Consider the following 54,822-nt stretch of genomic DNA (forward strand, 5'->3'; position numbering starts at 1 on the left):
GCGTTCGTGGGGGTCGGGCTGGCGTTGGTAGGGATATTCGAGCCGGTGGGAGTGTTCATGGGGGCATTCCGGCTGGGTGCGTGGGCTTTCGCCGGAGCCGTGCCGCTCGGAGTGTTCGTGCCGACCCTGCTCGCCAACGGGATGGAGCCGAATTTCGGGTTCGTCGTCCTGGCAGGGGTCACGGTGTTGTTCACCGGGGCCGGGATGGCGATGCTGGTGACCTCGCTTCGCGACTGAGCTCGCCCGGAGGGAGTTCGCCCGAGCGTCGGGGCATGGTTCGACACCGAATTGGACAGCGCGAGATACCTGGTGTTGATTGGCACAGCTACCTACCTCGAACGATGGTTGCAGCGGCTGTGCCGAGGAATCGCAATGTGCAGCCCGGCCACACAGGCACGACCCTCAGTACTGCATGCAGCGGTCTACCCACTCGGTGGTAGCACCAGGTCAGTGACCGGCCATCCACAACCCGGCTTCCGCGGGGTCCGCACCGATAAGCCCCCGACGAGGCCGGGCTCCCCACCTGGGCGGCAATGATCGGGATGCAGACGTTATCGGGGGTCAGTCGCGGGTCTTGTACGTGATGAGGCCGCCGTCGCTGCAGCGTTCAATCATGTTCAGGTCGTAGATATTCGGGTCGGCCGCGAGCTGATTTGCCTTGATTTCGGACGCCAGGTCTCCCGCAGTAGTCGCCGGAAATTTGAGCTCGTGGTCGAGGTCGGGTAGGCAACGCCTTGTTGTCGCAGGTTCGATTCCTCGGCAGGACACGCAAAACATGGGCAACCGGAAAATGCCTGGTCATCGCGGATTCCTCTTTGATCTGATATCCAACATCTTAGACATCGAAGCTCTTCGGCTGTTGGTGCGAGCTATCCCACCGTCTGCTCGCGTACTCGGGTTGGTGGTGAGGTGGTAGCCGACCCGGATGTCTTCTCATGGTGTCGCCGCAGGAGCGGTTTCGGGAGTTGATCGGCTTGGGGCGTTGTCGGCGACGGTAGCCCAGGTCCTGATCGAGGGTCCGAGCCATCGGTGGAGGTATTCGCGCAGTTGTTCGGGGGTGCGCGTGGGGCTTTCCGTCTGGTCGGACAGGAATGACTGGACGATCCGTTGGATCCATTCGACAAGCTCGTCGAGGGTGCTGGAATCGATGGTGGTCCGTGTCCAGTCGACGGACGTTCGTTCGACCAGCAGGGCGCGTGCGATCGCGCGCGTGGTTTCGGAGGTAACTGTGCGCAGCAGGGTGTGGGTGGATTCCTCGAACATCAGTTGCAGGTAGGGCTGCGAGGGCACCTGCGTGATGATGAACGTGACGCCTTCTACGGCGGCTTCGGCGAGGTCGTCGAAGGATCGAAGGTGGTCGCCGAGTTGATCGAGGAACTCCCGGGTGCCTTCGACCGCCGCCGCTTGCAGGAGTGTGGCAGTGCCCTCGTAGTAGCGGTACACGGTGGCGCGACTCAACCCCAGCGAGGACGCGACGTCGGAGATGGTGGTGCGCGCACCACGGCGTTCGACGCAGCGGTGGGTGGCCTCGAGGATCCGAGCGCGCGCTTCGTCGTCGGTTGCCGGTGGATGGCCTAGCCAGCCTGTTGTGCGCATACGTCGAATCTATCGTCTCGACGGTCCGGGCCGATGCTGAGCGGGCGGTAGGGGCGGTCGGCGCGCGGGGCATCGGCTGAGATCCGACGGCATTCGCGGGCCCTGTTCCGAAGAGCCCTGGACAGCAGGAGATACAACATGGTAAACCTGTATCGCCTGTTATTTTCTGGCCATGAAGGGAATTTGACACGGCGTGCCGAGACCGAGAATTCACGGCATGCCGCCATCGAGCGTGCAGATTGTGTAAGTGCGCTCGATACCGAAGTCCTCTGTTTGCGCAACCCTATCTTCGACGATGCCATCTATGGCGGTGTTCGTTGGTTTACTTGTGGGCTGTGCCCGCAGTGCGGAGGCGAACTGTGACGTGGCATGTCTCTGAATAGGGTCAGTGTTGCGCGAGTTGCTCTCGGCACTTCAAGAGGAATCGGTCGATAGTGCAGAACTATTGGCGATCGATGTATTCGGATCCGGAACGGTGAGCGTCTCCGGTCGCTATCAGCTGTGCGCCGGAAAACGTTTCGTCGCGCTTCGAGTCGTAATTCAGGAGTTGGTGAGGACTTTCATGAACTTGTCGATATTCAACCGACAGTCGGGTGAGAAACGGGCGGACTCGCCGCCGGGGCCGGGTGGTTCGGTGTCCTACGATCAGCATCTGGACGAGTCTTCGGCAGCTCAACGCGAGGCCGACCGGTGGTTGATCGTGGGCACGGTGCTGATGGGCACGTTGGTGCTGGGTTTGATCGGGCTGCCGATCTTCCTGCGGGGATTGTGGCTACTGCGGCGCGCTCAGCAAGCGAATCTGTCGGTGCGCCCCATGATCGTGACCGTAATCGGGTATCTGGTGATCCTGGACGCCGCGATCAACACCGTGGGATGGGTACTGGATATCTTCGCCAGCCACAGCCTGGTGAATCGGGTGTTCTTCACCGGTTGGGGCAACTTCTTCGATGCCGGGTATTTCTGGCACTACAACGAATTGTGGATCGGTGGTGCCGGTGCGCCCGGAGAGAAGTCGTGGGAGATCGCCAGTATCTTCATCGTATTCCCGCTGCGGATCGCTGCCGCGATCGCTTTCCTTCGGATGCAGCGCTGGGGTCATCAATGGCTGATCGTCACCTGCTGGTTCGGTGTGGTGATGTGGGTCGGATATATCGCGAACATGACCATTTATGCGGACCTGCGGTACAGCGGGACGGTGCTTCCGGTGTTCGGTTGGTGGCTCTACGACATCTGGTACATAACGCCATTCCTGGCCATTCCCTATCTGCACACAGTCAATCGTGAGATCTTCTCCGACTGAAATTCCCCGCGAAACACGGAGACACAGAAAATGACCGATCAAAGCAGCAGTCGAACTCCGGAGCAGGACACTTCGCTTCCGGCCGGCACCACGCCGACGTTCGCTCGAATGCACAAATGGCTCCAACGGGCGATCATGGTGTGCCTGTTCGCGCTCGTCGTGGAGGGCTCTCTGACCGTTCCTGCGATCGCGATCTGGTATGGCTACCCATCGCTGTCGCTGACCGAGATCTGTAGCGAGCTGATGAAGGTGCGCTACTCCGACGATGCGCTCGAGTGCGAGTTCCCCTACCCGTTGTCCGGCCCGCCCTTCGGCGGCGCGCCGGAAGCTGCGAACCAGACCACCGCACGCGATGAGTGGGGAATACAACCGAAGCCGGACTACGAACGAATCGGCTTCCGCGAACTGGTCCGCAACCACGACGAGCGGATCGCCCGAGAGAATGCCGCGAAGTCGCCGCCTCGGTGACACCAGCCGCCCGGTGACACCGGGCCGGAACAACCAAGACGTCAGCAGGTCCGGTCGCGCTCGTGAGATTGTCGAGCGCGGCTCGATCCCAGTGCTGAACTTTGAGGATCGACACATGAGCACGGTCACGATCGCGGCCATTGCAGGCTCGCGGAGACTCCGGCAGATCAAAACCCGCGAGCGACTTTTCGAGGCGGCGGTGGCGCAGTTCGGGGTTGCCGGGATGGCCGCGGCCGACCTCGGCGAGATTGCCGCGGCGGCAGGCGTCGCCCGCGCGACGTTCTACTTCCACTTCCCGAACAAGGAGCACATCCTTCTCGCGTTGGCCGACCGCGAGGAGGCAGCGATCGCGCAGAGCCTGCGGAGTTCGGTTTCGGCACCGCGGGATCTGGCGACCTCGTTGGCGCGAACCATCGATCTCGTGCTCGCGCTCGAGAGCCGGTTCGGCACAGCGTTGTTCCGGGATCTCATGTCGGAGCGTTTCACGTCCGACCGCCGATCCCAGCGATGGCCGCAGTGCCCGGTCGCCGCCGCCGTAGCCGCGATCATCGAAAGCTCTGCCGCGCAGCGGAAGATTCCCGCGCATCAGAGCGCGATGTTCTTCGTCGATGGCCTGTATGGGCTGCTGGCGGTCACCGGCGAAGCCAGGCAGCTGCGTCACACGGTCCTCGACAGCTACCTGCTGACCACCGTACGAAGTCTCGAAGCCCGATAGGCGGGCACCGGTCCTGGTCGTGGGCATCACGATTCGGGCCGATGACACGATCTGGAGTGAGAAACATGTGGCAGGAAATTTTTCGCCTGACGGTGTGCTGGGGCGCGATGATCGCGATCGTCGTGTTCTGGTACTGGCTCATCAAGAACATCGGAACCTTCTGATCATGGACCCCCGACATCGCGACTGTCGATCGGTACATCAGGAGGTCTCTTGTACCCCGACGATCTGAGCCACGCACTGGCCGTCGAGCGTGGATGTTCGGTGACCGCGGTTGCCTTCTCCGAGAAGCGGCGAGAAGGCGTGCGGTTGATGAGCGGGCCCGCGCGCGGGTTCGGTTTGAACCGTGCCCGCACACTCGTGAGCGTTCCCTACCCGGTGATGGCGCCGGAATGGACGCGCGCGACGCTCACCTGTGGTGTCGCGTTGCAGTGTTCGCCGTCCAAGGACCGCATCGCCGCCTACGCATTGCACGAGCTGTCACCACGTCAGCGTGTGGCGCTGTCCTGGGTGGAAGGCGGTGTCGCGGCCGGATGGATCGCCGAGCGTTTTCCCGGTCTGGTGCCGGAGTTGCGGCGAATCGCCCCCGACCTCGAGATCGCCGACCACGATCTGGAGGGGCACGCGATGCTGGAGCGTGCGATGGAACTGGCCCGCTCGCGGCCACTGCCGCCACACCCGTTGCTGGGCGGATTGCCGTTGGCGACGGCGGCCCGGGGCGTGTTGGCGGCGACGATCCGCCGGGTCTACGGCCGGATGCCGTGGAGTTCCGCACGCAGCGACCGCCGAGGGATGGTCACCATCCCTGTCGGTGGCGACGGAGGGGAGCGCAGCTCTACGCTTCCGCCGCCGAGCCGTCCCGAAGACGAGGACTTCGAGGTCCGGACCGATCAGCGCTCGGGGATCCCATATCCGGAGTGGAATCTGTGGACCGGATCGTTTCTGGCGGACCACGTCGCAGTTGTCGAACGCCGCCACTCGACCCGCAGTACACCGGTCACCGCGGTCTCGCCCGATATCCGGCGGTGGTTCGAACAGCGCACTCACCGGGAAATGCGCGGTGGACTCGAGGACGGCTCCGATCTCGACATCGACCGTTACGTACGCCACCACGTCGCGGTGCGGACCGGCGCGGCCGGGCAGCCGAAAATCTTCCGGGAGTTGGTACCCAGCTCACGTGATTGCACGACAGCGCTCTTGCTGGACGGCAGTTCGTCGCTCGGGCTCAACGGCGGCAGGATCTTCGCACTGGAACTCGCGTGCGCGGACGCGATGTCACGGGCGATGACACTGGCCCGGGAAAGACACGCGATTTTCGTTTTCACCGGCAACACCAGGCACCGAGTCGAAGTCGGCTGCCTGAAGGACTTCGCCGATCCGCATTTCGTCGATCCGAGCAAGGCCGGACTCATGACCGGCGGCTACACCCGCTTGGGCGCACCTGTGCGGCACCTCACCAAGCGGCTGCTCGAGCAACCCAGCGAACGGCGACTGCTGATCATCATCGGCGACGGACTGATGTCCGACGAAGGCTACGAGGGCCGCTACGCGTTCGCCGATGTCGCACATGCGGTCGCCGAGGCCGAGGAGGCGGGCGTGCTCACCTACTACCTCGGGGTCGGCCCCACCCGCGTCGACCCGCTGCCCGAAGTGTTCGGGTCACGCCGGTCACAGCGGATTCGTCAGGTCGAGGACCTTCCGAGAGTCCTGGCAAACATCCATCGAGAGTTGACAACCCAATGAATACCGATCGATACCTCGCCCACAGCAGTGAAGTCCGCCTGTTCGAGCGGGCCTTCCATCAACACCTGCCCGTGATGCTGACCGGCCCCACCGGATGCGGGAAAACCCGTTTCGTCGAGCACATGGGCCGCGCCCTCGGGCGTGAGGTCGTCACCATCAGCTGCCACGACGACCTCACCAGCTCCGACCTGGTCGGTCGATTCATGGTCACCGGCGGTGACGTCATCTGGACCGACGGACCGCTGACACGCGCGGTCAAGACCGGCGCGATCTGCTACCTCGACGAAGTGGTCGAGGCTCGCCACGACTCACTCGCGATCCTGCACTCGCTGACCGATCACCGGCGAACCCTCTACCTCGACCGCGCCGACGAAACAGTCCTCGCACCAGCAGATTTCATGCTGGTCTGTTCCTACAACCCGGCCTACCGCAGCTCGCTCAAGGAACTCAAACCCTCCTTCCGGCAACGCTTCGTCACCCTCGGGATGGACTACCTGCCACCCGATCGTGAAGCAGAGGTGATCACCGCCGAATCCGGCGTCGAGGTCGCCACCGCGCACCGACTCGTCGGTTGCGCCACCACCATCCGCCAGGCCGACCAGGCTTTCCACTTCGAACCGCCCTCCACCCGGGTTCTGGTCGCTGCGGCGCGATTGGTCGCCGCGGGAGTTGACGAACTCGAGGCGGCCCAGGTCTGCATCCTGGCGCCGCTCAGCAGCGACGGAGCGATCCACGACGGATTGCGAGAGATCGCAGCCGCACACCTGTCGCCCACTGCCACACACATCCAGTCCACGAACTAGGAGTCGCTATGAACGAACAGGACCGCAACCGCCAGCGCGCGTTGATCGTCTTCCAGATCATGATGTACGGGTACCTGCTGACAATGTTCCTCATCCAGGTCAACATGCTGATGACCCGTGACTGGTAAGAATCTGCCCGCCAGCACCGTGATCAGATCGTCGGCGGCCGATGCCGGGCAGCTCGGAGCGTAAGCGTTTATTGGCGTGAACCACGCACGGGTGTCGCTGAATTCGTGGCGGCTCAGTCAGTTTGTGCATGCCCGGTCATTGACCATGGTTGCGGCCTCAGGGTTGTCGCGGGACGCCCCGCTGGGCCGACTCACGCCGCATCCCGGAGCCGCGGCCCGCGCACCCCTCACCCGACCCGAATATCAGCACCTACACCGGTTTCGGGGTCGGTGGCCATGTCGGATCTGAGCGCAGGGTGCGGGGTATCGCGGCTGTCAGGAGGTGCTGCGGCCGAGCTGTGCCGGCACGCGGCGGCTCACGGCTGAGTCGGTCACGCGGCGTGGGAGAGGAAGGTCGATCGTTCGAACTCGCGGTGCCGCACCGCGTGGACGAACGCGGTGTATTCGAGGTGGTCGAAGAAGAGCCTGGCGGCTCCGGCGGAGGCACGGCATTCCGGCGCGGCGCTGAATTCGTAGAGGTCGTCGGATGCTCGGGTGATCGTCAGGGCGCCACGGATGGGCCGGTCTGCTCGGATCGCGGCCTGGAGGGCCTCGAACTGGTGGTGGTCGAGGGTCAGGCATTCCTCGAGGGGGACAGGGTGTGCCGCGGTGGCGACCGGGCGCGCGAGTTTGTCGTCCCAGATGAGGGTGCGGTGGTTGTCGCGGTAGACCATCACGCACGCCTGTTGCGGGGAACTGGCGGCCGCTTTGCGGAAGTGAGCAGCGGGCGGTGTCGGTAACGACATGGTGGATCCTTTCGAACAGCGCTGCCGGCGACGGTGCCGGCAGCGCGGGCACACACTAGGGGAGACTGCCGATAGCCGCGAAATTGCAGGGGCGGGCGTAGTCGTCGTGGTCGATCGGCTGTTCGGGTCGCCAGTCGGTGGCGTAGGTGATGCCGGGGTCGGCGATCGTCCATCCGTCGAAGAAGGTCTGGAACTGCGCGCGGGTGCGCAGGGTGACCGGTGTGCTGGCATCGGTGAAGACCGCCGCGCCTGCGGCGACCTGTGCTTTGATTTCCGCGCCCGCGTCTTCGAGGGACACGTGTGTCATCGCGATGTGGCTACCGGGGGCGAGGGCGTCACGCAGTTGCGCGACGATCTTGCCGGGCTCGCTGGCGTCGGTGACCCAGGGAAGCACCGAAACCAGTAGCAGCCCAACGGGTTCGGTGAAGTCGATCAGGCGCTGGGTATCGGGGTGGGCGAGAATGCGCGCGGGGTCGCGCAGATCGGCGTCGACCATCGTCGCGGTGTCGGTGACACCCTGTTCACGCAGCAGGTCGCGGGCCCGGTTGATCGCTTCTTCGTCGTTGTCGACGTACACGACGCGGGAATCGGGGGCGAGCTCGCGCGCGACCTCGTGGGTGTTGCCGCCGGTCGGCAGGCCGGACCCGATGTCGAGGAACTGGCGAATCCCGGTGCCGGCCATGTAGCGAACGGCGCGGGCGAGAAACCGGCGATTGTGCTGGGCCCACAGGGGATAGAAGGGGATGTCGGCGTAGAGCCGATGAATGAACGGCAGGTCCGATTCGAAGATCACCTCGCCGGTGACCATGTGGTGATAGATGCGTGCGGAGCTGGGTTTGTTGGTGTCGATCGGGCGGGGCTCGAAGTCGCTGTCGGACATCGTGATTCCTCTGCGGTTGCGGTGGTGCCGGTCTATCGCTGAATGGTGGGGCGGCTGCGGAGGCCGCGGACGAGGTGTTCCATGAACTGACGTGAGTCGTGGGGGCTCAAGGCGGTCATCGCCAGGCGGTTGAAGATCTTGTCGCGGATACCGACGGCGGGTTTGTCATCGATGTAGCGGATCTCGCCCTGCGCTTCGATCACCGCCATCTCGAGATCGCCCGCTGCTCCGGGGGAGGGCACGCGAACCAGGATGTAGCGGTCTTCCATGCCGGCGCCGGGTGCTTGGTGGGTGAAGGGCATGACCTGGATCTGAATGTTGGGCCGGGCGGACAGCTCGAGCAGGTGGGTGATCTGGTCGAGCATTACCGCGTCTCCGCCGTAGGTGCGGCGCAGGCAGGATTCGGACAGGATCGCGTGGAACTCGGGTGCTCCCCGCGCGAGCAGGATCCGCTGACGCGCGACGCGGGCTCGGACGTAGTCGTCCACGGTGACCGCGTCCGGATCGTCGGGGTCGAGTTGGAGGGGTTCGTGCAGCGCGCGGATGTAGCTCTCGTGCTGGAGCAGGCCGGGAACGATCTCGGCAGCGGTCTCGCGTAGTCGATCCGCCACCGCCTCGAGGTCGACGAGCAGTCGCAGTTCCTCGATGTAGGCGCGGCGGTAGCCGGAGTTCCAGAATCCGCGGCGATGGCTGTCTTCGCGGAGATCGAGCAGGATCGCGATGTAGTCGTGGTCGGTGACGCCGAGCTGCCTGACCAGCTCGTCGAGTGCCTGGGCGCTCAGATTTCCCGTGCCGCTGATCACCGCCGCGATGCGGGACTGGCTCACCCCGATCATCTTTCCCGCGTCGGCCTGGGTAGTGCGAGACCGGCGCAGAAGCGCGTCGATCTCTCGACCTAGCAGCACTTTTCGTGCGGTTCGTGCCATGGATCCCACCGTATCGGGCTGCTGGGCGGCGGCTGCCACCTGTTTCGCAATCCTGATTATCAGGTTAGATTATCAACCACGATTATTTGGCGAACAAGTCGGAGGGTGTATCCGAACTGCGACATACCCTGCGGCGCAAGAAGAGTGGGGCCCACTCATGGACGTCACCGACCCAGACACCCTCCGCGGCACTCTCGATGCCGGAGCCGCGAACAGCTGGGGGCAGCGACTTCGGACCTATCGTCGCGCTCGATTAGGGCTCAGCCGTGGGGATTTCGCCGAGTTGATCAACGACAGGGCTCGCCGCGACAGCGTCAATGTCGCGTGTTCGGAACGACACATCGCGCGCTGGGAACTCGGCGAGGTCCGCAGGCCCAGCAAGTCCTATCGCGTTCTGCTGGCTGCGCTCGGCGCACCGGTTCCCGAGATCGACTCCGTCCTGTCCTCGCCGGGCCTGAATGTGGGGTTCGCTCGTGAAGTGGTGTCACAGGCTCCCGAGTTCGTCGGTGCCGGTACGCGGCGCGGCGCGGATGCGACGCTGCTGGAGGCCCTCGCGACCGCCGTGGTCGGTTCCGCTGACATCCTGACGCCCTGGCTACCTTCCCTTGACGTTCCCGAGATGCCCTGCGACACAGGGTGCCTCGATCTCGATGCGGTGCGCAGCGCCACCTCTGGATTGCGGGAACGCGATCAGCGACACGGTGGTGGCTCGGTCGCGCGCACGGCCGTCGATCTCCTGAAATCGACGACCGCGCTGCTGGCCGGGTACCGCGGACACACGACGCTCGCACACGCGCTGCTGGTAGCCACCGCCGATCTGGCCCGGCTGATCGGGTGGGCCTACCACGACATCGGTGACCAGCATCGCGCCCGCCAATACGCCACCATGGCTTTGGTTTCCGCGCGGCGAGCGGGTGCGGACAGCCTGGTCGCGTCGACGCTCTACGTGCTGGGGCGGATCAGCTTGATCGAACGCGACCCGCGCGTCGCTCTGCGGATGTTCCAACTCGGCCAGCTACCTGCCCAAGACGCCACCGGAGGTGGGGAATCGGCGCGCTTGTATGCCAATGAGGCCTGGGCACACGCGATGATGGGCGACCTCGACCGGATGCGGACCGCGCTCGCCCGCGCCGAAGACGAGATCGCCCGGGTCGCAGATCATCCCATCGACCCGTGGACCCGGGTGTTCTTCACCCCCGGAGAGTTCACCGGCATGCGATCGGTGATCTACAACGAGTACGCCCTGACAGCCCGCGGACAGACCGCGCAACATTACACAGCCGAAGCCGTCGACGCCGCTCGCGCCTCGTTGGCCGCGTCGACGCCGGGACGCCCTGCCCGCAGCATCCTGTTCGACAACATCACGATCGCCACGGGCACCTTCCGTCTCGGCCAGATCGATGACGCGGTCTCCTTCGCGACGGCTTGCCTGGACATGACCGGTCAGGTCGACAGCGGGCGAGTCGGCGACCGGCTGGGGCAGCTGGTGCACGCCGCGAGTCTCGCGTCCTCGCGATCCGATGTTCGCGATCTCTGTCAGACGATCCGGCGGGCCGTCCGCACCACCCGGCACACTCCGCACCAGCTGACCGAACATCGCCTCGCGACCGCGTAGCAATGTCGACGCAACCCGACGATGTCATCCCCACACAGCGGCATTTACGACATGCCCTGTCGAATGTCATTGTCGCAGAGATTATTCGGCGATGTACTCGGCTCATGACTACGACGACGCCGAGACGTGGCCATCGGGCAATGGGCAGACGCCGGTGAGCCGGGTGTGTGTAGCTGTGACGCACGCAGGCGGCTCCGCCGCGAAGCCCGACAGCCGCGCTGGGGAGAACGCACGCGTGCGGACCGCCGAGGGGTTACTGGAGGCCCGTCAGTTACTGCTCGCCGTCGCCGGGAACCTGCAGGGCGGGTCGCCGCTGATCGGATGGGCACGCGAGCTGGCGGATCTGCACGCGACTCTGTTCACCGCGTCGGTGTCGACCACCCGTCGGCCCGCCGACTTCGACGCGCCTACCACCAGCGGCCGGATCAACACCGTCATCGGCTTGATCGACGAGTGGTCGGCCTGCCATCTGCCTCGCCCCACCTCGGGCCGCCGCCACACCCATTCCCTCGGCGAGGTGATCAGCCACGTGGCAGACACCTACACCCACGTGCAATGGACACTGCGCCACACCAAGAGCGCCGAACACCAGCACCACGCCGCTCTGCGCTTTGCTCAAGTCCAGGAAGGCTATGCCGACCTGGTCGAGGAAATTCGAGCCCTGCGCGTCGCGCTACCGCTGGGCCGGGGCCACCAACCCGCCCCATAGCGGGCGAGGACTCCGGTGTTCAGGTGGGTGTCGGTGTCCCTCTGGTAGGGCGGAGTTGCCGGGTGTGGCCGACCTCGTCGGCGGCCAGGAATCCGGACAGGATCGGGATGGGCTGGTCGGCGCAGGACTCGGCTGGTACGCCGGCCTCGATGACGCGCCCCGCGTCGACCATCACGATCCGGTCGGCGCGGTGGAAGTGGGTACGCAGATCATGGGTGATCATCAGAATCGCGGCGCCGGTTCGATGCCGGTAGCTGTCGAGGTACTCCAGGATTCGGCTGGTCAGCGGCGCGTCGAGCGCGGTGGTGATCTCGTCGCACACCAGGACAGCGGGTTCGGCGCCGAGTGCTCGCGCGAGGGCGGCGCGTTGAAGCTGGCCGCCGGACAATCCCGCGGGATATCGAAGTGCTTGCCGCGCATCGATACCCAAGTCGTTCAGCAACTCGTGAGCGTGCCGGCGGGCGGTGTCTCGGTCGACTCCGCGCAGCCGGACGGCGGTGGCCGCGACCTGGTCGAGAATCGTGCGCCGAGGGTCGAACGAGGCTGCCGACTCCTGCCACACGTACTGAACGGCGGCGATCTGTGCGCGACTACGCCGGCGCAGCGGGGCCAGTGGTTCGCCGTCGAGCAGCACGTGGCCGCTGTCGGGACCGACCAGTCCGGCGATCGTACGACCGATCGTCGACTTGCCCGCCCCGGATACGCCGACCATCGCGACGAGTTCACCGCGATGCAGATCGAGGTCGACACCGCGCAGAATGCGCGAACGTCGATGGGAGACAGCGAGATCACGCAGTCGCAGAACAGGCGGTGACACCGCGGACGCTCGTCGTCGGGGCGGTGCGGCCACCGGCGCGGGTCGGTCGCTGTCGTGGAGCCGACCCGCGCGCACGAACAGCGTCCGGTCGCTGACCCGGTCGACGGCGACGGTGTCGTGGGTGACGAGCACTACGGCTTTGCCTGTCCGCCGCAGCCGGTCGAGTCCGGTGAGCAGGGCGGCTCGCGCGAGGGGATCCAATCCGACTGTCGGCTCATCCACGATGAGCACATCGGGATCCGACATCAGCACCTGCGCCAGCGCGAGCCGGGTACGTTCGCCGCCGGAGAACTCGAACGGATACTTGCCGAGCATGGTGGCCAGGGTGTGGTCGGACACCTCGAACGCCGCGGCTGTCAGCACGTCGGCAACGTGGCCGCGCCGGGTGGCCCGGTCGGTGCGCGGCAGCCCGAGGCGACGTCGACGAAGCCGCTCCAGCTCGGCCAGCGCGGTACCGATTCTGCGAGCGGGGTTCAGGGTGGACGCCGCATACTGGGGCACGTAGCCGATCCGCACGCTGCTCCGCGGTCCTGGGCACCGAATGGTTCCCGCGACAACAGTTCCCGCGACCGCGACGCCCGCAATCGCCGTAGCGATGGTGGTTTTGCCGGCACCGGAGGGGCCGAACAGGGTGACGATCTCGCCAGCGTACACATCGAGGTCGATGTCGTCGACGAGGACAGTCCGGCCCGCGGTGACCCGCAGCGCACGCACACTGATGAGCGGCTCAGCCATCGCGGTCGCCGGTGGCCAGGCGCGCGGCGCGGGTGCGAGGGTCGGCGAGCAAGTCGTCGGCGAGCAGATTGACCCCGACGATGAGCGCCACGATCAACAGCGCGGGCAGGGCCACCGACCAGGGCGCGATGGTCAGTGCGTCCTTGTTGGCCGCGACCGACACCGCCCAATCGGTCGAGGTGGTGTCGAATCCGAGGCCGAGGAAGTTGGCCGACGCCAGAAAGTACACGGCAGCGGTGAACCGCAACGCCAGATCGGCGGCGATCGGCCGGGACATCTCGGCAACCGCGTAGTTGCCGTATCGGAAGGCTCGGCTCTCGCCCTGCATCCGCAACGCGTCCATGACCGTACCGTGGACAGTCCCGCGGGCCGTCATGCGAACGAATCGCGCGATCGGCGCGACGAGCACGAAACCGATCGCACACGCGATCGCGACCGCTGAGCCACGAGTGCGCAACGCGGCAACCATGATGATGAGCAACGAGGGCAGACACAGCAGCACATCCATCGGGCGCATCAGCAACTCGTCCACCCACGCGCGTGGCGCCGCGGCCGCCGCGACACCGATCAGCGACCCGAGGAGATAGGCGACGGTGACGGTCACGGCCGCGACGACGAGGAATGTCCGTCCGCCGGTGAGTGCGGCGGCCAGCACGTCGCGCCCGAGCCGGTCGGTGCCGAACGGTGACCAGTCCGACGGCCCGAACGGCGACTGACGGTGCGGTGGCGCCCCCACGGCGAGAAACGGCCCCACGGTCGCGACGAGTACCGGCACCGCGACCAGCACGCTGTAGATCCAGCGGCGCAGGGTCATCGGCGGATGCCTTCGGCCGACCCGGGCACCATGCGTTGCCCGGCGATATCGATGACGGTGTTGATCGCGATGGCGACGACCCCGGTGATCGCGACGATCGCGAGGATGACCGGGTCGTCACGGTTGCCGATGGCGCCGATGAGCGCCGACGCGATGCCGGGCACCACGAACACCGCCTCCACGATGAGCACACCGGAGAGCAGTCCGTCCCCGGTGCGCCCGAGTTCCTGCATCGCGGGCGCGAGCGCGTTGGGCGCGACATGGCGGGTCAGCAGCGATATCCGGCCGACGCCGAGTCGGCGGGCCGCGGCGATATAGGGCTGATCCATCACGTCGATGACACCGGCGCGGACCAGCCGAACCAGGGGAGCGGCGACGCGAGCGACCATCACGATCAGCGGCAGCACCAGGTATTCCGGACGGTCGAGCAGGGTATCGAGGTCGGTCCCGAGGAAGGTGGCGGGCAGCAGGTCGAGATCGAGGGCGATGTAGCTGACGAGCAGGACCGCGAGCACGAAATCCGGAATGGAATCGAGCCCGATACTGACGGCGCTGACAATCCGATCACACCACGATCCCGGTGCCGAGCCCGCGGCGAACCCGGCCGTGACGGCGACAGGGACCAGCAGCGCCAAGGCCAGCGCGGCCATCAGCGCGGTGGTCAGGAACGGGTCGGCGATCACGTCGCCGACCGGGTGCCCGTTGGCGTAGGACACGCCGAAGTCGCCGACCACGGCGCCGGCCAGCCAGTCCAGGAAACGCTGGACCGGTGCCACGTCGAGGCCGAGCAGATGCCTGGCCGCCGCGCGCTGCTGCTCGCCGAGGACGTCGTTGCTCTGCACGTCGGCAGCATCGCCGGGCAACAGCAATGAGAGCACGAACACCAAGACCAGCAGCACGCCGAGCTGGCCGATCCCGATGACGCTGCGGCGCAGCAGGAATCGGGTGAACGGGGTCGACAAGCGCACGGACGCTACCGGATACCGACCACGATGCGGTCGTCACCGTACTGCCAGACGATGCCGGCCTCGGCGAATCCCGCGTCGCGGGCGAAGGCGACGTAGTCGTGCACGGTCGGGCGATCGTGCACGGTGTGCTCGAATCCGCCGTCGCGGGCCCGCACGAGGTCGGCGAGCTCGGGCGCTCGGTTCACCGCGTCCCACCAGGCTGCCCAGTCCTCGGCGCCCGCGGTTCCTCGTCGCTCGGCGCGGCGTGCGGTCATCGATTTACCCAGGGCATCGAGCCGGGTACCGCCAGGACCCTCGTAGAGGTGGTCACCGTCGACGAACAACCCGCCCGGCTTCAGCGCTTGCGCACAGGTCTTGATCAGCGCACGCAACGGATCACGATTCATCCAGTGCAGGGCGGTGGTGCTGACGAACGCGTCCGGGACTCGCTCCAGATCCAGTGCGTCGAGCCATCCCTCGGATCGCAGGTCGGCATTCACTGTCCGGAAGCGTGGCGAAGCCAAGGCCGGTTCGGCGAGACCGAGCAGCAGCGGATCGGCGTCCACGCCGACAACGCGGGCGTCGGGGAACCGGTCGAGCAGCCGCTGCGACAGGGTTCCCGGACCGACCCCGAGATCGACGATCAACAGGTCGTCGCGGTCACCGAGTTCGTCCAACACATCGCCGATCACCTCGAATCGCTGCTCGCGATCGGGCATGTAGTGCTCCTGCTGGCGGTCCCAGCGTTCGAGCCAGTACCGCGCCGTCGCCGCGTCCAGTCCGGTCATCGAGCATTCACCTCGTCGAATCGGGCCCAGCCGTGCGAGTTCGGTACCGCGGCGGGCAGTTGCTGAAAACGATCGCCTGCGGCGCTGTTCCAGGCGGTGTTGCCGAAGAAGACGAAGCCGCCTCGGTCGTACAGGATTTCGTGCATCGTTCGGTAGATCGCCGCACGTCCTTCCACGGTGGGTGTCGACTGTGCCTTGACGTAGAGCGCGTCGAACTCGGCATCGGACCACTTCGTCCGATTCTGCGGCGATCCGGTGAGCAGTCGTGACGCGAAATGGTTCGGAACAGGCAGTGGCCCGGACTGGCCCATCGTGAGGTGCCCGGTGTTGAGCGCGTCGGTGTAATAGGTGTCCTTGGAACCGAGGACGACGTTGACCTTCACCCCACAGCGGCCCGCGTGTTCGGCGAAAAGCCTTGCCGACTCCACGAATCCGTGCGCCACCGGCGCGGTGAACAGGTCGAACGACAGGTCATGCACCCCGGCGCGGCGCAGCAACCGGCCCACCTCGTCGGGATCGTAGGTGTGTTGGGACAGGTCGGCGTAGTACTGGAAGCCTTTGCCGAACACATCGTTGCCGACCTCGCCGTTGCCCTCGAGCGCGACCTTGACCAGCTCGTCCCGGTCGAGCATCCGCATGACCGCCCGGCGCACATCAGGGTTGTCGAACGGGGCACGGTCGGTCTTCATCGCGAAGAAGTAGATGCCACTGTTGGGGGTCGCCGCGAGCGTCAGGCCGCGCCGACCCTGCAGGGTCCGTGCTGCCGACGGGGTGAGGTTGTCGGCGTAGTCGATCTCGCCGCTCTGTACCGCTGCGAGCCGAGCATCGGACTCCGCGCTGACGATGCGCAGTCGCCGGATCGGCGGGGCGCCGTCCCAGTAGCGATCGTTGGCGGTAGCAACGAATTCCCTGCCCGCCGTGAAGGACTCGAACACGAAGGGGCCGGTCCCCACCGGCCGCTCGAAGTCGGTGGCCCCGTTCGGCACGATCTTGGTCCCATAGGCCGACAACGCGATCAGGAACTCGAAAGAGGGCTCCTTCAAGACGATCTCCACCGTGCGCGCATCGATGGCGCGGCTCTGGGCTAGGTCGACCTTGTCGAGCGAGGAGGCGGCGATGAACGGGCGACGCTGCGGCGGCCCGAGCACCCTCGAGAAGGTGTAGAGCACGTCATCGGCGCCGACGGCTTTCCCGTTGTGCCAGACGGCGTCTCGCAGGGTAATGCGCCACCGCGTGCCGTCGGCGTTCGGCTCCGCGGCTGATGCCAGGCGCGGGATCGGGGTCATCGTCTCATCGATCTCGAACAGTCCGTCGTAGACCGATTTCATCCGAGCCTCGTCGATGAACAGCGTGTTCACACCGGGATCGATGCCCTCACCGGCACCGGAGCCCTGGAAGGCGGCAGTGAAAGTGTCGACGGAGCTCCCGGACGAGCGGTTGCACCCGACCAGGGCCGTGCCCGCGGCGAGCGCGCCGCCGAGCAGGAAGGTACGGCGGCGCAGATTCGACGGCTGCATGGATGCTCCTATCGCGTGGGCTCACACGCGACGAAGACATGCGCAAACAAGCCACAACCGGTGTGGCTCGGTTCGGCGCATCGATCAATACCCACGTGATCACGACCGTTTCAACAGTTCATCCGCAGGTATCTGGCTTCGGCTCGGGAACGAGCCTCACAGTTGCGGGACAGCCCCGGACTCGCACCGGTCTTCCCTACGGACAGGCGATATCCTACGCGGTGCGCCGGACGTCGCGAGAAGCCCCGGCTGCTGCGGGTTTCGATCATCTCGAGCTGGGGCGTGTGGCGTTGCGGGTGGGATTGTTAGCGTCGGGCCATGGATCTGGGACTGGATGGGAAACGGGCGATCGTCACCGGCGCGAGCAAGGGAATCGGTCTGGCCATCGCGCGGGGGCTCGCGGCGGAGGGGGTGGATGTGGTGCTCGCGGCACGGTCGGCGCAACCGCTGCGCGCCGCCGCCGACGAGATCGCTCGGCAATCGGGACGACGGGTGATCGCGGTACCGACCGACACCGGCGACGACGAGCAGGTGAAAGAACTCGTCGCGCGCACCGTCGCCGAACTCGGTGGCGTGGACATCCTGGTGAACTCCGCCGCCACACCGTGGAGCGCGGGCGCGGGCGGCGATCTGCAAGCCACCACCGACGAGATCGTGCGCAGGGAAGTCGAGATCAAGGTGCTCGGCTACCTTCGCACCGCACGTGCTGTCGCACCCCATCTGGTGGAGCAGGGGTGGGGTCGCATCATCAACATCAGCGGGCTCGGTGCGCGGCAGGCCAATTCGATCGGGCAGACCATCCGCAACGTGAGCGTCTCGGCGTTGACCAAGAACCTCGCCGACGAGCTGGGGCCGCACGGGGTGAATGTGACAGTCGTGCACCCGGGCCTCACCCGCACCGAACGGCTCACCGAACGTCTCACCCGCCAGGTCGAGCAAGACGGTGGCGACGTGGCCGAGCTGGAATCAGAGTTGGCCAAGAATTCGATTCGCCGGATCATCGACGCGGGTGAGGTCGCCGATGTGGTGACGTTCCTGGCCTCGCCACGCAGCATCGCCATCACCGGTGATGCCATCGCGGCCGGGGGCGGCGTTCCCGGGCCGGTCTTCTACTGACGTTCGGGATGTGATCGGGCCGATTCTATTGCTTCACCGCGGCCCGGTCGGCCCGCGATACTTGCCACATTCGGAGTCGCGCCGATTCGCGCAAGCCATCGATCTCGCCGCCGAGGCGAACCCGGGAGACCAGCGATGACCAGCACCGTCACACCCACCGTCGTTGCCAGCAGCACCTCCCCGCTCTCGGCGGCCGCCGCGCCGAGCGCCTTCTTCAGCACCGAGGACTACCACCGGTTCCACGCCCGCGCGGCCGGTTACGACGCTGAAAACGCCTTCTTCACCGAGGATTTCGAGGAACTGCGCGAGGCCGGGTACCTGCGCGCCGCGCTGCCGCCGCAGTACGGTGGCCGGGGCCTGTCGCTCAGCGAATTGTCCAGGGAGCAAAGGCAATTGGCGTATTGGGCGCCCGCGACCGCGCTCGCGGTGAACATGCACCTGTACTGGACCGGGCCCGCTGCCGCGCTGACCGTCTCCGGTGCCGAGGACTTCAGCTGGTTGCTCGCCGCGGTTCGCGACGGTGAGGTGTTCGCGGCCGGTCACGGTGAACGCGGAAACGATGTGGGACTGGATGATTCGGTGGTGAGCGCCCGGCGCCTGCCCGACGGCTCCTACCGCGTCGACGGCCGCAAGACCTTCACCTCGCTGGGCCCGGTGTGGACCTCGGTGGGTATCCACGCCCGTGACGACTCCGACCCCGCCGACCCGCGCATCGTGCACCTGTTCGTCGCCCGCGACCAGCCGGGGGTGCGCACCGAGGAAACCTGGGACACCCTCGGCGTGCGGGCGACCCGCAGCGACGACACGATCTTCGACAACGCCCGTGCCGAAGCCGCGACGCTCGCGGGAACGCACGCGCCCGGCGGTGCCTACCCCCCGCTGATCAACGGCATCCTCGGCTGGTACCTGCCGCTGCTGGCCAATGTCTACTTCGGGATCGCCCGGCGGGCGCTCGATGTCGCGATCCTGCACGCCGGCACCCGCTCCTCGCTGGTCCCCGGTGTCGAGGCCCACGCCGGCAAACCGGCGGTACAACGCCAGATCGCCGAAGCCGAAATCCAGCTGGACGCCGCGTACGCACTGCTCGAGACGGCGACCCGGGACGCGGACGCCGGCGTCGATCTCGGCGTGTGGGCGGTTCCGCGTCTGTTCTCGGCGAAGGAATTCGCCACCAGGACAGCCAAGAACGTCGTCGACACCGCGGTTCAGGTGGTCGGCGCGTCGTCGGTCAGTCGCCGCAACGAACTCGAACGTCTCTACCGCGACGTCCGCACCGGACAACTCCATCCCCCCAACACCGATGCGATCCTCGACGTGGTCGGCCGCACCGCGCTGGGTCTGCTTCCCTGACCGGATATCGCTCTCAGAGCTGCGATTGCACCTCGGCGGCAATGAGTTCCAGGTGATCGAGATCGGCGAGATCGAGGATCTGGAGGTAGATCCGGCTCGCGCCGATCTCGCGGTAGCGGGCGATCTTGTCGACGACCTCGGCGGGGGAGCCTGCCAGGCCGTTGCTCTTCAGTTCGTCCACCTCGCGGCCGATCGCGGCGGCCCGGCGCGCTACCTCGGCGTCGGTGCGCCCGACGCAGGCGACCAGGGCGTTGGAGTAGATCAGTTCGTCGGTGCGCCCGGCCGCGCGCACCGCGGCGCGCACGCGGTCGAACTGGGCGGCGCTGTCGGCGATCGAGGCGAACGGCATGTTGAACTCGGTGGCATAGCGGGCCGCCAGGCGCGGGGTGCGGACCTTGCCGTTGCCGCCGATGATCACGGGCACCGGGTCTTGCACGGGCTTGGGCAGGGCGGGGGAGTCGGTGAGCTGATAGTGGGCGCCCTCGAAGCTGAACGTCGCCCCCGGCTTGGTCTCCCACAGTCCGGTGATGACGGCCAATTGCTCTTCGAGCAGGCCGAACCTGTTGTCCGGGAACGGGATTCCGTACGCGGCGTGTTCGGCGGCGAACCAGCCGCTGCCGAGGCCGAGTTCGACCCGCCCGTTCGACATCTGATCCACCTGGGCGATCTGGATGGCCAGCGGCCCCGGCAGCCGGAAGGTCGCGGCGGTGACCAGGGTGCCCAGCCGGATACGCGAGGTGTCTCTGGCCAGCCCGGCCAGGGTGATCCAGGCATCGGTGGGGCCGGGCAGGCCCGAGGCATCGCCCATGGCGAGGTAGTGGTCGGAGCGGAAGAACGCGTCGAATTCGAGCTCCTCGGCGGCGCGGGCCACCGACAGCAACGTGTCGTAGTCGGCGCCCTGCTGGGGTTCGGTGAAGATGCGGAGGTCCATGATCACCATCGTGCCCGATGTGAACAGGTCCGGCGCGGCGGCGGCCTGATCGCCGGGCAACGATCGGCGCTACCGGCTGTTGTCCGGGTCGTCCGGGTGGCGGTGGTCCGGCGGCGGGCTGAGTTCGTCCACCACCACCAGGTTCCCGCCGGACTGCTTGGCCCGGTACATCGCCGCGTCGGCGGATTGCAGCAGTCGGTCCGCGGTCGGGCAGGGGCAGCGTGGACAGATCGTCGCGTCGAAAATCGCCACACCGACGCTCGCGGTGACAGCCACCGTGGTTTCCGGCGGTTCGGCGACCACTCGGCACAGCCGTTCGGCTTCCCTGCGCGCGGCGGCCGCGGAGATCGGCGCAGCCACCACGAATTCCTCCCCGCCCGTCCGCGCCACGACCGCCATCTCCCCGGCGGCATCGCGCAGCCGCCGGGCGGTGCGCATCAAGACGATGTCGCCGATGCGGTGGCCCCAGGTGTCGTTGACGCTCTTGAACCGGTCGAGGTCGAAGCAGATGACACACATCGCGGGATTGCGGTCCATCAGCTGTTGTAGCCGGTTCTCGAGACCGCGGCGGTTCAGCAGGTCGGTGAGCGGGTCCGACTGCGACTCGGTGCGCAGCAACGAATAGAGCAGCTGGAACGCGGGCACCGCGCTGACCACCGACGCGAGTAGCAATGCGACCGCGAGGGCGAGTTCGATGCTCCCGCCGCCGGTGGCGATCCGCACCGAGAACACCACCACCGAGAGCAGCGACCACACCGAATGCACGGCCAGTGCTTTGGCGCTGTGGAAAAAGCTCAGGTAGCTGCCGGTGCCGAGGAGCAGGACGGTGCCCATCGCCCCGAACAGTCGATCCTGCAACTGGAGGAATTCCACCGTGAACAGCACATCGGCGCAGGCGATCAGGATCAGCGACTCGGTCCTGCTCGGCCAGGTCAGCAGCCACCAGCGCGCCGCCCACAGGGTTCCCGACAGCACTCCGATTGTCGAAGCGAGGCCGGGATGGCCGGGCGGTCCCACCGGTGTTCCCGCGATCACCGCGCCCATCACCGCGATCGCGGCTCCCGCGAGGCCGATCAGAATCTTCAGCGGAACCAGCGCCGACCTGGCGGCCAGCGTGCGGACGAGCCATCGGTAGTCGACAGGATCGTGCCACCAGTCCCGCAGCGTCTTGCCGTTGTACATCGACTCACCCTTGGTCTCGACCGCATCGCCTATCTGTTGGTTGCGCGTGTGAGAATTCCAGAAAACCCACCCGCTGATCGGCAGTAGTCTAGGTCGGAGCGTCGCGGAATCCCGCCGGTTCGGTCCCGCCGCCGGGTTGCCCGCGACGGTGGTGCCATCACGATCGGCGTCGGCTCATCGATGAAGAGCGCCAGGTCTGCGGAGTCGAGACGGTCGGCCCGGGAGTAGGTCAGTCGACCAGCGGCGATACCGTGGTGGAGTGAAACGGTCACCGGAAACGGACTCCTCGGTCCGGATCATCGACGTCGTGATGGAGATGTTGATGTCGGATGGGTACGACGATCTGCAGCTCAAGGAGGTCGCGCGTCGGGCCCAGGTTTCGCTCGCGACGGTATACAAGAAGTTCGCCACCCGTGACGAGTTGATGGTCGCCGCTGTCACTCGGTGGATGGCGATCAACAGCTATGCCGAACTGGAGTTGCCTGTTCCGGGTGAATCGCTGCGCGACGGGTTGGTCCGCGTCATCCGGCACGTCTTCGAGCCGTGGGAACGCAATCCCAGAATGCTCGAGGCCTACCATCGCGCGCGCAGCGGCATCGGTGGTCGGCAATTGGACGCACAGGGTGTGAGCGCCGTGCTGCCGGTCGCCGCGATGTTGTTCGATGGCTACGATCGCGACTATGTCGAGGACGTCGGACTGATCGTCACCAATTTGATCTACGCGTTGACCGGTCGATTCGTCGACAAGGATCTCGATGTGACCGAGATCCTGCCCATGCTCGAGCGTGCGATCGACCGATTGACCAGTGGCAGCGTGGCCGAGGCGGCGCGCGTTCGGGTGGCCGAGGGCGAGGAGGGTTCGTCGCCGCTCGTGTATCCCTCGTTGGCTGGTCCTTACGGGCCCGCCCGCTAGGCACGGACGGATCCCGCCGGCCGACGGCTCGAACAACCCGAATGACCTGCGGTAAAGCGAATTTCAGGGTTGTACGTCAAGGGCAAATCAATGTGACGTAGATCACTAGTTACTTGGATGAGACTGCTGTCACATGCTGAGTAACCGGATTACCGTGTGGTCGGCAGGGGCTCCGAGCGATCGAATTCCGGGCGTGGGGCGCACCTGTCGAGATCTTCAGATTCGAAGTTTGGATGGGAAGCACATGGCCGCACAATTCGTTGATTCCGCCCACTGGAGAGCCCACGCCCGCCGGCATCCGCTGCGATATCGCCTGGCCATCGTCGCGCCGAATGCCGTGGAAGTTGTTCGCTACGCGGGAGGTTGGCTCTTCGATCGAACAACCGCCGGGTGGGAAGTGACCGTGCTCGTCGACGACCACTCCGACGTGCGCCCGTTGCAGATCCTCGGTGCCACTGTGCTCGATATCGAACAGTCGCTGGCGGCCCCGAAACACGACACCTGGCCGCATGCGGTGGCTGTACCCACCCAGATGGTCGCGGACTGTCGTGTGCGCGATGGCATTCTGGACTGTCTCGACCACCGTTCGGCCGAGCTGTCGCTGTGGGGCGATGCCCTTCCGGCCGAACTGGCGGATCGAGTGAAGATCACCCACCACCGCGTCAGCCGGGCCGCGCGCGCGTTCAAAGCCTGCGCCTTGGCTACGGCGGGATTCCCCGCCGAAGAAGTCGGCCCCACCGAGATGTTCCGTGTCAGCGCGTCACGGACCACTGCTGGATTGGTCTCCGCGAGTTGACCATGGCAACGGCCGATCGTGAGATAGCCGAGTGGGCGCGCGGCTATCTGCGCCGACACCCGATTGCCGCCTTGGAAACGGTCGGTGGCCAATTCGTCCTCGGCATGCGCGCTGTGCGCTTTCTCGCCATCGACACGGTCACCGGTCGATTCGCGTTCCAGGAGTTCGTCCGACAGGCCGCGTTCATGGCGTCGTCGGCGGCCTTGCCGACGATCTTTGTCGCCCTGCCGATCGGAGTGACGCTGTCCATCCAGTTCGGGTTGCTGGCCGGGCAGGTCGGAGCGACCTCGCTCGCCGGTGCGGCCAGCGGGCTCGCGGTGATCCGGCAGGGGGCGCCGATGGTCGCGGCGCTGCTGATGGCTTCGGCGGTCGGCTCGGCGATCTGCGCGGATCTCGGGTCGCGCAAGATCCGCGACGAACTGGACGCCATGGAGATCATGGGTGTCTCGGTGATCCGCCGCCTGGTCGTCCCCCGGCTGGCGGCCGGGGTACTGATCGGGGTGTCGCTGACGGGAATCGTCTGCTTCGTCGGCTTTCTCGCGGGCTACTTGTTCAATGTCTTCGTTCAGGGCGGGGCGCCGGGAAGTTTCGTCGCGACGTTTTCGTCCTTCGCGACCGTGGACGATCTGGTGCTGACCATGATCAAAGCTGTTGTCTACGGGGCGATCGTCGCCGTGGTCGCCTGCGAGAAAGGGCTGACCACCAAGGGCGGTCCGGCGGGCGTGGCGAATTCGGTCAACTCGACAGTGGTTTCCTCGATCCTGCTGCTGATGATCGTGAACGTCGCCTTCACCCAGCTGTACATGATCTTGCTGCCACGGCAGGGGCTGTAATGGCGGCGCAGTACTACCCGCCGGGGGTGCGGCCGGTGCACCGGGCCGCGGTCCGGCTGGCCGCGGGGGCGATGCGGGTCGGCCATATTGGGACGTTCTTGATTCGAGCCCTGTTCTCGATTCCGGTGATGCTGCGGCACTACCGCAAGGAATTTCTGCGCATCCTGTCCGACATCACCTGGGGAAACGGTTCGATCGTCGTCGGCGGCGGCACCGCGGGCGTGATCATCGTGCTCGGCGCGGCGGGCGGTGCGATCGTGGGTCTGGAGGGCTACAACGCACTGCACCTGCTGGGCATGGAGCCCACCGTCGGGTTGATCGCCTCGACCGCCTCGACCAGGGAATTGGCGCCCATCATGGCTTCGCTGGCTTTCGCCGCCCAGGCTGGGTGCCGGTTCACCGCGCAACTCGGTGCGATGGGGATCGCCGAGGAGATCGAGGCGATGGAGGCGATGGCCATTCGCGCGGTTCCGTATCTGGTCAGTACCAGGATCCTCGCGTCGGTGGTCGCGATGTTCCCGCTGTATCTGGTCTGTCTGGCGGCCAACTACCTGGCGGTGGAAATAGTGGTCGGTCTGTCCGGCGGTCTATCGGCGGGCACCTATCAGCACTACTTCCAGCTGGTGCTCAACGGCCCCGACATCGTGTACTCGCTGATCAAGGCGATTCTGTTCGTGATCCTCACCTCGACGATCCAGTGCTACTACGGCTTCTACGCCGCGGGCGGCCCCCAGGGCGTCGGCACGGCCGCGGGCCGGGCGATGCGCGCGTCCATCTCGGTGATGATCGTGGTCAATCTGCTGCTGACCGTAGGTCTTTGGGGCATCGGTTCCAGCGCTCGGCTGGGAGGGTAGATGCCGGCGACTCCGTTTGAGAAGGATGGGCGCGGTCCCGGCGCATTCTCGCTGGTGCTGCGTGGCGTGGTGTTGATCGTGCTGACCGTAGCCATGGTCACGGCACTGTTGATGAAGTCGACGGGCCGCTTCGACGACAAGGTGGAAGTGATCGCCATGCTGGATCAGCTCGGCGATGGTCTGCCCGCCCGATCCGACGTGAAGTTTCGTGGTCTGCTGATCGGCGCGGTGTCCACGGTGGCGCTCGCCGACAACGGCGGTCCGAATCGGGTGACATTGCTGCTCGACCCGGTATACGCCGGGAAAGTGCCGCGCACGGTGACCGCACGGGTGGTGCCGAGCAACGTCTTCGCCGTGTCCTCGGTCCAATTGGTGGACAACGGGCCCGGCCCCGGGCTGACCGCCGACACCGAGATCGTCCAGGACCGCAGCCTGGCGACGGTCCAGTTGCAGACCGCGCTGACCAAGTTGCGCGAGATCATCGCGAGTACGGGGCGGGTCGGGTCCGACACCACAGTCGGAATGCTCGCCGCGGTGGCCGCGGCCACGGATCGGCGGGGTGACGACATCGTGCGCGCCGGTGGGCAACTCGACCGGATCACCAGGGAATTCGATGCGCTACTCGCGCCCGATGGTGGGCCCTCGACCCTGGGCGCGATGGCCGAGGCGGTGCACGGACTCAACGCGGCGGCCCCGGACCTGCTCGATGCCCTGCACTCGGCGGTACTTCCGCTGCGCACGGTCGCCGAACGCGAGGGCGAACTGATGAACCTGCTGTCCGCGGGCAACAACACCCTGTCCAAGGTGGGCGGCGGGCTGGCTCGACATACCGATCAGATCGTCACAGTGACGAATGATCTGGTGCCGGTCCTCGATGTATTGGGCGAGGGAGCCGGCAGTTTCGCACCGATCGTGGTCCGGATCAAAACGATCTCGGATCTGTGGTTCGCCGAGTTCTGGAACTCCGACACCCAGATGGGTACCGGCAAATTCCAGTTCCGGTTGAGCCCGCACACCGCCTACACCCGCGCGGACTGTCCCCGATACGGCCAGTTGGCCGCGCCGAGTTGCACGACCGCACCGGACTCGATCCCCCAGCAGGAGTTGTCACCCAATATGAATCCGCGGTCGTATTCGGTACCCCAGCTGGCGCCGGAACTGCAGGACCTGATCCGCCGGATTCTGGGCGGAGAGGCCAACGCCGCGGAATCGGTACTGGCGCAACTGCTCTCCGACAGTCCGCTCCCGGTGGGTGGCGGCCGATGAGTTTTCGTCGATCACTGATCGGGCTGAGCCTGTTCCTGGTCGTGTCCCTCGGACTGATCTGGGTCACCTTCGTGACGCTGCACCGCGGGGTGGACGGCTCGGCGAGAACGTACTCCGCGATCTTCAGCGATGTCACGGGCCTGCGCGCCGGTGACGATGTGCGGATGGCCGGGGTGCGGGTGGGTCGCGTCGACGGGATCGCGCTGGTCGGCAATCGCGCCGAGGTGCGGTTCCGGGTCGAGGAACAACAGAAGGTCTTCGGGAATACGAAAGCCTCGATCACCTATCAGAATGTCATCGGCCAGCGCTATCTCGGCCTTTCCCTGGCCGACTTCGGGCAACCGCAGGAGGTGGCGCCCGGCGGCACGATCCCGCTCGAGCACACCGAACCCTCGTTCGATATCTCGGTGCTGCTCAACGGGTTCGAGCCCCTGTTCGGTGGGCTGGATCCGCAGCAGGTCGACAATGTGACCGGAGCGCTGATCACCGCGCTCCAGGGCGACAACACCTCGCTGGTGCTGCTGATCGCGCAGGTCTCCACCCTGGCGGAGTCCGTCGCCGGACCGGATCAGGTGCTCGGGGCGGTGATCACGAACCTGAGCCAGGTGGTGGGCGACTTGGCGGCGCACAGCGGTACGGTGAGCACCCTGCTCACCCAGTCGCGCTCGATCATCGACGGACTCTCGCGTCACCGTGACGAGCTGATGGGGTCGTTGACGACCGTCGCGTCGGTGACCGGGCGCCTGGCCACCGTCGTCGAGGACGTCCGGCCACAGCTGAACGAATTCCTCACGCGCGAACCAGGATTCACCAAGCACTTCGAGCAGAACAAGGACAGTTTCGCCTACCTGGGCTTCAACCTGCCCGCACTGCTGAAGGGGCTCGCCAGGGCGAGCCAGGAGGGGTCCTACCTCAACACCTACCTGTGCAACATGGGCGTGACGTTCCTGCCCGCGCTGGCCACCCTGGTACCGACCATCGTCGCTCTGGCCTCGCCGACCGGCGCCATCCAACAATCACCGATCTGCAGGTGAGGCAATGACATCGAAACAGCCTTCGAAAGCCGTGCTGGGGCTGATCGCGCTCGGACTGTTGCTCGCCATCGTCGCCGGGGCGGTGGGTTTCAACTCCCTCAGCGTCGGACAGCAGCGCTATGACGTCGAGTTCGCGCAGGCCGCCGGTCTGCGCGTGGGGGACGGGGTCACCGTCGCCGGTGTTCCGGTCGGCACGGTCGCGGGTCAGCGGCTGGCCGGTGACCGGGTGCTGGTCACCCTGAGCGTCGATCGGTCCGCAGCCCTCGGCGCAGACACCCGCGCCGCCATCAAACTGACCACCCTGCTCGGCGCCCGCTACGTCGAACTGACCCCGGCGGGTGGCGGCGAGATCGCCGATCACCGAATCGGTCTGTCGCGCACCGCCGTTCCCTACGATCTGCAGCAAGCACTCGACAACGCCACCGCGACATTCGAACAGATCGACTCCGGCCGTATCGCCACCTCGCTCGACGCGCTGGCCAACCAACTCGACGGCGTGCCGACGGTACTGCCCGGGCTGCTGGGGAATCTGCGCTCGCTGGCCGCACTGCTGGGCAGCCGTCGCAACGAACTCGGCGCGCTCCTGACCGGCGTGCAACAGTTGACCACGGTGGTCAACGGTCAGCAGGGCGACCTCGCGGCCATCGTGGGCCAGGGCCGCGACCTGGTCACCGAGATTCTCGCGCGGCGCGGTGCGCTCCAGACCCTGATGGACTCGACGCGGCGGCTGGCGGATCAGGTCAGGGTGCTGGTCGTCGAAGACCGGCCCAAGATCGACGAACTGCTGCGCGGTTTCGACGGATTGCTCGGCAGCCTCGCCCGCCACGACGACCTGTTGCGCAACATCCTGCAGATCTTGCCCGTCCCCATCCGCAATTTCGCGAACGCGTCGGGCACCGCCAACGAGGTCGACTTCACCGCGCCCGCGGGGCCGCTGATCGATTCCTGGATGTGCGCGCTGAGCGGGCGCGCCGACCAGGTATCGCTGGCCCCCTACTTCCAGGACTGCAAATGACACGACTCGCCACGCTGGCCAGGATCGTGCTGGTGCTCGGACTCGGCGCGCTCGCGGGGTGCACGGGCAGCCCGGACGACACGGATTCGGCCATCACTGTGACAGCCCGATTCGACAACGGCGCCGGACTCTACGTCGGCAACGCCGTGGCCGTGCTCGGGATGCCGGTCGGTGAGGTCACCGCCATCACCCCGCGCGGTTCCCATGTCGAGGTCACCATGCGGGTCGAGGGCGCGGTGGACATCCCGGCGGACGCGACCGCGGTGACCGTCTCGACCTCGGTACTGACCGATCGCCACGTCGAGTTCACACCCGCCTACCGCGGCGGCGCCACCCTGGCCGACGGAGCGCAGCTCGGCCTCGACCGCACCCGCACCCCCATCGACTTCGACCGCTTGCTCGGCGCCGCCGACGGGATGGCCGCGCAGTTGGCCGGCGCGACTCCCGAGACCGGTCCGATCGCGCGCCTGCTCGATACGTCCGCGCGGATCGCCTCGGGCAGCGGTCCGGAACTTCGGGCCACGATGAACGAACTGTCCGGTGCCCTGCGGCTCGGCGAGGACGGGGGAGCCCAGACCCAGAAGGCGATCACCGACATCGTCGAGCACCTGGCGGTCCTGATTCGCGCTGCGGCCGACAACGACCAGACGATCCGGGAATTCGGCAGTGCTACAGGGCAATTGGGTGGTGTCCTGGCCGATCTCCAGATCGGCGCGGGGGATACCGGCGCGCAGATCGTGCAGATCATGCAGCAGACCGACGACCTCCTCTCGCAGAACAGTGCGAGCCTGCGCTCCACGGTGACCAACGCGGGCACCGTCACCCACGCGCTCGCGGACTACCGCGAGGAGGTCGCCGAGTTCATCGACGTGACACCGCTGTTGCTGAACAACGCCTACAACGCCATCGACGTCGACTACCGCGGCGTCCGGGTGCACGCGCTGCTGGACAAGGTCTTCTTCGACGGCCAACTGGTGAAGGAGGTGTGCAACGTGCTGGGCCTACGCCAACTCGGTTGCAGCACAGGAACATTGCAGGATTTCGGGCCGGACTTCGGCATCACCGACATGCTAGAGGCGATGTCGAGGTTGCCACGATGAGACAGCGATATCGGTCCGCGTCGACCCTGCTGCTGGCCGGGGTGGTACTCGCTACCGTGCCCGGCTGCGCGGTGGGTCTGGGTGATCTGCCGTTGCCCGCGCCCGGCGTCGGCGAGGGCGGCTATACGATCCACGCGGGCTTCGCCAATGCGCTGAACCTGCCCGAGCAGGCGAAGGTGCGGGTACTCGGCGCCGACGTGGGCGAGGTCGCGCGGATGTTGGCACGCGACTACACCGCCGTGGTCACGATGCGCATTCAGCCGGGGGTGGCACTGCCGGTGGGCACCCGGGCCGAATTGCGCACCGCCACACCACTCGGCGATGTCTTCGTGGCGCTCACTCCGCCCGACGCCGCCGCTCCCGGCGGGCCGGTGCTGCGCGACGGCGACACCATCGCGCTGTCGTCCACCCAGGCCGCGGCCACCATCGAGGAGTTGCTCACCACCGCGTCGCTGCTGGTCAACGGTGGGGTGATCCGGAACCTGACCAATATCGTCAACGGCCTCGGACACGCCGTCGGCGACCGAGGCGCGAATCTCGCCGCGCTGCTGGACAGATCGACCAGAGTGGTGCAGGCACTGGCCGCGCGATCGGCCGATATCCGCACCGCACTCGTCGAAGTCGACCAGCTCACCCGGCAATTGCAGGAGCAGCGTCGCCCGCTCGGCGAGTTGGCCGACGTCGCGGGACCGGCGCTCACGGCCGCCACCGACAGTTCCCAGCAGGCGTTGACGCTGATCCGGCAGGTCGATCAGATCAGTCGGGAACTGGCGAAGTTCCCTGCCATCGACGGGTCCGCTGCGGGCATGGTCGCCGACGTCAACCGGCTCTCCGCGGGGCTCAACGCGGCCTCGACCGATCCCAATGCCAGTCTCGCGGCGATGAATTCGATTCTCGGACCGATCATCAAGATCACCAACGGCACCTCGGCGCACGTGAACGCCGATCTGCAGGACGTGACGATCGGGGCGGTGCCCGATCCGGCGCACCCCGGTGATGAGGGCAGCCGGATACCGGACGTGAGCGACTGGCAGGCTCTCGTCGGCACCTTGACCTATACCCTGCTCAAACTGCAGCAGCGCGTGACGGGAGCGGGGCGATGACACCTGCGCAGCGATTTCGGCTCGTGCTCGGCGTGCCCGCGCGCGTCGTGGTCGGCGCGGCCGTGCTCGGCAGCCGGTTCCGGTCCATCCTGTCCAGCGGCGCGCTGGTGCTGACCCTGATCGTCGGCATCGCGTATCTGCTGTTCGGCGCCCTCGGCGTCGACCCCACGGCGGCCACCATGACCGTCCGGGTGCACCTCGCACAGTCCGGTGGGCTGTTGACCGGGCAGAATGTCACCTTGCGCGGTGTCCCGATCGGTGAGGTCACCGCGATCGAGCTGACCTCGACCGGGTTGGTGGCCACCGCGGCGATCGACGCGCAGGCCCGGGTGCCCGTCGGTGGCGCGGTTCGGGTCGCGAGCCTGTCGCTGGCGGGCGAGCAGTATCTCGACTTCCGCCCGGTCGGCGACGAGGGCCCCTACCTGGCCGACGGCGCCGAGATCGAGGTGGAGCGGACTTCGACGCCGGTGCCGCTGTGGCAGACCCTCGCGCAGCTGGATACCACGCTCGCGCAGGTGGATCCGGCGCGGTTGGCGGCGATCGTCAAGGAACTCGGGGTGAGCGAGCAGGGCCCGCGCAAGCTCTCCGACATCATCGACGGTGGCATCTTTCTCGTCTCCACCTTGGATTCGGTGCTGCCCCAAACGGTCGGGCTCCTGCGCGACAGCCGGACGGTGCTGAGCACCGCGGCCGCCGCCTCGCCGGGACTGGGTGAATTCGCCGGTGACGCGGCACGAGTGATGTCGGGCGTGGAGGCGAAGTCGGGCGGATTCGTCGATCTGCTCGGCGCTGCGCCGGGAACGCTCGGTGCGCTGGACGCGGTGCTGGACCAGAACTCGCCCGGCGTGGTCGACCTGCTCGGCAACCTCACCACGGTGGCCGACATGGCGAACTCGCGAGTGCCTGCCCTGCGGGAGTTCTTCTTCCCGACCGAGCGGGCGGGCTCGACGCTGGGCAACCTCACCGCGGCATTCCACGACGGTGGCCTCTGGGGGCTGGTGAATCTGTACCCCCGCTACTCCTGCGATTACAACCTGCCGCGACATTCACCGTCGCAGCCGGACTTCCCCGAGCCCTACCTCTACACCTATTGCCCGAACGAGGACCCGTCTGTCCTCATCCGCGGTGCGCGCAATGCACCGCGCCCGCCGGGTTCGCGTGTCCCCGGTCCGCCGCCGCCGGGACAGGCGACCGCGACGCAGGCGATCCCGACTCCGCTCGGACCATGGACCCTCCCGCTCACCTTCGCCGGGCCGGATCTGTCGACGCCGGTACCTCGGTGAACGGCTCCGGACTCGCACCGCACACCACCACGCTAGGAATCGCTATGAACGACACGGACACCAAGACCGAGACCGAATTGCTCGAACCGGCGGTAGTGAAGACATCGGCGGATTCTGATCCGGCGCCGACCGAAGAGCCGAAACAGGCAGGCCCGACGAAGCTGCAGCGGGTGCGGGCGATCGCGCGCCGGATCGCCGCGCCGGTCACCGTGGTGGCCGCCGTGGCAGCGCTGGTGGTGGCCGGCTTCCTCGGCTGGAAACTCGACGAGAAGTCCGACACCGACGCCGCCGCCGAAGCCGGGCTCGCGGCGGCGCGGGCCTACGCCGTCACCTTGACCAGCGTGGACTCCAACCACCTCGATCGTGATTTCGCGGCGGTGCTGGACGGATCGACCGGCGAGTTCAAGGACATGTACACCCGGTCGAGCGGTCAGCTGCGCCAGCTGTTGCTCGAGAACAAGGCGACCGGCACTGGCACGGTGCTCGACGCCGCGGTGAAATCGAAATCCGAGACCAAGGTCGAAGTGCTGTTGTTCATCGATCAGACGGTCACCAATATCGCCGCCGCCGATCCGCGCGTCGACCACAGCCGGGTCCAGATGACGATGGAACTCGTCAACGGACGCTGGCTGGCCAGCCGGGTCTACCTGCCCTAATCCTCTACCCGCTCGATCGCGCGGAGTTCCGTGCTGTCTTGCGGGAATGAGGTTCTCAAAAATGAATATGGTTGTTACCATCGAAGTGCGCGTCTTTGTCGCGGCTTCCCGATCACCTGGAGTTCTCCGTGACCGATTTCGATACAGTGAACTACTTCACCGACCCGGATCTGATTCCCGATCCCCATCCCTATTTCGATCATCTGCGGTCGAAGTGCCCGGTGACCCAGGAGCCGCACTTCGGTGTGTACGCCGTCACCGGATATGAGGAATCGGCTGAGGTACTGAAGGATTCGTCGATCTTCTCCTCGGCTGTCGCCGTCGGCGGGCCCTTCCCGCCGCTGCCGTTCACGCCGGTCGGCGACGATATCAGCGACCTCATCGACCAGCATCGGACCGAGTTGCCGATGTTCGAGCACATGGTGACGATGGACCCGCCGCAACACACCTTCGCGCGGTCGGTGTTGAATCGTCTGCTCACGCCCGCCCGTTTGAAAGAAAACGAAGAATTCATGTGGCGGCTGGCCGACCAGCAGCTCGACGAATTCGTCGAGGCCGGCCAGTGTGAATTCCTTTCCCAGTACGCCAAGCCGTTCGCGCTCTTGGTCGTCGCGGATATGCTCGGCGTTCCCGAAGTCGATCACCAGCAATTCCGTGTCGTGCTCGGCGCGCCCCAGCCGGGTGCCCGACCCGGTGCGATCGACAACGAAGCGCTCTCGAGCAACCCGTTGGCCTGGCTGGACGAGAAATTCGTCTCCTACATCACCGATCGCCGCAACGAGCCACGCGACGACGTACTGACGTCGTTGGCGCTGGCGAAGTATCCGGACGGCACCACACCGGAGGTCCTCGATGTGGCGCGGTCGGCGACCTTCTTGTTCGCCGCCGGGCAGGAGACCACGGCCAAGGTGCTGGGCGCGGCGGTGCGGTTTATGGGCGATCACCCCGACGTGCAGCAGCGATTGCGCGAGGACCGCACCTTGATCCCGAACTTCATCGAGGAAACCCTGCGGATGGACGCACCGGTCAAGAGCGGGTTCCGACTCGCTCGCCGCGCGACCACCGTCGGTGAGGTGGACATCCCGGCCGGCGGCCTGGTGATGTTCTGCCCCGGCGCGGCCAATCGCGATCCGCGCCGATTCGAGGACCCGCACGAGTTCCGTCTCGACCGCGACAACTTCCGTGAGCACATCGCGTTCGGTCGCGGCGTGCACACCTGCCCGGGCGGCCCGCTCGCGCGGGTCGAGGGTCGGGTCTCGATCGAACGGATCCTGGACCGGCTGCTCGACATCGAGATCGATGCGGACAAGCACGGTCCGGTCGACGCGCGCACCTACGAGTACGAACCCACCTTCCTGCTGCGTGGGCTCAGCGAACTGCACATCCGCTTCACTCCCCAATCCTGACCACGACAACAACGACAGAGGTAGGTAATCATGACCGGACGGGTCGAAGGCAAGGTCGCGTTCATCACCGGAGCCGCGCGCGGGCAAGGCCGCAGCCACGCGCTGCGCTTGGCGCAGGAAGGCGCCGACATCATCGCCATCGATGTCTGTAAGCAACTCGACAACGTGCCGTTCGCGATGTCGACCCCGGAGGATCTGGCGACCACCGCCGATCTCATCCGGGCACAGGGCCGTCGCGTGGTCACCGCCGAGGTCGATGTCCGCGACTACGACGGGCTCAAGGTCGCGGTCGACGGCGCGGTCGCCGAACTGGGCAGGCTCGACATCATCGTCGCCAACGCCGGGATCGGCAACGAGGGCGGCGCGCTGGTCGATCTGCAGGAGAACCTGTGGGACGACATGATCGACGTCAACCTCGGCGGCGTCTGGAAATCGGTGAAAGCCGCTGTGCCGCATGTGATCGCCGGTGAGCGTGGCGGCTCGGTGATCCTGACGAGCTCGGTGGGCGGGCTCAAGGCCTACCCCAATATCGGCCACTATGTCGCGGCCAAGCACGGTGTCGTCGGACTCATGCGGACCTTCGCGGTGGAACTGGCGCAGCACTCCATCCGGGTGAACTCGGTCCACCCGACGCACGTGAACACGCCCATGGTAATGAACGAGGGCACCTACAAGCTGTTCCGCCCGGATCTGGAGAGCCCCGGCCCCGCCGACCTCGAGCCGATCGCCCGGTTGTTCCACACCCTGCCGGTGGCCTGGATCGAGCCCGAGGATGTCAGCAACGCGGTGCTGTATCTGGCCTCCGACGAGGCTCGCTACGTCACCGGCGTGCCCCTGCCGATCGACGCGGGCGGAATGCTCAAGTAATCACCCCGTCGCGCCGACCGTGGTGGTCGGCGCGACCCCGAGAAACAACGAAGGCGGAGAACGGTCATGAGGGTGTCGGTCGACGGGACCAAATGTGAGGGCCATGCCCTGTGCGCGGGTATCGCGCCGACGGTGTTCGAGGTGAACGCCGAGGACCTGGCCGTGGTGGTCGACGAATATCCGGGTGGTGCCACCGAATCGGAGGTTCGCTCGGCGGCGTCGGCCTGCCCGACGATGGCGATCGCGTTGGGCGAGAGCTAGCTCCGCGTCCGAGAAGGTCGAATGCAGAAACCCGCCTCCCACGGAGGCGGGTTTCTGCTGTCAGAAGCCTTGCGGGGCAAGGTGATTGCCGACATCAGCCGCGAGGATCCGGGGCGGATTCTCGCGGCTGATGGGGTGTCGTTCAGGCGGCAGGGTCGGCTGCGGCCGCACCACCGGTCATGGTGGTGCGGGTCACGGGCCCGTACCACCCGCACGGCAGTTCGCAGGTGGCCACCACGTGGCGTTCGATGAGGCCGTCGAGGGACTTGCGTATCGTCTCCGCCGCGCCGGCGGGATAGCCGCAGCGTGGGCATTTGCCGTAGTAGTCGAGGATCGGACGGACGCTGATCTGAATGGTCGGATGCACGGTGTGTCCTTCAGCCGGTCTCAGTCGAGGAAGAGGTCGAGCGTCGGGCTGTCGCCGCCGCCGTAGCGCGACAGATCCTCTACGCCGGACGCGGTGAGTACCTCCGCGTCGATGTAGCAGTTCCCGCTGGCCGAGCGGGCGGGTCGGGACAGGATCTCGATCGCGGCGTCGGCCATGATCTCGGGGCTGCGCGACGAAGAGAGCAGATTGTCGCCGTCGGCCATGTTCGCGACCGCCGAGGTGGCGATATAGGTCTGGGGCCACAGGCAATTCACGGCGATACCCGCGTCGGCGAACTCGGCGGCCCAGCCCAGCGAGAGCAGGGTCATGCCGTATTTGGACAGCGTGTAGGCGGGGTGGGCGCCGAGCCAGCGCGGATTCATGTTCACCGGCGGCGACACGGTGAGCACGTGCGGGTTCGCCGAGGCGCGCAGGTGCGGCAGGCAGGCCTTGGTGAGCAGGAAGGTGCCGCGCAGGTTGATCTCCTGCATCAGGTCGTACTTCTTGGCCGAGAGGCTCTCGGTCGGTTCGACGCCGATCGCGCTGGCGTTGTTCACGCAGATGTCGATGCCGCCGAACCGTTCGACGGCGGTCTCGACAGCGCGCGCCACGTCGGCTTCGTTGCGCACGTCGCCGACCACGGCGACAGCCTTGCCGCCCGCGGCCTCCACCTCGGCCACCGCGGTGTGCACGGTGCCGGGTAGTCGGGGGTGCGGCTGCGAGGTCTTGGCCAGCAGCACCAGATTCGCCCCGCGCCGCGCGGCGGCCAGCGCGATGGCCAAACCGATCCCGCGGGAGCCGCCGGAGATGACCAGGGTGCGGTCGGTGAGTACGGCGTTCTCGCTGGACATCGGTCTCCTCAGTGCTGGTCCCCGCCGCGGATTGAAGCGGCATTCCCTTTCGATGGTATTGGCATTCTCATTTTTTGCAAGTACCGTAATCACTGATGAACGATCCGATACAGACCTCGTCCGGCATCCCGCTCTCGCCGGTCTACGGACCCGCGGACCTGGCCGCCGCACCGCCCGCACCGGGCGGCTTCCCATTCACGCGCGGCAACTTCGCCTCCGGTTACCGGGGTCGGTTGTGGACGTTTCGCCAATACTCCGGTTTCGGAACGGCGGAGGAGTCCAATCGCCGGTACCGATATCTGCTCGACCAGGGCGGAACCGGGTTGTCGGTCGCGCTCGACCTACCGACCCAATGTGGTTACGACTCCGACGATCCGGAAGTGACCGAGGAGGTCGGTCGCGTCGGCGTCGCGGTGGACACCCTCGCCGACGCCGAGATCCTGTTCGACGGCATGCCGCTGGACAAGATCAGCACCAGCTTCACGATCAACGGCACCGCCGCGATCCTGTTGGCGCTCTACGTAGCGGCAGCCGAGAAGAAGGGCGTGCCGCGCGAGAAGCTCACCGGCACGATCCAGAACGACATTCTCAAGGAATACGCCTCGCGCGGCACCTGGATCTGGCCGCCGGAACCGTCGCTGCGGCTGATCGCCGACACCATCGAATTCTGTGCGGCCGAAGTGCCGAGATTCAACGCGATCTCGGTGGCGGGCGCGCATTTTCGTGATGCCGGCGCCAACGCGGTCCAGGAGATGGCGTTCACCCTCGCCGACGGTGTCACCTACTGCGACACCGTGATCGAACGCGGCCGGATGACGATCGACCAGTTCGCGCCGCAGATCTCGTTCTTCTTCTACACCCACGGTGACTTCTTCGAGGAGATCGCCAAATACCGTGCGGGACGCCGACGCTGGGCGACGATCGTGCGCGAGCGCTACGGGGCCACCACCGACAAGGCCTCGATGTTCCGCTTCGGCTGTGTCGCCGGCGGCGCCTCGCTGTACGCGCCACAGGCCCAGAACAACCTGGTGCGAGTGGCCTACGAGTCGATGGCCTCGGTGCTGGGCGGAGTGCAGTCGATGTTCACCGCGGCCTGGGACGAGCCGTTCGCGTTGCCGAGCGAGGAGTCCGCCACGCTCGCGCTGCGGACCCAGCAGATCCTGGCCTACGAAACCGGAGTCACCCGGGTCGCCGACCCGCTCGGTGGTTCCTACTTCGTCGAGGCGCTCACCGACGCGACCGAGGCTCGCATCATCGAGATCATGGACGACCTCGAGCGCCACGGCGGCATGGTCCGTTCGATCGAGGACGGCTACCTGCAGGGTCTGATCGCCGATGAGGCATACCAGCTGCACAAGGACGTCGAGGCCGGCACCAAACCGGTCGTCGGGGTGAACCGGTTCGTCTCCGACGAGCCCGCGCCCGAGATCGCGACCTACGAACTCGACGCCGAGGGCCGCGACCTGCAACTCAAGCGTCTCGCCAGGGTGAAAGCCGAACGCGATCCGGTGGCCGTTCGGTCCTGCCTCACCGCCTTGTCCACCGCCGCCGAAGGAAACGAGAACCTGATGCACTACCTGATCGCGTGCGCGAACGCGTACTGCACGGTGGGGGAGATGACCGCCGCGCTCAAGGGCGTGTGGGGCGAGTTCCAGCAGCCGGTGGTGTTCTGATGAGCGCACGTGTGCTCGTCGCCAAACCCGGTCTCGACGGCCACGATCGCGGGGCCAAGATCGTCGCCCGCGCGCTGCGCGACGCCGGTTTCGAAGTGATCTTCACCGGCATCCGCCAGCGCATCGAGGACATCGTGTCGATCGCGCTGCAAGAGGATGTCGCCGTCGTGGGGCTGAGCATCCTCTCGGGTGCGCACGTCTCGCTGACCACGCGCACCGTCGAGGCGTTGCGCGCGGCAGGCGCGGGCGATATCGCCGTGATCGTCGGCGGCACCATTCCCCAGTCCGATGTCGCGCGGCTGCTCGAAGTCGGTGCGGCGGCGGTGTTCCCGACAGGCACCTCGCTCGACACCCTCGTCACCGAGATCCGGGCGCTCACCAATACCCCGTCCCCGACCTGAGCGTCGGGTCGGTCGCAGCGGCGCTGACCACCGTGGTCGCGCGAAAAGTAGTGGAAGACGGAGGAATTCGTGCGTATCGGAGTGATGATCGGGCCCGAGAAGGGCGATGCGGCCCGCAAACTGTCCCGGATGCTCGACGACATCGCGTGGGCCGAGTCGGCGGGCCTGGACACCGCGTGGATACCCCAGATCCCGACCGATTTCGACGCGCTGATCACCATCGCGCTGATGGGACAGGTGACCACCCGGATCGAGTTGGGCACCGCCGTGGTGCCGCTGCAGGCCCAGCACCCCATCGCCCTGGCCAGGCAGGCACTGTCGGCGCAGGCCGCGGCGGGCGGACGGCTGGCGCTGGGTATCGGTCCCTCGCATCACTGGATCGTGGCGGACATGCTCGGGCTGCCCTACGAGAAGCCGGCGGCCTACACCGCGGACTATCTCGAGGTGCTGAACGCGGGACTGCGCGGGCCCGGCACGGTAGACATCGAGAACTCGACCTTCACAGTGCACAATCCGCTCGACCTCGGGCCGGTGGCCCCGGTGCCGGTGCTGGTCGCCGCGCTCGGTCCGGTGATGCTGCGCATCGCCGGCGAACAGGCGGACGGGACCATTCTCTGGATGGCCGACGAGCGCGCGGTGGGAGCCCATGTCGTGCCGCGCATCACGAAGGCGGCGGCCGAGGCCGGTCGTCGCGCGCCGCGTGTGGTCGCCGGTCTGCCGGTCTGTCTGTGCCGTCCCTCCGAGGTCGCCGAAGCCAAGGCCAGAGCGAACCGCATTCTCGGCGAAGCCGAGGTCTCACCGAACTATCAGCGGTTGCTCGAAACCGGCGACGCCCGCGACATCGGTGACATCTGCGTCGCCGGTGACGAGAGCGCCATCGCCGAGGGGCTGCGCCGGTACGGCGACGCCGGGGCCACCGATCTGTCGGTGCGCCTGCTGCCCATCGGCGACACCCGCGACGAACTGGTCGCCTCCAAACGGCGCACCAGGGAGATGATCGCCGCTCTGGCAAAGGACTTACGGTGATCGGGGCGCGAGGCGAGAGCTTCCAGCTCTCGCGTGCTCGCGGCGCGCGGGGCGGGTCAGCGACCGGACCGCTGGCAGGCATCCGGATTCTCGAGGTCGGCACCATGCTGGCGGGGCCGTACGCCACCATGATGCTCGCCGATCTCGGCGCCGAGGTCACCAAGGTGGAACCGGCGGGCGGCGACATCTCACGGCAGGTGAGTGACAGCTACTTCGCCAGCCTCAACCGGGGCAAGCGCAGCATCAGCATCGACCTGAACACCGCGCGCGGCCAGGACCAGCTCGGGGAGCTGGCCGCGAACGCGCATGCGCTGCTGGTGAATCTGAAGCCGTCGGCGATCCACCGGCTCGGCCTGACCTACGAAGCGCTACGCCGGTGGAACGAGCGCATCGTCTGCGTCGCGATCACCGGATTCGGTTTGGACGCCGGTGACGACCCGGCCTTCGACTACGTCATCCAGGCGGCCACCGGCATCGCGGCGCTCACCGGCGATCCCGCGGGCCCGCCGACGCTGCCCGGCTACTCCTCGGCCGACAACTCCACCGGACTGACCGCGGCGCTGGGTCTGCTCGCGCAGATCGTGTCCGGGCAGGGCGGCCAGGTGGAGGTGTCGCTGCGCGATGTCATGCTCTCGCAGCTGAACTACCACGCCTCGGCCTACCTCAACGACGGCACGGCGCCGCAGCGGCGCCCGTTCGGAGCACACACGTATTACGTTCCCGCGCAGATGTTCCCGACCGCCGAGGGGTATCTGGCGCTGTTCATCACCCACGACGGATTCTGGCGGCGCTTCGCCGGGGAAGCGGCGGTGGCGGGGTTCGAGACGATGGTTGAGCGGGCGAGCCGGCGTGAGGAGGTGCTCGCGGCGGTCACCACCGCGCTCGCGGCCGACACCGCGGTGGGCTGGGAATCGCGGCTGCGGCCCCTCGGCATCCCGGCCGCGGCGGTCCGGACGTTGCCCGAGGCGCTGGAGGCGACGCCGGAGGCGCTGGTGCAGGCGGGGCCACATCGACTGGTGGGCAGTCCGATTCGGATCGCCGGGTACGAGCCCACCTACGGCCCGCCACCGCGTTTGGGCGAGCACAACGACTGATCACGCACCGAGCCAGGGGGAGTCGGACCCCGGAACCTGTTCAGGTTCCGGGGTCCGTCGTCGCGCGCGGGGCGCTCACTCGTAGCGCACGGTGGTCTCGGCCGTGTCGGGAATCGCCTGGCAGGTGAGCACGTAGCCCTCGGCGACCTCGTCGTCGGTGAGCGCGTCGTTGACGCGCATCGTCGCCGAACCCTGGGTGAGCACGGCCATGCAGGTCGCGCAGTTTCCCGATTCGCAGGAGAACGGCGGGGTGAGGCCGCCGCGTCGCGCGCTCTCCAGCAGCGTCTCGCCCGCATTGCGCGGCACGGTCACCTTCTTGCGACCGAGAATGACGGTGACCGTGCCCGCGGTGGCGGCGGGCTCCGGCGTGGCGGTGGGTTCCGGTTCGGCTACCGCGACAACCGGTTCGGCCGCGCCGAAGCGCTCACTGAAGATTGCGCCCGGACCCGGCAGCGCTTCCTCCACCATCGCCATGAACGCCTCCGGGCCACAGATGTAGCTGTCGGCCGCGGTGTCGGCGCCGACGAAGGCGCGCACGGCGGCCGGATCGAGCAACCCGCTGTCGGCATCCAGATGCCGGAGCACCTCGAGCCGGGTCGGGTAGCGCGCGACCAGTTCCTCGAGGGTGGCATCGAAAATCGCCGACGCCCGGTCACGGTCGACACACAGCAGACGCACCCGACGATCGGTCGTGGCCAGCGCGCTCTTGGCCAGCGACAGGACCGGGGTGATGCCGCTGCCGCCGGAAAAGCCGAGCAGCGGGCGCTCGCTCTCGCGCAGACAGAATTTGCCCGCCGGCCTGCTCATCTCGATCACATCCCCCTCGCTGAGGTTGTCGATCAGCCAGTTCGACACCCGGCCGCCGACGACCCGTTTGACCGTTGTCATGAGCTCGGCGTCGGTTTCGGGCGCGCTCGACATGGAGTACGACCGGAACAGCTCGACATCGTCGACCCGCACCCGGAACGTGCAGAACTGGCCGGCGACATAGGACACCGCGCCCTCGTGTGGAGCGAGGACGAAGGTGCGGGCGTCGGCTGTCTCCTTGATGATCCGGGTCACCGTCGCGCGTTGGAACAGGGGAGTTCTCGCCATGGACCGGCTCCTTCTGGTATGAAGATTCTTATGGAAAGAGAATACTATTCTCTCTTGCAAGATGGGATCTTCTCAGTCCCGGCCGCGGAGGCGAGATGAACGACCGGATCGCACTCAGTTTCGACGAGCGGCACTACACGCTCAGCGAGTTGGACGGGCTCACCGCTGGCCTGGCCGAAGCCCTGATCGAACGCGGTGTGCGCCAGGGGGATCGGGTCGCGCTGATGTCGTCGAACCGGCCGGAGTTCGTGCTCGCGGTGCGCGCGATCTGGCTGGCAGGCGGCGCGGTGGTGCTCATCAGCCCAGCGTGGAAGCGCGGTGACGTCGAGCACGCGCTGGCCGTCACCGAGCCCGCCTACGCCATCGGTGACCAGCCGGTGCTGGCCGAGCTGATGCCCACGCTCTCGCTCGACGCCCCGATCACGCCGAGCGCCGCCACTTTCGCCGAGCCGGTCCCATCCGAGGATGCGGTGCTCGTCTTCAGTTCGGGCACAACGGGATTGCCGAAGGCGGTGCGCCACACGCACGCGTCGTTCGCGGCCGCGGTGGAGCACTGGCGGGTGGCGCTCGGCTTCACCCGCGATGACCGGATTCAGATCGTCACCCCGCCCTCGCACATCCTCGGGCTGCTCAATATCGTGCTGGCGCTGCGGACCGGCGCCTGGATGCGCCTGCATCGCCGGTTCGACCTCGATCGGATGCTGCACCACATCGAGGCCGACCGGATCACCGTGGAGATGGCGGTCGCGCCGATCGCGCTGGCGATCGCCTCCCATCCCGACCTCGAGTCCTATGACCTGTCGTCGCTGCGCTACATCATGTGGGGCGCGACACCGGTGACGCCGAGCGTCGCCGAGACCGTCACGCGCCGAACCGGTGTCGCGTGGGTGCCCGCCTACGGCGCCAGCGAACTGCCGGTGATCGCCTGCAATCCGCTCGAGGGCGCACGCCTGGACAGCGTGGGGCGCCCGGTGCCCGGCGTCGAGATCCGGGTGGTCTCCACGACCTCCGGCGAGGAGGTCGAAGCCGGCGATACCGGAGAGATCCAGGCTCGCTCCGCGTCGTCGATGGCCGGATACCTCCCCGACGACGCGACCGCGGCGGCCTACGCCGACGGCTGGTACCGCACCGGCGATGTCGGCTATCTCGACGACGACGGCTGGTTGCGGCTGACCGACCGGCTCAAGGAGATGATCAAGGTGCGCGGATTCCAAGTGGCGCCCGCCGAGGTGGAAGCCGTCCTGCACGGCCACCCGGCCGTGGCCGACTGCGCGGTCTTCGGTGTCCCCGATCCCGCCGACGGCGAGGTGATCGTCGCCGCCGTCACCACCACGGGCTCGGTCGACGCCGACGAACTCATAGAGCTGGTCGGCACCCGGCTGGCCTCCTACAAGCGGCCGCGCCGAGTGGTGTTCGTGCCCGAAATCCCGCGCCTGCCCTCCGGCAAGGTGCTGCGTCGAGTACTGAAGGAGAGCCATGGACGTCCGGCTGACCTCTGAACAGCGACAGCTGCGCGACGCCGCTGCGAAACTGGCCGACGACCTCGGCCCCGGCTCGGTCAGCGACCTGGCCGACGAACAGCGGATCGCCCGGCTCGAGAAGACGGTCGCCAGCACCGGCTGGCGAGCCCTGCGCTCCGACGGCGCCTCCGGCGTCGAAGTGGCCATCGTCGCCGAGGAATTCGGCCGCGGGCTCGTCGACGTGCCGTTCCTCGGTCCACTTCTCGCCGACGACCTCTGGTCGCCCCCCGAATCGGTACCGCACTGGACCGTCGCCGTCGACGACCGCGCGATCGACGCGCGAGGCGCCCGCCAGGCCCTGATCGTGCGAGGCGAGTCGATGCTGGCCAGCGCGGTCGCCACCGCGACGACCGGCGCCGATCAGACACGGGCCGAGGCCGCGCTCACCGGCGTTCCGAAACTGCTCGGCGAGCTGTCCCCGGCGCAGGTCACCCAGTGGCGAGCGCTGGCGCTCGTGACCACCTGCGCCGATCTGGTCGGCACCGCACGCGGTGCGCACGCACTGGCCACCGACTACGCGAAAGTCCGTGCGCAATACGGCAAGACGATCGGTTCCTATCAGGCCGTCGCCCATCTGCTCGCGGAGAGCCTCGCGCTGATCGAGGGCTCGGTGAGCGTGCTGCGCCACGCCGCGTGGGCCGTGGACGCGATCGAACCCGAGCGAGCCGTGCAGGCGGCCGTGATCGCCAAACTCTATTGCGCCAGAGCGGCATTGACCGTGTGCGAGACCGCGGTGCAGGTGCACGGCGGAATCGGCAACACCTGGGAATGCCTGGCGCACGTGTATCTACGGCGGGCGCTGACGTCCACCGAGCTGTTCCCCACGAGCCTGGAGGAGATCGACCGTGGACTTTCGTGATTCGCCCGAGGAAGCGGCGTTCCGGGAACGCTTGCGCGAGTGGCTGTCCGGTGTCGCGGGACAATTCCCGACCTCGGGTGACGAGTACTGGGCCAAGCAGGGCGAGTGGCACCGAGCGCTGCACGCGGCGGGTTTCTTCGGGCTGTCGTGGCCGCGCGAACACGGCGGCCACGAACTGCCCCCGGTCTACGACGTCATCCTCGACGAGGAGCTCGCCCTGGCCGGCGCGCCACCGCGGCCCAGCCTGGGCTATCTGATCCAGGGTCTGGGCAGGCACGCCGGCAAGCAACTGCAACAGCGCTTCCTGCCCGGCATGATCGACGGGACGCAGCGCTGGTGCCAGGGGTTCAGCGAACCGGACGCGGGTTCGGACCTGGCCGCGCTGCGGACCACGGCCACCCGTGAGGGCGATTCCTATGTGCTGCACGGGCACAAGATCTGGACGAGCTATTCCGACGTCGCGGACTGGTGCCTGCTGCTGGCCCGCACCGACTCCGAAGTGCCACGGCACAAGGGCATCTCGGCCTTCGTGGTGTCGATGAAACAACCCGGCGTGCAGCAGCGGCCGCTACGGATGATGAGCGGGATCACCACCGAATTCGGCCAGGTGGCCTTCGACGGCGCGGTCGTGCCCGCCGATCAGATGGTCGGATCGCCCGGCGACGGGTGGAAATTGGCGATGACGGTGGTCGGGCACGAGCGCGAACCCTCCACGCTCGGCTACGCGGCCCGCTACGGCAAGCTGGTGCGCCAGATGGCGGCCCGGACCTCGGGCCCGCTGCCCGCCGAGCTGGCCTGGGCCGCCGTGCAGACCGAGATGCTGCGCCTGCACGTGCGCCGGCGACTGTCCGAACAACTCGACGGCGTCTCGCACGGCCCAGAGGGTTCGCTCGACAAACTACTCATGACCTGGGTGGAACAGTCGGTCGGCCACGCCGCGCTCACCGTCGGCGGCACCCGCGATCCCGAACTGCTCAGCGCCTACCTCTACAGCCGCGCGCAGAGCGTCATGGGCGGGACGTCACAGATTCAGAAGAACATCATCGCCTCGCGCATTCTCGGATTGGGAGCCTGACCATGTACGACCTGCCTGCCGAAATCGACGTCCGCGCCGAAGGTCCGCTGCGGATCATCACGCTGAATCGGCCCGACGCGCTCAACGCGGTCAACGACGACCTGCACACCGGGCTCGCGCAGCTGTGGCCGCGCCTGAGCGAGGACCGGCAAGCCCGCGTCGCGGTCCTCACCGGCAGCGGCAAGGCGTTCTCCGCCGGCGGCGACTTCGCCTATCTCGCCGAGCTGAGCCGCGACGCCGACCTGCGCGCCAAGACGATCGCGCACGGCCGCGACCTTGTGCTCGGCATGGCGCGCTGCCGGATTCCGGTGATCGCGGCGGTCAACGGCCCCGCCGTCGGCCTCGGGTGCAGCCTGGTCTCGCTCAGCGACATCGTCTACATCGCCGAGACCGCCTACCTCGCCGACCCGCACGTGCAGGTGGGCCTGGTCGCCGCCGACGGCGGCCCGCTCACCTGGCCGCTGCACACCAGCCTGCTCTTCGCCAAGGAGTACGCGCTCACCGGCGCGCGCATCCCGGCCGAACGGGCCAGGGAGATGGGCCTGGTCAACCACGTCGTCGCCGACCCGGTGGCCGAGGCGCTGGCCTGCGCCAAGCGCATCCTGGAACTGCCTCGCCAGGCCGTCGAGAGCACGAAGCGACTGCTCAACCTGCACCTGGAACGGGCGGTGCTGGCCAGTCTCGACTACGCGACCACCGCCGAGGAGATCTCGTTCCAGACCGCGGATTTCCACGCCACCATCGAGCGGCTCACCGCGGGCAAGAAGTAGCCGGACCGGACACTCGGGAGCCGTCGATGAACACTGGCCTGTCCGACGACATCGCCGAATTGATCGCCATGGCGCGCGCGGGTTCGATCCGTGCGGCCGGGCGGTTGCTGAGCCTGGTCGAGAGCGATCGCCGCGAACAGGTGCTCGCCCACCTCGATCCGGTCCCGGTGCGCGTGATCGGGCTGACCGGGCCGCCGGGCGCGGGCAAGTCCACCACCATCGCGGTCTTGGTGACCGGTTACCGCGCGCGCGGGCAACGGGTGGCGGTGCTCGCCGTCGACCCGTCCTCGCCCTACAGCGGCGGCGCGCTGCTCGGCGACCGCATCCGGATGGCGGCGCACATCGACGACCCCGACGTCCTGATCCGCTCGGTGGCCACCCGCGGACACCTGGGCGGACTGGCCGCCGCCGTGCCCGCCGCGATCCGGCTGCTCGGCGCGCTCGGCTACGGCCTGGTCCTGTTGGAGACGGTGGGGGTGGGCCAGTCCGAGATCGAGATCGCCGCGGTCGCCGACCCGACTGTGGTCATTCTCAATCCCGGTGCGGGCGACGCGATTCAGGCCGCCAAAGCCGGGCTGCTCGAGGTGGCGGACATCCTCGTCGTCAACAAGGCCGACCGCGACGGCGCCGAGCAGACCGCGCGCGAACTCCATATCGAAACCGGCCTACCCATCCTCACCCTGGTCGCCTCACGCGGCACCGGGGTCGAGGAGCTGATCGAGGCGATCGAGACCTACCACCGGACCGACACCGCCGCGCGCGGCACGGCCCGCGCGCGGGCGCAGATCCTCTCGCTCGCGCAGTCACGGTTGCGCGGCCACCCCGGTCTGGACGAGTTGGCCGCCGCGGTCGCGGCCGGGGACCGCGACCCCTACAGCGCGGCCGATCAGTTGCTGGCCGAAATGACAGCCTAAGTTTTGTCCCGTAAGCCATTGAGCCGCAGCAGGTATCGTGTCGCCAGTGGCGATCTCGGCGTCCGATCCGGTGATGGTGGAGCTGTTCCGCGGGCTGCGGCTAGCCGCGTTCGCTCATCTGATCACCCAACTGTGGCCAGAGGGTGCTGACCGGCCGCTATACGGGGTCGACCTTGGGCCTGTACTTCGAGGACCGAGTATTGCTGGTAGCCACCTACTGGCGGACCAACGTGACGTTGCGTCAACTCGCGGCGTGTTCGGTGTCTCGAAGTCGACCCCGGCCCGAGTGGTCGAAGACCTGGGACCGGCGTTGGCGCTACAACCCTCACCCGGTTCGCCCGTGGTGCGGGGTTGATGGTGGATAGGAGAGGGGTTCCGACCCGCGATCATTAGGTCGCCTCGAGAGGAAGAACTACCGGTACTCGACCTCGGCTCTTTGCACGAAATCCCAGCCAGGTCATGTTGGCAGCCCTTCACAGCCGCTGTACCCTTGCGGGGCGCGCGTGCGCTTAAGCGTAGAGGAGGTTTGATGGACCCGCTCATTGCAGGACTCTTCAAGAACTTTCGAGAGAACAATGCACTACTCGATATGAAAGACTCCGACGCCTTCGAGCTGTTCGTCGCAACTCTTTTCTTTCGTGACGACTTACTAGACCAAGTCGATATGACGGATCTGCTGCTAGACAATGGCACATTAGGTATCGATCTCGCGCTTCTGGAAGTGAACGGCGAGCTGATCAGTGATCCCACGGAGGTCGCAGACGTTTGCGCTAACAAGCGCCAATTGGAAGTAGTTCTGAGCCTAACGCAAGTAAAGACTTCAGCCGGCGTAGACTCGGCCCAGATACTCAATTTCGGGGACGCGGTACAGAAAGTCGTCAACAATAAAGTGCCGGCAGGTTTTCCGAAGCTCGCAGCAATCGCGGAGGCTTTGTTTTCAATTTTTGCAAACTATGCGCAAAAACTAAAGGAAGCGCCACGGATAAATTTGTCCTTCGTGACTACAGCAAGCGATGCCGCGATAGTCGATCCGATTGTAACAGACCGCGTTGCGACTGTTATCGAATCGGTTCGCGGCTTAAGTCACGTCGGAGGAGTGTCGCTAGAATTGTATGGCAGCACAGGCCTACACGAAGCATCAAGGCGGAAGTCCCAGGCCAACGAGATGGACATAGTTCTAGAGAAATCTGTCAACCTCCCTCAGATGCCGGGTATCAGCCAGGCCATACTCGGCGTAGTTTCTGTTAGTGAGCTTTTGAAGCTGATACGAAATGCGGACGGAACACTCAATGAGCGTGTATTCTACGATAATGTTCGCGGCTTCAAGGGTGAAGACAACGCTGTGAACCGCGAGATCATCAAAACTCTAGGGACCGAATCGAGATCGCTGCTCCCCGTGCTAAACAATGGTGTGACTGTTGTGGCTCGTTCATATTCGCCAAAGCCTGGCGATGCCATCTCGCTGACTGGATTCCAAGTGGTGAACGGATGCCAGACCAGTCATTGCATATTCCTTGCTGAAGACGAGCTAGGCGAACAGGCAAAAGAAGTATTCGTTCCGATGCGTTTGGTCGTAACGGATGACGAGGAAATCGCTACCCAAATCATTCGCGCGACGAACTCGCAAACTGCCGTGACCGACAGTGATTTGATCGCCTTGACGAAGTTCCAGAAACGCTTGGAGGACTTCTATATTACCGACTCGCTCGGCGCGGGCCTGACCTACGAACGGCGTTCTGGACAATTCTACTATCGCGATGTCACCAGGACGCGGATGGTAACGATTAGCGAGCAAATGCGCGCAGTGGCCGCAACATTTCTAGATTTGCCACACCTTGCAACACGCTATCCATCCAATCTATATGGCGAAGTAGGTGGGTCAATCTTTGTCGACGGTCACCGCCTGGCTCCGTATATTGCTTCTGCATTCGCAGCCTACCGCCTTGAGACCGCGTTTAGGACAAATCTAGAAGCCGATTTCAAGCCGATCCGATTTCACATTCTGACTGCATTGAAATATATAATTACTGAAGGTAGGAATCCGAAGCTGAACTCGAACTCTCTAGACAGGCACAGTCAAGTGATTGTCGAGACCCTGCGACAATCCGACTATGTGACGACATTTCGTGACACGGCACACAAGATTATCGCGGCCGCTGGCGGAACCATTCCCACCACCGATAGACTGAAACGTCAGCCATTCACTCAGGAATTGATAAACTACTTTTCCTCTCCGTAGTAAACGCCAACCCGAGCAACACCTCGCGCAGTGGTTCCCCGTGGCGGTACTCCTCGCCAGGGCCCGCCTCGGGCAGACCACACGAACGACGATTCCGTAGAACTACAACGACTACACCGCCACCGGCAACCCAGCGGCGGCGGTGTAGTCGAGGGCCATGCCGCGCTATCCGTCCGGACCAACAGCACCATCGAGGTGTTCCCACCCGATGTGGTCCGGCCCGCATTATGCGGGGAGCCGGGGCCTCGTCGGCAGTAGCGCGGACGTCGCCGATCACCAATTGGCCGACGCACCGGCGCCAGACCAGAAACGCGCGACGCTCGTCATCGGTTGCATCGCTCCACTACAGCTCACCCCGCGCTCGTCGCAGTTCTACTTCCGACCTGGCTATGAAACCAGTAGCATCTCCGCCCCGCAATGTCTGGGGCCTCGGGTACGCCACCGAGGGTGCGCGGGCGTTGATCCGGAAGGGCTTCACCGAACTCGGCGTAGGGCGGGTCCGGGCCCAGACCATGGCGGTCAACATCGCGTCACGCCGCGTCATGGAGAAGGCCGGTCTCACCTACGTTCGAACCTTCCACCAGCACTTCGACGATCCACTACCCGGCACTGAACACGGCGAGGTCGAGTACGAACTCCACAGAGCTGACTGGGCAGAGTAGGAATCATCTTCGCGCTACCGAAATGGGGCGAGATGGTTCTCCGTCTTACACGGGCGCGCCGAGGCTTTCGGGTGGTCGGGCATACGGGATCGGTCGGGCGGTCAGGGCTGTAGGTACAGCCGCTCGTTGGGCAGGCGAGGCAATCCGGTGCAATGGCTGGGATAGACGGCGACGGTGCCGGGACGGTGGGCGGCCACATCACAGACGAACACCAGTGCAGCGGTCAGGCATGCCGCGAATTCCATTCGCACACTGGGGAATTGGATCGCGAGATGGATGTCGGGCTCGTCAGGGCACGGTGATCGGCCGCCGATGTTCATCGCGGAGTCCGCCTCAGGATCGATTGCGCGCATTCGATTACGACCGCACCCGACGGTCGGAACACGCTGGTAGCTGGAGACACCCACGTGCGGACCATCAGCGGGTCCGGCATCGGGGATGGCAACGCGATCTCGCCGTCGCGGATCACCACCACCCGCGCCTCCCATAGCCGCGTCACTTAGTCGGGGTCACCGATCGGTCGAATATCGGCTCTGACCAAGAAGGTCCACATGTCGGCACGTGGGTGACCGATAATCGACAACGGGGCAACCCCGCGAACGTCGAGGCTGGTTTTGACGCAACGGGCCAAAGCGGTCGGCATCATCACCGCTCCGATCAACCCGGCCCCCATGGCAATCCGTCCTGTGCGTGGGTCGACCACGGCCGGAAGGCAACACACGCTCTTGTAGAACTCACAGCGCGACAGCGGGGTTTCGGTGAAGGTCGAGGCAGGTTGGCTGGTCTGGGTCATCGTGACACCTCGGGCAGTCCAGGAGCAGGGGCGCGTGGCCCGCTGACTTCGTCCGTGGGTGTGGCGGGCGCGCTTGTGAGCCAGCCGGCCTCACACATCGCTTCGAGCGCTCGGCGCAGTTCAGGCAGAGACTGCTGGGGCACGGCGGGGGTGAGTCTTCTCATCGCGAGCTCTGCCGTTCCGGGAGAGGCTGCCCGACGGTTACCCGCCATTGGGCGTGCTGGTTCCGGAAGGCGTCACCGTTGCGGCGCAACGAGTTCAAGGCACGCGCCACGCGCCACGGCGACATGTTCAGGTTGCGAGCGATTGTGTCGGCGGTGAGCAGACCGCCCGGGGCAAGGACATCGAGCACCTGTTGCTCAACAACTGTCAGGCTCTTGGTAGTCGTGTCGGTTGAGCGGTCGGCAACACGTCGCTTGTCGGGCGCTGATGAGTGGGTGAGGACCGTCATGGCTGCTAACTCCTGTGGGGGCGGGTGGCTGCTGCTAATCACCCTCCCAGTCGGCGGGGGCCCTCACACCTGCTGAGCGGTACGAGCTCCAACAGGTTTTTGGGTAGCTTGACCTGCTCAGATGACGTGAAATGCAGAAGTTGCCCATTGTGATGGGTAACCTTCCTGGCAACTACTGCTCATGGGGTGAAGGGCTGTCGGTCATGGGAACGTCGTCAAGGTCACCGGGCACGAATGCACGCACGAGTCATCAGATGAGTCCGCAGGCGCGCGGCCGGGAGCTGGCCGCGCAGGGCAAGAAACTGTGGACCGAGTTGGGATCGGTAAAGGGTGCGGCGGCTGAGCTGATGGCCCGGTACCCGGACGTGCCGAGTTTGCAGGCGTACCGATACGCGGCGGGCCTATCCCAAGATCAGGCGGCAGCGCGATACAACGATGTGACCGGAAACCAGACCAGCCTTGGCGGCACATCGGTCAACGCCTGGGAGTCGTGGGCGCGCCGCAGGGGGCAAGGTTCCCCACCTCCGATGTCAGGTTTGCTCATCTTGTGCGCAGCATACGGACGGGGGCCGCTGGGAGTCTCGGAGGAGAGCGTCAGTCCAACAGAGCTCATAGCCGAAGCTTACGAGCGGCTGCCTATCGAAGATCAGCTAGCGCTGAAAAGCTATACAGAGGAAAGGACTCCGCCCGGTGGACCAACATCGGCGCTCGAGCATGGCGCGATACGGAGTCAGTCCCCCGACCTACACATTCGAAGAGATCAAGTCGGCCCGCAGTTCATATTGACGGTTCCAACTGTCGAATACGGGAACCCCGACGTAGACGTGTTCACCCTACCCAATCCTCAGCCCGGAAGATTGATTGATCTCACGTGGGAGACCTTCGGTTATGGGGTGGAACGTTTATCGCAACAGATCAAGAACCTGGGCAAACGCCTGGACATGGATATCTGCTTCGGAGTCAATGAAGCCGGCTTGGTTATGGCAACATTCCTGGCTTCATCTCGTTTTTCCCGATGTCGAATAGGCTACTTGCGGTGCAATAAAATGCGTGACGGCATAGACCTGGATAGTGCATCCTTCTACCCTGAAGTCAAAGAATCTCCTACGATTCTTATCTGCGACTTCGAAGTCAAGCACGCTGACGTAATCGGATATCTCGCCCGGCAACTACGCAGCCGCTACCCCAAGGCTGAGCTGTACTTCGCCGTCTTCGGCGCAATGACCAAAGACCGACAATTGGACGTCGACAGCTTCGACGACCTAACCGGCGCCAAGATCATGCGCGCAGCAGAATTTGAAGCAATTTTCATCGCCGCAACAATGAGCCCTCCCGGAATTGAACCTCCATTGGAGTTGCGCTAGATTCGAGCAAAGGTGACCTTCGCATGAGCGACCAGAACACGACCGAGTTGGCGCAATACATCACTGACATGGTGCCAGCCATGATGGCCGAGATACGGCCCCGCCTGGTAGAAGCCGCGCTGACCGGGCACCGATCGGAGACTGAGAATATCCGTCACGAGGACAATTTCCTGTCGGAGTACGACTTGTGGATGCACGGACGCTACAAGGAACTTCTCTCCGTGTACTTACCGTCGTTCATATACGCATCAGAAGAGGCTGATCCGCAAGTTGTTGGAAGCGACCCGGAACCAGACTTGTGCATCCTCGTCGATCCGCTGGATACCAGCGAATTGGCCGTTCGATCCCTGCATGGTTACACCCATATCATGGTCTACTCGCGATCTCTGAAACGGCCCGTCATTGCGGTAGTCGGCGACATTTTTCATCATGTTCAGCTATACGTGGCCATGCGAGAACCGGATGGCGCCGATCGTGCGTTCATGGTTACTGCAAGCGGCGACCGCCATGCACTGAACCAGCCTTCGCGCGCCCGGCTTCCCCAAGCGCTGGTCACGAACTACCTGATGCGTCCAGAGGAACGATTCCGCCCTCTGGCAAAGCAGCAACAATTCTTCGATGCACTGAGCGCGGCATCGGCGGACGGCAAGAGAAGAGGGCGAATCGGGGTTGATTTCGGCTCTGTCAGTTTGTGCCACGTCGCTGCCGGGTTCACTGATGCGACGGTGGAATTCGCCAAGGGATTTGCCGTCTGGGATCTGTCGCCCGGACATTATATTTTGCACGCAGCCGGGGGCGTGACGATCGATCTCGATGGTGATCCGATCCCGCTGGACTGCGGCCTCAACAGCACAGCGGAGATCAACCAGACGATGGGTACGCGCCGAAAGTTCATCGCGGCCGGCAATCGAGTCCTCGCAGAGGAGATACGCGAAACCATGCAGCGGTGACAGCGGCTGTTGCTGTGATCTGGCGTGTTCTCGACTACCCGCGCTGTGCGGCGGGCTGGGCCGAGATCGCTTCGGCCGCTTCGGCGCCGAAGCGGACGAGGGCTTCCTGGGCGAAGGAGGCGACGAGTTCGCCTGCGACGGTGAGGACGTCGCCTCGGCCGAAGGAGCGGCCGTGTGCCAGGACCGGGCTGTGCTGGCGCAGCAGTAGCCAGTCGTCGGTGCGGAACGGGCGGTGGAACCACAGGGTGTGGGCGGTGACGGCGGAGTTGAACGCGGTGCCGTTGCCGCGCTGGCTGATGCCCTCGAGTGGGCGCAGGGCGGTTCCGATGAGGTTCAGGTCGGTGGCGTAGGCGGCCAGCGCGGCGGACAGGCCGGCGTCGACGGCGGGCGTGCGCATCCAGAACTCGTACTCGGGCAGGGCGGCGGCGGTGGCGTTGAGATCGTCGAAAGCTCTTGTCTCCCAGGGGAGGAGGTCGAAGGTGACGTGGTATTCCGGATCGAGCAGCGCGGGGACGTCCTCGATGTGCTGGATTTGCGGGCCGTCCTCGTCGACGTGCATGGATACGGCGGCGGTGGCGATGACCCGTCCGGACTGCCTGGCGACGATCGCGAGGGTGGCGAACGAGCGGCCTTCGTGCTGGCGGGTCACCTCGAAGCGCAGCGGCGCGTCGTAGCCGCCTTCCTTGGCGAAGAGGGTGTGGATCGACTTGACCGATTTGTCCGGGCAGGCGAGTTCGGCGGCGCGGACGAACTGCCCCAGGATCTGGCCGCCGAAGAGCCTGCGATAGTTCAGCGGCAGGTGGGGTCCTTCGAACACGGTCGTGGCAGGGCCGAGGTCGGTGGCGCTGTCGTCGGGCGGCGACACACCCAGATCCAGGCTGGCGAGCAGGCTGTTCCAGAGATCGGTCATAGTCGAAATTTCCTATTCTACCTGAAAGAGAATTATGTTCTCATGGTGCCGGTGACGCCCGCGGCGCAGAACTCCCAGACTTCCTCGGCGGTGATCGGGCGCGCCGACATGTCGTTCTGGCCGCCGCTGGACTGGGCGGTGAACATCACGGTCTGCATCGTCATGGCGGCCACCCGGCGGGGATTGAGGCCGGGGCGTAGCGTGCCCGCCGACGCGGCGTCGGTCACGAGGTCGACGAAGAGCGCGAGTAGTGGTGCGTGCGCGACCTTCACATGGGCGGGATGAGTGACCAGCAGGCGCGGCGCGAAGTCGGTGAACAGCGGGTGGCGATCCCGGGGATCGGACCGGCACAGCGAGAACAGCAGCTGTACCGCGATCCCGAGCCGGGTCAGCGGATCGTCCTCCTCGGCCGCCGCGAGGCGGATCTGCTCGGCCGTGCGCAGCAGCGCGTCCTCGAACAGGGCGAGCAGCAGTTCGTGCTTGCCGTCGAATTGCAGATAGAAGCTGCGCAGCGACTGGCGTGACCGCTCCACCACCTCCTGCACGGTGAAATCGG

General features: G+C 66.1%; 57 protein-coding genes, 1 pseudogene and 1 riboswitch (1 of these 59 only partly in view). Of the genes and pseudogenes, 39 read left to right on the forward strand and 19 right to left on the reverse strand.

Translation table 11 applies throughout. From position 1 onward, the window contains the following. Nucleotides 1–237, forward strand: a 237-nt coding sequence (locus ACFVVI_RS08510; RefSeq protein WP_387444510.1) for a hypothetical protein, incomplete at its 5' end; no start/stop codon positions are given. A gap of 696 nt (nucleotides 238–933) precedes the next feature. Here ACFVVI_RS08510 and ACFVVI_RS08515 read toward each other — a convergent pair. Continuing rightward, complete coding sequence (locus tag ACFVVI_RS08515) at nucleotides 934–1,596, reverse strand: TetR/AcrR family transcriptional regulator (protein ID WP_387444511.1); 663 nt, start codon at nucleotides 1,594–1,596, stop codon at nucleotides 934–936. Nucleotides 1,597–1,734: 138 nt separating this feature from the next. Between ACFVVI_RS08515 and ACFVVI_RS08520 the strand changes: the two genes are divergently transcribed. From ACFVVI_RS08520 to ACFVVI_RS08545, 6 genes are all read left to right on the forward strand, one after another. After that, on the forward strand, nucleotides 1,735–1,959 hold the full coding sequence (locus tag ACFVVI_RS08520) for a hypothetical protein (protein WP_387444513.1): 225 nt from the start codon (nucleotides 1,735–1,737) through the stop codon (nucleotides 1,957–1,959). 199 nt (nucleotides 1,960–2,158) lie between these two features. After that, a complete protein-coding gene (locus tag ACFVVI_RS08525; protein ID WP_084472288.1) occupies nucleotides 2,159–2,896 on the forward strand; it encodes a hypothetical protein in 738 nt (245 codons plus the stop codon). A 30-nt stretch (nucleotides 2,897–2,926) separates the two neighbouring features. Then, a complete protein-coding gene (locus ACFVVI_RS08530; protein ID WP_067445123.1) occupies nucleotides 2,927–3,364 on the forward strand; it encodes a hypothetical protein in 438 nt (145 codons plus the stop codon). A 13-nt stretch (nucleotides 3,365–3,377) separates the two neighbouring features. Continuing rightward, nucleotides 3,378–4,079 carry a TetR family transcriptional regulator gene (locus ACFVVI_RS08535; RefSeq protein WP_387444515.1) on the forward strand — a complete coding sequence of 234 codons (702 nt, stop codon included), beginning with the start codon at nucleotides 3,378–3,380 and terminating at the stop codon, nucleotides 4,077–4,079. Nucleotides 4,080–4,292: 213 nt separating this feature from the next. After that, nucleotides 4,293–5,822: a nitric oxide reductase activation protein NorD gene (locus tag ACFVVI_RS08540; RefSeq protein WP_378990301.1), complete on the forward strand. Its 1,530-nt coding sequence runs from the start codon at nucleotides 4,293–4,295 to the stop codon at nucleotides 5,820–5,822. After that, the gene (locus tag ACFVVI_RS08545) at nucleotides 5,819–6,625 is read left to right on the forward strand and encodes an AAA family ATPase (protein WP_067445129.1); all 807 of its coding nucleotides are present in this window, start codon (nucleotides 5,819–5,821) and stop codon (nucleotides 6,623–6,625) included. Before ACFVVI_RS08540 ends, ACFVVI_RS08545 begins: the two co-directional genes overlap by 4 nt. Nucleotides 6,626–7,124: 499 nt before the next feature. Here the strand turns inward: ACFVVI_RS08545 and ACFVVI_RS08550 are convergent, their stop codons facing one another. From ACFVVI_RS08550 to ACFVVI_RS08560, 3 genes are read right to left on the reverse strand one after another with little or no spacing between them, the layout of a single operon-like run. Then, nucleotides 7,125–7,538 (reverse strand): hypothetical protein, encoded by a 414-nt coding sequence (locus ACFVVI_RS08550; protein ID WP_387444517.1) that lies wholly within the window; start codon nucleotides 7,536–7,538, stop codon nucleotides 7,125–7,127. Between the two features lie 55 nt (nucleotides 7,539–7,593). After that, a complete protein-coding gene (locus tag ACFVVI_RS08555; RefSeq protein WP_378990298.1) occupies nucleotides 7,594–8,418 on the reverse strand; it encodes an SAM-dependent methyltransferase in 825 nt (274 codons plus the stop codon). 32 nt (nucleotides 8,419–8,450) lie between these two features. Next, nucleotides 8,451–9,344, reverse strand: coding sequence for a helix-turn-helix domain-containing protein (locus tag ACFVVI_RS08560; RefSeq protein WP_387444519.1), 894 nt, complete (start codon nucleotides 9,342–9,344; stop codon nucleotides 8,451–8,453). Between ACFVVI_RS08560 and ACFVVI_RS08565 the strand changes: the two genes are divergently transcribed. Both ACFVVI_RS08565 and ACFVVI_RS08570 read left to right on the forward strand, forming a co-directional pair. Continuing rightward, nucleotides 9,343–10,959, forward strand: a complete 1,617-nt coding sequence (locus ACFVVI_RS08565) for a hypothetical protein (protein ID WP_387444521.1) — start codon at nucleotides 9,343–9,345, stop codon at nucleotides 10,957–10,959. The two genes, ACFVVI_RS08560 and ACFVVI_RS08565, sit on opposite strands and share 2 nt — an antisense overlap. Nucleotides 10,960–11,050: 91 nt before the next feature. Beyond that, nucleotides 11,051–11,668, forward strand: coding sequence for a hypothetical protein (locus ACFVVI_RS08570; protein ID WP_387444523.1), 618 nt, complete (start codon nucleotides 11,051–11,053; stop codon nucleotides 11,666–11,668). A gap of 19 nt (nucleotides 11,669–11,687) precedes the next feature. Here the strand turns inward: ACFVVI_RS08570 and ACFVVI_RS08575 are convergent, their stop codons facing one another. Genes ACFVVI_RS08575 through ACFVVI_RS08595 form a run of 5 tightly spaced genes read right to left on the reverse strand, consistent with a single transcriptional unit; the run spans nucleotide 11,688 to nucleotide 17,286 of the window. Next, entirely contained in the window at nucleotides 11,688–13,220 is a 1,533-nt protein-coding gene (locus ACFVVI_RS08575) for an ABC transporter ATP-binding protein (protein WP_387444526.1), read from the reverse strand. Beyond that, nucleotides 13,213–14,034 (reverse strand): ABC transporter permease, encoded by an 822-nt coding sequence (locus ACFVVI_RS08580; protein WP_387444529.1) that lies wholly within the window; start codon nucleotides 14,032–14,034, stop codon nucleotides 13,213–13,215. The genes ACFVVI_RS08575 and ACFVVI_RS08580 overlap by 8 nt, the downstream gene beginning before the upstream one ends. Beyond that, nucleotides 14,031–14,996 (reverse strand): ABC transporter permease, encoded by a 966-nt coding sequence (locus tag ACFVVI_RS08585; RefSeq protein ID WP_387444531.1) that lies wholly within the window; start codon nucleotides 14,994–14,996, stop codon nucleotides 14,031–14,033. The genes ACFVVI_RS08580 and ACFVVI_RS08585 overlap by 4 nt, the downstream gene beginning before the upstream one ends. 11 nt (nucleotides 14,997–15,007) lie before the next feature. Continuing rightward, nucleotides 15,008–15,769 (reverse strand): class I SAM-dependent methyltransferase, encoded by a 762-nt coding sequence (locus ACFVVI_RS08590; RefSeq protein WP_387444534.1) that lies wholly within the window; start codon nucleotides 15,767–15,769, stop codon nucleotides 15,008–15,010. After that, nucleotides 15,766–17,286: an ABC transporter substrate-binding protein gene (locus tag ACFVVI_RS08595; protein WP_387444536.1), complete on the reverse strand. Its 1,521-nt coding sequence runs from the start codon at nucleotides 17,284–17,286 to the stop codon at nucleotides 15,766–15,768. The genes ACFVVI_RS08590 and ACFVVI_RS08595 overlap by 4 nt, the downstream gene beginning before the upstream one ends. 105 nt (nucleotides 17,287–17,391) lie before the next feature. After that, a riboswitch (cobalamin riboswitch) is annotated at nucleotides 17,392–17,525 on the reverse strand. A gap of 79 nt (nucleotides 17,526–17,604) precedes the next feature. Between ACFVVI_RS08595 and ACFVVI_RS08600 the strand changes: the two genes are divergently transcribed. Next, nucleotides 17,605–18,402 carry an SDR family NAD(P)-dependent oxidoreductase gene (locus ACFVVI_RS08600; protein ID WP_387444538.1) on the forward strand — a complete coding sequence of 266 codons (798 nt, stop codon included), beginning with the start codon at nucleotides 17,605–17,607 and terminating at the stop codon, nucleotides 18,400–18,402. Between the two features lie 135 nt (nucleotides 18,403–18,537). Beyond that, nucleotides 18,538–19,752 (forward strand): acyl-CoA dehydrogenase family protein, encoded by a 1,215-nt coding sequence (locus ACFVVI_RS08605; protein ID WP_387444541.1) that lies wholly within the window; start codon nucleotides 18,538–18,540, stop codon nucleotides 19,750–19,752. Nucleotides 19,753–19,765: 13 nt separating this feature from the next. On the opposite strand, the gene ACFVVI_RS08610 is transcribed toward ACFVVI_RS08605, so the two are convergent. Together ACFVVI_RS08610 and ACFVVI_RS08615 are read right to left on the reverse strand one after the other, a co-directional pair. Continuing rightward, the gene (locus ACFVVI_RS08610; RefSeq protein ID WP_387445361.1) at nucleotides 19,766–20,683 is read right to left on the reverse strand and encodes an LLM class F420-dependent oxidoreductase; all 918 of its coding nucleotides are present in this window, start codon (nucleotides 20,681–20,683) and stop codon (nucleotides 19,766–19,768) included. A gap of 69 nt (nucleotides 20,684–20,752) precedes the next feature. Further along, the gene (locus ACFVVI_RS08615) at nucleotides 20,753–21,865 is read right to left on the reverse strand and encodes a diguanylate cyclase domain-containing protein (RefSeq protein ID WP_378990287.1); all 1,113 of its coding nucleotides are present in this window, start codon (nucleotides 21,863–21,865) and stop codon (nucleotides 20,753–20,755) included. Nucleotides 21,866–22,124: 259 nt separating this feature from the next. Here ACFVVI_RS08615 and ACFVVI_RS08620 point away from each other — a divergent pair, with 259 nt between their 5' ends. From ACFVVI_RS08620 to ACFVVI_RS08685, 14 genes are all read left to right on the forward strand, one after another. After that, nucleotides 22,125–22,778: a TetR family transcriptional regulator gene (locus ACFVVI_RS08620; protein ID WP_378990286.1), complete on the forward strand. Its 654-nt coding sequence runs from the start codon at nucleotides 22,125–22,127 to the stop codon at nucleotides 22,776–22,778. Nucleotides 22,779–23,079: 301 nt separating this feature from the next. After that, nucleotides 23,080–23,574 carry a hypothetical protein gene (locus ACFVVI_RS08625; RefSeq protein ID WP_378990427.1) on the forward strand — a complete coding sequence of 165 codons (495 nt, stop codon included), beginning with the start codon at nucleotides 23,080–23,082 and terminating at the stop codon, nucleotides 23,572–23,574. 2 nt (nucleotides 23,575–23,576) lie between these two features. Next, nucleotides 23,577–24,407, forward strand: a complete 831-nt coding sequence (locus tag ACFVVI_RS08630; RefSeq protein ID WP_378990285.1) for an MlaE family ABC transporter permease — start codon at nucleotides 23,577–23,579, stop codon at nucleotides 24,405–24,407. Further along, nucleotides 24,407–25,261, forward strand: a complete 855-nt coding sequence (locus ACFVVI_RS08635) for an ABC transporter permease (RefSeq protein WP_387444544.1) — start codon at nucleotides 24,407–24,409, stop codon at nucleotides 25,259–25,261. The genes ACFVVI_RS08630 and ACFVVI_RS08635 overlap by 1 nt, the downstream gene beginning before the upstream one ends. Then, the gene (locus tag ACFVVI_RS08640; RefSeq protein WP_387444547.1) at nucleotides 25,262–26,527 is read left to right on the forward strand and encodes an MlaD family protein; all 1,266 of its coding nucleotides are present in this window, start codon (nucleotides 25,262–25,264) and stop codon (nucleotides 26,525–26,527) included. It abuts the gene before it with no gap. Beyond that, a complete protein-coding gene (locus ACFVVI_RS08645; protein WP_067444678.1) occupies nucleotides 26,524–27,561 on the forward strand; it encodes an MlaD family protein in 1,038 nt (345 codons plus the stop codon). The genes ACFVVI_RS08640 and ACFVVI_RS08645 overlap by 4 nt, the downstream gene beginning before the upstream one ends. Nucleotides 27,562–27,565: 4 nt before the next feature. Further along, nucleotides 27,566–28,576, forward strand: a complete 1,011-nt coding sequence (locus tag ACFVVI_RS08650; RefSeq protein ID WP_387444549.1) for an MCE family protein — start codon at nucleotides 27,566–27,568, stop codon at nucleotides 28,574–28,576. Next, nucleotides 28,573–29,676, forward strand: a complete 1,104-nt coding sequence (locus ACFVVI_RS08655) for an MCE family protein (protein ID WP_387444552.1) — start codon at nucleotides 28,573–28,575, stop codon at nucleotides 29,674–29,676. The genes ACFVVI_RS08650 and ACFVVI_RS08655 overlap by 4 nt, the downstream gene beginning before the upstream one ends. Next, complete coding sequence (locus tag ACFVVI_RS08660) at nucleotides 29,673–30,779, forward strand: MlaD family protein (RefSeq protein ID WP_387444554.1); 1,107 nt, start codon at nucleotides 29,673–29,675, stop codon at nucleotides 30,777–30,779. The genes ACFVVI_RS08655 and ACFVVI_RS08660 overlap by 4 nt, the downstream gene beginning before the upstream one ends. Continuing rightward, nucleotides 30,776–32,062 carry an MlaD family protein gene (locus ACFVVI_RS08665; RefSeq protein WP_387444557.1) on the forward strand — a complete coding sequence of 429 codons (1,287 nt, stop codon included), beginning with the start codon at nucleotides 30,776–30,778 and terminating at the stop codon, nucleotides 32,060–32,062. Before ACFVVI_RS08660 ends, ACFVVI_RS08665 begins: the two co-directional genes overlap by 4 nt. Before the next feature lie 44 nt (nucleotides 32,063–32,106). Further along, a complete protein-coding gene (locus ACFVVI_RS08670) occupies nucleotides 32,107–32,718 on the forward strand; it encodes a hypothetical protein (protein ID WP_378990275.1) in 612 nt (203 codons plus the stop codon). A gap of 128 nt (nucleotides 32,719–32,846) precedes the next feature. Beyond that, nucleotides 32,847–34,124 carry a cytochrome P450 gene (locus ACFVVI_RS08675; RefSeq protein WP_067445216.1) on the forward strand — a complete coding sequence of 426 codons (1,278 nt, stop codon included), beginning with the start codon at nucleotides 32,847–32,849 and terminating at the stop codon, nucleotides 34,122–34,124. Nucleotides 34,125–34,154: 30 nt separating this feature from the next. Continuing rightward, nucleotides 34,155–34,991 (forward strand): mycofactocin-coupled SDR family oxidoreductase, encoded by an 837-nt coding sequence (locus ACFVVI_RS08680; RefSeq protein WP_379297333.1) that lies wholly within the window; start codon nucleotides 34,155–34,157, stop codon nucleotides 34,989–34,991. Between the two features lie 66 nt (nucleotides 34,992–35,057). Further along, nucleotides 35,058–35,252 (forward strand): ferredoxin, encoded by a 195-nt coding sequence (locus ACFVVI_RS08685; protein ID WP_067444696.1) that lies wholly within the window; start codon nucleotides 35,058–35,060, stop codon nucleotides 35,250–35,252. Nucleotides 35,253–35,394: 142 nt separating this feature from the next. Here ACFVVI_RS08685 and ACFVVI_RS08690 read toward each other — a convergent pair whose 3' ends face one another. Both ACFVVI_RS08690 and ACFVVI_RS08695 read right to left on the reverse strand, forming a co-directional pair. Beyond that, the gene (locus ACFVVI_RS08690; protein ID WP_067444699.1) at nucleotides 35,395–35,619 is read right to left on the reverse strand and encodes a hypothetical protein; all 225 of its coding nucleotides are present in this window, start codon (nucleotides 35,617–35,619) and stop codon (nucleotides 35,395–35,397) included. Between the two features lie 20 nt (nucleotides 35,620–35,639). Further along, nucleotides 35,640–36,470 carry an NAD(P)-dependent oxidoreductase gene (locus ACFVVI_RS08695; RefSeq protein ID WP_067444702.1) on the reverse strand — a complete coding sequence of 277 codons (831 nt, stop codon included), beginning with the start codon at nucleotides 36,468–36,470 and terminating at the stop codon, nucleotides 35,640–35,642. Between the two features lie 95 nt (nucleotides 36,471–36,565). On the opposite strand from ACFVVI_RS08695, the gene ACFVVI_RS08700 reads away from it, so the two are divergent. The 4 genes from ACFVVI_RS08700 (at nucleotide 36,566) to ACFVVI_RS08715 (ending at nucleotide 40,664) form a co-directional block, all read left to right on the forward strand. Further along, on the forward strand, nucleotides 36,566–38,143 hold the full coding sequence (locus ACFVVI_RS08700) for a methylmalonyl-CoA mutase family protein (RefSeq protein ID WP_387444564.1): 1,578 nt from the start codon (nucleotides 36,566–36,568) through the stop codon (nucleotides 38,141–38,143). Next, on the forward strand, nucleotides 38,143–38,544 hold the full coding sequence (locus tag ACFVVI_RS08705) for a cobalamin B12-binding domain-containing protein (RefSeq protein ID WP_067444706.1): 402 nt from the start codon (nucleotides 38,143–38,145) through the stop codon (nucleotides 38,542–38,544). Before ACFVVI_RS08700 ends, ACFVVI_RS08705 begins: the two co-directional genes overlap by 1 nt. Nucleotides 38,545–38,613: 69 nt before the next feature. Next, nucleotides 38,614–39,570, forward strand: a complete 957-nt coding sequence (locus ACFVVI_RS08710) for a TIGR03564 family F420-dependent LLM class oxidoreductase (protein WP_387444568.1) — start codon at nucleotides 38,614–38,616, stop codon at nucleotides 39,568–39,570. A gap of 71 nt (nucleotides 39,571–39,641) precedes the next feature. Then, a complete protein-coding gene (locus tag ACFVVI_RS08715) occupies nucleotides 39,642–40,664 on the forward strand; it encodes a CaiB/BaiF CoA transferase family protein (RefSeq protein WP_387445363.1) in 1,023 nt (340 codons plus the stop codon). A 75-nt stretch (nucleotides 40,665–40,739) separates the two neighbouring features. Here the strand turns inward: ACFVVI_RS08715 and ACFVVI_RS08720 are convergent, their stop codons facing one another. After that, a complete protein-coding gene (locus tag ACFVVI_RS08720; RefSeq protein WP_387444571.1) occupies nucleotides 40,740–41,759 on the reverse strand; it encodes a 2Fe-2S iron-sulfur cluster-binding protein in 1,020 nt (339 codons plus the stop codon). Nucleotides 41,760–41,854: 95 nt separating this feature from the next. On the opposite strand from ACFVVI_RS08720, the gene ACFVVI_RS08725 reads away from it, so the two are divergent. From ACFVVI_RS08725 to ACFVVI_RS08760, 8 genes and pseudogenes are all read left to right on the forward strand, one after another. Further along, nucleotides 41,855–43,258: a class I adenylate-forming enzyme family protein gene (locus ACFVVI_RS08725; RefSeq protein ID WP_387444574.1), complete on the forward strand. Its 1,404-nt coding sequence runs from the start codon at nucleotides 41,855–41,857 to the stop codon at nucleotides 43,256–43,258. Next, complete coding sequence (locus tag ACFVVI_RS08730; protein WP_379313270.1) at nucleotides 43,236–44,138, forward strand: acyl-CoA dehydrogenase family protein; 903 nt, start codon at nucleotides 43,236–43,238, stop codon at nucleotides 44,136–44,138. The genes ACFVVI_RS08725 and ACFVVI_RS08730 overlap by 23 nt, the downstream gene beginning before the upstream one ends. Beyond that, a complete protein-coding gene (locus tag ACFVVI_RS08735; protein ID WP_379313271.1) occupies nucleotides 44,125–45,213 on the forward strand; it encodes an acyl-CoA dehydrogenase family protein in 1,089 nt (362 codons plus the stop codon). Before ACFVVI_RS08730 ends, ACFVVI_RS08735 begins: the two co-directional genes overlap by 14 nt. 2 nt (nucleotides 45,214–45,215) lie before the next feature. After that, nucleotides 45,216–45,983 (forward strand): enoyl-CoA hydratase/isomerase family protein, encoded by a 768-nt coding sequence (locus ACFVVI_RS08740; protein WP_387444578.1) that lies wholly within the window; start codon nucleotides 45,216–45,218, stop codon nucleotides 45,981–45,983. A 26-nt stretch (nucleotides 45,984–46,009) separates the two neighbouring features. Then, nucleotides 46,010–46,897 carry a methylmalonyl Co-A mutase-associated GTPase MeaB gene (gene meaB / locus ACFVVI_RS08745; RefSeq protein ID WP_387444580.1) on the forward strand — a complete coding sequence of 296 codons (888 nt, stop codon included), beginning with the start codon at nucleotides 46,010–46,012 and terminating at the stop codon, nucleotides 46,895–46,897. 73 nt (nucleotides 46,898–46,970) lie between these two features. Further along, nucleotides 46,971–47,328: pseudogene (locus ACFVVI_RS08750) on the forward strand (transposase family protein); the annotation flags it as partial. A 98-nt stretch (nucleotides 47,329–47,426) separates the two neighbouring features. Beyond that, a complete protein-coding gene (locus tag ACFVVI_RS08755; RefSeq protein ID WP_387444583.1) occupies nucleotides 47,427–49,136 on the forward strand; it encodes an AIPR family protein in 1,710 nt (569 codons plus the stop codon). Nucleotides 49,137–49,525: 389 nt separating this feature from the next. Continuing rightward, nucleotides 49,526–49,798 carry a GNAT family N-acetyltransferase gene (locus ACFVVI_RS08760; protein WP_387444585.1) on the forward strand — a complete coding sequence of 91 codons (273 nt, stop codon included), beginning with the start codon at nucleotides 49,526–49,528 and terminating at the stop codon, nucleotides 49,796–49,798. Between the two features lie 101 nt (nucleotides 49,799–49,899). On the opposite strand, the gene ACFVVI_RS08765 is transcribed toward ACFVVI_RS08760, so the two are convergent. From ACFVVI_RS08765 to ACFVVI_RS08775, 3 genes are all read right to left on the reverse strand, one after another. Beyond that, a complete protein-coding gene (locus ACFVVI_RS08765) occupies nucleotides 49,900–50,151 on the reverse strand; it encodes a hypothetical protein (RefSeq protein ID WP_387444588.1) in 252 nt (83 codons plus the stop codon). 146 nt (nucleotides 50,152–50,297) lie between these two features. After that, nucleotides 50,298–50,591 carry a hypothetical protein gene (locus ACFVVI_RS08770; RefSeq protein ID WP_387444590.1) on the reverse strand — a complete coding sequence of 98 codons (294 nt, stop codon included), beginning with the start codon at nucleotides 50,589–50,591 and terminating at the stop codon, nucleotides 50,298–50,300. Nucleotides 50,592–50,751: 160 nt separating this feature from the next. Then, nucleotides 50,752–51,042: a hypothetical protein gene (locus ACFVVI_RS08775; RefSeq protein WP_378990260.1), complete on the reverse strand. Its 291-nt coding sequence runs from the start codon at nucleotides 51,040–51,042 to the stop codon at nucleotides 50,752–50,754. A 131-nt stretch (nucleotides 51,043–51,173) separates the two neighbouring features. On the opposite strand from ACFVVI_RS08775, the gene ACFVVI_RS08780 reads away from it, so the two are divergent. Then, nucleotides 51,174–52,406, forward strand: coding sequence for a hypothetical protein (locus ACFVVI_RS08780; RefSeq protein WP_387444594.1), 1,233 nt, complete (start codon nucleotides 51,174–51,176; stop codon nucleotides 52,404–52,406). 23 nt (nucleotides 52,407–52,429) lie between these two features. Further along, nucleotides 52,430–53,356, forward strand: coding sequence for an inositol monophosphatase family protein (locus ACFVVI_RS08785; RefSeq protein WP_387444597.1), 927 nt, complete (start codon nucleotides 52,430–52,432; stop codon nucleotides 53,354–53,356). A gap of 34 nt (nucleotides 53,357–53,390) precedes the next feature. Here ACFVVI_RS08785 and ACFVVI_RS08790 read toward each other — a convergent pair whose 3' ends face one another. Further along, nucleotides 53,391–54,266: an acyl-CoA thioesterase gene (locus ACFVVI_RS08790; RefSeq protein ID WP_387444599.1), complete on the reverse strand. Its 876-nt coding sequence runs from the start codon at nucleotides 54,264–54,266 to the stop codon at nucleotides 53,391–53,393. 32 nt (nucleotides 54,267–54,298) lie between these two features. Further along, nucleotides 54,299–54,822, reverse strand: partial view of a TetR/AcrR family transcriptional regulator gene (locus tag ACFVVI_RS08795; RefSeq protein WP_387444601.1) — the 3' portion only. The gene runs 136 nt beyond the window's last position; the window shows 524 of its 660 coding nt (coding positions 137–660); the start codon falls outside the window, past its right edge; the stop codon is at nucleotides 54,299–54,301.

Origin of the sequence: Nocardia sp. NPDC058114, assembly GCF_042884695.1 — a bacterium.
Lineage (GTDB): Bacteria > Actinomycetota > Actinomycetes > Mycobacteriales > Mycobacteriaceae > Nocardia.

Excerpts from the sequence above, each read along its gene's own strand:
- ACFVVI_RS08635 (WP_387444544.1), top strand. The coding sequence starts at position 24,407 with ATGGCGGCGCAGTACTACCCGCCGGGGGTGCGGCCGGTGCACCGGGCC.
- ACFVVI_RS08605 (WP_387444541.1), top strand. The coding sequence starts at position 18,538 with ATGACCAGCACCGTCACACCCACCGTCGTTGCCAGCAGCACCTCCCCG.
- ACFVVI_RS08610 (WP_387445361.1), bottom strand. The coding sequence starts at position 20,683 with ATGGACCTCCGCATCTTCACCGAACCCCAGCAGGGCGCCGACTACGAC.
- ACFVVI_RS08700 (WP_387444564.1), top strand. The coding sequence starts at position 36,566 with ATGAACGATCCGATACAGACCTCGTCCGGCATCCCGCTCTCGCCGGTC.
- ACFVVI_RS08705 (WP_067444706.1), top strand. The coding sequence starts at position 38,143 with ATGAGCGCACGTGTGCTCGTCGCCAAACCCGGTCTCGACGGCCACGAT.
- ACFVVI_RS08770 (WP_387444590.1), bottom strand. The coding sequence starts at position 50,591 with ATGACCCAGACCAGCCAACCTGCCTCGACCTTCACCGAAACCCCGCTG.
- ACFVVI_RS08520 (WP_387444513.1), top strand. The coding sequence starts at position 1,735 with ATGGTAAACCTGTATCGCCTGTTATTTTCTGGCCATGAAGGGAATTTG.
- ACFVVI_RS08640 (WP_387444547.1), top strand. The coding sequence starts at position 25,262 with ATGCCGGCGACTCCGTTTGAGAAGGATGGGCGCGGTCCCGGCGCATTC.
- ACFVVI_RS08570 (WP_387444523.1), top strand. The coding sequence starts at position 11,051 with ATGTACTCGGCTCATGACTACGACGACGCCGAGACGTGGCCATCGGGC.
- ACFVVI_RS08730 (WP_379313270.1), top strand. The coding sequence starts at position 43,236 with ATGGACGTCCGGCTGACCTCTGAACAGCGACAGCTGCGCGACGCCGCT.
- ACFVVI_RS08555 (WP_378990298.1), bottom strand. The coding sequence starts at position 8,418 with ATGTCCGACAGCGACTTCGAGCCCCGCCCGATCGACACCAACAAACCC.
- ACFVVI_RS08550 (WP_387444517.1), bottom strand. The coding sequence starts at position 7,538 with ATGTCGTTACCGACACCGCCCGCTGCTCACTTCCGCAAAGCGGCCGCC.
- ACFVVI_RS08600 (WP_387444538.1), top strand. The coding sequence starts at position 17,605 with ATGGATCTGGGACTGGATGGGAAACGGGCGATCGTCACCGGCGCGAGC.
- ACFVVI_RS08560 (WP_387444519.1), bottom strand. The coding sequence starts at position 9,344 with ATGGCACGAACCGCACGAAAAGTGCTGCTAGGTCGAGAGATCGACGCG.
- ACFVVI_RS08780 (WP_387444594.1), top strand. The coding sequence starts at position 51,174 with ATGCAGAAGTTGCCCATTGTGATGGGTAACCTTCCTGGCAACTACTGC.
- ACFVVI_RS08695 (WP_067444702.1), bottom strand. The coding sequence starts at position 36,470 with ATGTCCAGCGAGAACGCCGTACTCACCGACCGCACCCTGGTCATCTCC.
- ACFVVI_RS08515 (WP_387444511.1), bottom strand. The coding sequence starts at position 1,596 with ATGCGCACAACAGGCTGGCTAGGCCATCCACCGGCAACCGACGACGAA.
- ACFVVI_RS08655 (WP_387444552.1), top strand. The coding sequence starts at position 28,573 with ATGACACGACTCGCCACGCTGGCCAGGATCGTGCTGGTGCTCGGACTC.
- ACFVVI_RS08575 (WP_387444526.1), bottom strand. The coding sequence starts at position 13,220 with ATGGCTGAGCCGCTCATCAGTGTGCGTGCGCTGCGGGTCACCGCGGGC.
- ACFVVI_RS08685 (WP_067444696.1), top strand. The coding sequence starts at position 35,058 with ATGAGGGTGTCGGTCGACGGGACCAAATGTGAGGGCCATGCCCTGTGC.
- ACFVVI_RS08530 (WP_067445123.1), top strand. The coding sequence starts at position 2,927 with ATGACCGATCAAAGCAGCAGTCGAACTCCGGAGCAGGACACTTCGCTT.
- ACFVVI_RS08680 (WP_379297333.1), top strand. The coding sequence starts at position 34,155 with ATGACCGGACGGGTCGAAGGCAAGGTCGCGTTCATCACCGGAGCCGCG.
- ACFVVI_RS08660 (WP_387444554.1), top strand. The coding sequence starts at position 29,673 with ATGAGACAGCGATATCGGTCCGCGTCGACCCTGCTGCTGGCCGGGGTG.
- ACFVVI_RS08765 (WP_387444588.1), bottom strand. The coding sequence starts at position 50,151 with ATGCGCGCAATCGATCCTGAGGCGGACTCCGCGATGAACATCGGCGGC.
- ACFVVI_RS08790 (WP_387444599.1), bottom strand. The coding sequence starts at position 54,266 with ATGACCGATCTCTGGAACAGCCTGCTCGCCAGCCTGGATCTGGGTGTG.
- ACFVVI_RS08630 (WP_378990285.1), top strand. The coding sequence starts at position 23,577 with ATGGCAACGGCCGATCGTGAGATAGCCGAGTGGGCGCGCGGCTATCTG.
- ACFVVI_RS08545 (WP_067445129.1), top strand. The coding sequence starts at position 5,819 with ATGAATACCGATCGATACCTCGCCCACAGCAGTGAAGTCCGCCTGTTC.
- ACFVVI_RS08755 (WP_387444583.1), top strand. The coding sequence starts at position 47,427 with ATGGACCCGCTCATTGCAGGACTCTTCAAGAACTTTCGAGAGAACAAT.
- ACFVVI_RS08645 (WP_067444678.1), top strand. The coding sequence starts at position 26,524 with ATGAGTTTTCGTCGATCACTGATCGGGCTGAGCCTGTTCCTGGTCGTG.
- ACFVVI_RS08595 (WP_387444536.1), bottom strand. The coding sequence starts at position 17,286 with ATGCAGCCGTCGAATCTGCGCCGCCGTACCTTCCTGCTCGGCGGCGCG.
- ACFVVI_RS08615 (WP_378990287.1), bottom strand. The coding sequence starts at position 21,865 with ATGTACAACGGCAAGACGCTGCGGGACTGGTGGCACGATCCTGTCGAC.
- ACFVVI_RS08775 (WP_378990260.1), bottom strand. The coding sequence starts at position 51,042 with ATGACGGTCCTCACCCACTCATCAGCGCCCGACAAGCGACGTGTTGCC.
- ACFVVI_RS08725 (WP_387444574.1), top strand. The coding sequence starts at position 41,855 with ATGAACGACCGGATCGCACTCAGTTTCGACGAGCGGCACTACACGCTC.
- ACFVVI_RS08650 (WP_387444549.1), top strand. The coding sequence starts at position 27,566 with ATGACATCGAAACAGCCTTCGAAAGCCGTGCTGGGGCTGATCGCGCTC.
- ACFVVI_RS08565 (WP_387444521.1), top strand. The coding sequence starts at position 9,343 with ATGGATCCCACCGTATCGGGCTGCTGGGCGGCGGCTGCCACCTGTTTC.
- ACFVVI_RS08590 (WP_387444534.1), bottom strand. The coding sequence starts at position 15,769 with ATGACCGGACTGGACGCGGCGACGGCGCGGTACTGGCTCGAACGCTGG.
- ACFVVI_RS08785 (WP_387444597.1), top strand. The coding sequence starts at position 52,430 with ATGAGCGACCAGAACACGACCGAGTTGGCGCAATACATCACTGACATG.
- ACFVVI_RS08740 (WP_387444578.1), top strand. The coding sequence starts at position 45,216 with ATGTACGACCTGCCTGCCGAAATCGACGTCCGCGCCGAAGGTCCGCTG.
- meaB (WP_387444580.1), top strand. The coding sequence starts at position 46,010 with ATGAACACTGGCCTGTCCGACGACATCGCCGAATTGATCGCCATGGCG.
- ACFVVI_RS08720 (WP_387444571.1), bottom strand. The coding sequence starts at position 41,759 with ATGGCGAGAACTCCCCTGTTCCAACGCGCGACGGTGACCCGGATCATC.
- ACFVVI_RS08580 (WP_387444529.1), bottom strand. The coding sequence starts at position 14,034 with ATGACCCTGCGCCGCTGGATCTACAGCGTGCTGGTCGCGGTGCCGGTA.
- ACFVVI_RS08525 (WP_084472288.1), top strand. The coding sequence starts at position 2,159 with ATGAACTTGTCGATATTCAACCGACAGTCGGGTGAGAAACGGGCGGAC.
- ACFVVI_RS08670 (WP_378990275.1), top strand. The coding sequence starts at position 32,107 with ATGAACGACACGGACACCAAGACCGAGACCGAATTGCTCGAACCGGCG.
- ACFVVI_RS08760 (WP_387444585.1), top strand. The coding sequence starts at position 49,526 with ATGAAACCAGTAGCATCTCCGCCCCGCAATGTCTGGGGCCTCGGGTAC.
- ACFVVI_RS08665 (WP_387444557.1), top strand. The coding sequence starts at position 30,776 with ATGACACCTGCGCAGCGATTTCGGCTCGTGCTCGGCGTGCCCGCGCGC.